This is a genomic window from Streptomyces sp. NPDC090032 (assembly GCF_044748025.1).
Lineage (GTDB): Bacteria > Actinomycetota > Actinomycetes > Streptomycetales > Streptomycetaceae > Streptomyces.
On record NZ_JBIVFF010000005.1, the window covers coordinates 295,168 to 352,438 of the forward strand.

General features: G+C 68.7%; 51 protein-coding genes and 3 tRNA genes (2 of these 54 running past the window's edge). 24 read left to right on the plus strand and 30 right to left on the minus strand.

Annotation, left to right across the window (positions count from 1 at the left end; translation table 11 throughout):
- Window positions 1-1,228 carry the 5' portion of a 3-hydroxyacyl-CoA dehydrogenase gene (locus ACIPWY_RS14055; protein WP_362907717.1) on the minus strand. The gene continues 296 nt to the left of window position 1, outside the view, so 1,228 of the gene's 1,524 nt are visible here — the first part of the coding sequence; the start codon lies at window positions 1,226-1,228; its stop codon lies beyond the left edge, outside the window.
- A 220-nt stretch (window positions 1,229-1,448) separates the two neighbouring features.
- Here ACIPWY_RS14055 and paaN point away from each other — a divergent pair, with 220 nt between their 5' ends.
- Complete coding sequence (gene paaN, locus ACIPWY_RS14060; RefSeq protein WP_383890204.1) at window positions 1,449-3,155, plus strand: phenylacetic acid degradation protein PaaN; 1,707 nt, start codon at window positions 1,449-1,451, stop codon at window positions 3,153-3,155.
- Between the two features lie 20 nt (window positions 3,156-3,175).
- Here paaN and ACIPWY_RS14065 read toward each other — a convergent pair whose 3' ends face one another.
- From ACIPWY_RS14065 to ACIPWY_RS14075, 3 genes are all read right to left on the minus strand, one after another.
- Window positions 3,176-3,958: a TrmH family RNA methyltransferase gene (locus ACIPWY_RS14065; RefSeq protein WP_362907719.1), complete on the minus strand. Its 783-nt coding sequence runs from the start codon at window positions 3,956-3,958 to the stop codon at window positions 3,176-3,178.
- Window positions 3,959-4,058: 100 nt separating this feature from the next.
- A complete protein-coding gene (locus tag ACIPWY_RS14070; protein ID WP_393699320.1) occupies window positions 4,059-5,258 on the minus strand; it encodes an HTTM domain-containing protein in 1,200 nt (399 codons plus the stop codon).
- Window positions 5,255-6,175: a DUF5819 family protein gene (locus tag ACIPWY_RS14075; protein WP_393699318.1), complete on the minus strand. Its 921-nt coding sequence runs from the start codon at window positions 6,173-6,175 to the stop codon at window positions 5,255-5,257. Before ACIPWY_RS14075 ends, ACIPWY_RS14070 begins: the two co-directional genes overlap by 4 nt.
- A 250-nt stretch (window positions 6,176-6,425) precedes the next feature.
- Between ACIPWY_RS14075 and paaA the strand changes: the two genes are divergently transcribed.
- The 6 genes from paaA (at window position 6,426) to ACIPWY_RS14105 (ending at window position 11,508) form a co-directional block, all read left to right on the plus strand.
- Window positions 6,426-7,478, plus strand: a complete 1,053-nt coding sequence (paaA, locus tag ACIPWY_RS14080) for a 1,2-phenylacetyl-CoA epoxidase subunit PaaA (RefSeq protein ID WP_362907722.1) — start codon at window positions 6,426-6,428, stop codon at window positions 7,476-7,478.
- The gene (paaB, locus tag ACIPWY_RS14085) at window positions 7,475-7,765 is read left to right on the plus strand and encodes a 1,2-phenylacetyl-CoA epoxidase subunit PaaB (protein WP_362907723.1); all 291 of its coding nucleotides are present in this window, start codon (window positions 7,475-7,477) and stop codon (window positions 7,763-7,765) included. Before paaA ends, paaB begins: the two co-directional genes overlap by 4 nt.
- Window positions 7,762-8,508, plus strand: a complete 747-nt coding sequence (gene paaC, locus ACIPWY_RS14090) for a 1,2-phenylacetyl-CoA epoxidase subunit PaaC (protein ID WP_393699315.1) — start codon at window positions 7,762-7,764, stop codon at window positions 8,506-8,508. The genes paaB and paaC overlap by 4 nt, the downstream gene beginning before the upstream one ends.
- Complete coding sequence (paaD, locus tag ACIPWY_RS14095; protein WP_362907725.1) at window positions 8,502-9,128, plus strand: 1,2-phenylacetyl-CoA epoxidase subunit PaaD; 627 nt, start codon at window positions 8,502-8,504, stop codon at window positions 9,126-9,128. Before paaC ends, paaD begins: the two co-directional genes overlap by 7 nt.
- Window positions 9,128-10,201: a 2Fe-2S iron-sulfur cluster-binding protein gene (locus ACIPWY_RS14100; RefSeq protein ID WP_393699312.1), complete on the plus strand. Its 1,074-nt coding sequence runs from the start codon at window positions 9,128-9,130 to the stop codon at window positions 10,199-10,201. The genes paaD and ACIPWY_RS14100 overlap by 1 nt, the downstream gene beginning before the upstream one ends.
- Window positions 10,202-10,362: 161 nt before the next feature.
- Window positions 10,363-11,508: an acyl-CoA dehydrogenase family protein gene (locus ACIPWY_RS14105; RefSeq protein WP_393699310.1), complete on the plus strand. Its 1,146-nt coding sequence runs from the start codon at window positions 10,363-10,365 to the stop codon at window positions 11,506-11,508.
- An 8-nt stretch (window positions 11,509-11,516) separates the two neighbouring features.
- Here the strand turns inward: ACIPWY_RS14105 and ACIPWY_RS14110 are convergent, their stop codons facing one another.
- The 4 genes from ACIPWY_RS14110 to ACIPWY_RS14125 all read right to left on the minus strand — a co-directional run bounded on the left by ACIPWY_RS14110 (window position 11,517) and on the right by ACIPWY_RS14125 (window position 15,424).
- Window positions 11,517-11,846: a rhodanese-like domain-containing protein gene (locus tag ACIPWY_RS14110; protein WP_116512043.1), complete on the minus strand. Its 330-nt coding sequence runs from the start codon at window positions 11,844-11,846 to the stop codon at window positions 11,517-11,519.
- A 255-nt stretch (window positions 11,847-12,101) separates the two neighbouring features.
- On the minus strand, window positions 12,102-13,004 hold the full coding sequence (locus ACIPWY_RS14115; protein WP_362907728.1) for a hypothetical protein: 903 nt from the start codon (window positions 13,002-13,004) through the stop codon (window positions 12,102-12,104).
- Window positions 13,005-13,293: 289 nt separating this feature from the next.
- Window positions 13,294-14,727: a DUF2252 domain-containing protein gene (locus tag ACIPWY_RS14120; RefSeq protein WP_362907729.1), complete on the minus strand. Its 1,434-nt coding sequence runs from the start codon at window positions 14,725-14,727 to the stop codon at window positions 13,294-13,296.
- A gap of 310 nt (window positions 14,728-15,037) precedes the next feature.
- Window positions 15,038-15,424, minus strand: a complete 387-nt coding sequence (locus tag ACIPWY_RS14125; protein WP_362907730.1) for a helix-turn-helix domain-containing protein — start codon at window positions 15,422-15,424, stop codon at window positions 15,038-15,040.
- Between the two features lie 119 nt (window positions 15,425-15,543).
- Here ACIPWY_RS14125 and ACIPWY_RS14130 point away from each other — a divergent pair, with 119 nt between their 5' ends.
- Entirely contained in the window at window positions 15,544-16,203 is a 660-nt protein-coding gene (locus ACIPWY_RS14130) for an FMN-dependent NADH-azoreductase (RefSeq protein WP_393699307.1), read from the plus strand.
- A 633-nt stretch (window positions 16,204-16,836) separates the two neighbouring features.
- Here ACIPWY_RS14130 and ACIPWY_RS14135 read toward each other — a convergent pair.
- A complete protein-coding gene (locus ACIPWY_RS14135; RefSeq protein ID WP_362907843.1) occupies window positions 16,837-17,301 on the minus strand; it encodes a hypothetical protein in 465 nt (154 codons plus the stop codon).
- A gap of 334 nt (window positions 17,302-17,635) precedes the next feature.
- Between ACIPWY_RS14135 and ACIPWY_RS14140 the strand changes: the two genes are divergently transcribed.
- Window positions 17,636-19,249 (plus strand): FAD-dependent oxidoreductase, encoded by a 1,614-nt coding sequence (locus ACIPWY_RS14140; RefSeq protein WP_393699305.1) that lies wholly within the window; start codon window positions 17,636-17,638, stop codon window positions 19,247-19,249.
- A gap of 54 nt (window positions 19,250-19,303) precedes the next feature.
- The gene (locus tag ACIPWY_RS14145) at window positions 19,304-20,602 is read left to right on the plus strand and encodes a cytochrome P450 (protein ID WP_362907733.1); all 1,299 of its coding nucleotides are present in this window, start codon (window positions 19,304-19,306) and stop codon (window positions 20,600-20,602) included.
- Window positions 20,603-20,781: 179 nt separating this feature from the next.
- On the opposite strand, the gene ACIPWY_RS14150 is transcribed toward ACIPWY_RS14145, so the two are convergent.
- A tRNA-Leu gene (locus ACIPWY_RS14150) sits at window positions 20,782-20,865 on the minus strand.
- Window positions 20,866-21,405: 540 nt separating this feature from the next.
- Between ACIPWY_RS14150 and ACIPWY_RS14155 the strand changes: the two genes are divergently transcribed.
- The 6 genes from ACIPWY_RS14155 (at window position 21,406) to pknB (ending at window position 29,618) form a co-directional block, all read left to right on the plus strand.
- Entirely contained in the window at window positions 21,406-22,302 is an 897-nt protein-coding gene (locus ACIPWY_RS14155) for a DUF3662 and FHA domain-containing protein (RefSeq protein ID WP_362907734.1), read from the plus strand.
- Between the two features lie 10 nt (window positions 22,303-22,312).
- Window positions 22,313-22,840 (plus strand): FHA domain-containing protein, encoded by a 528-nt coding sequence (locus ACIPWY_RS14160; protein WP_362907735.1) that lies wholly within the window; start codon window positions 22,313-22,315, stop codon window positions 22,838-22,840.
- Between the two features lie 87 nt (window positions 22,841-22,927).
- The gene (locus ACIPWY_RS14165) at window positions 22,928-24,523 is read left to right on the plus strand and encodes a Stp1/IreP family PP2C-type Ser/Thr phosphatase (protein WP_393699762.1); all 1,596 of its coding nucleotides are present in this window, start codon (window positions 22,928-22,930) and stop codon (window positions 24,521-24,523) included.
- 26 nt (window positions 24,524-24,549) lie between these two features.
- Window positions 24,550-25,989, plus strand: coding sequence for an FtsW/RodA/SpoVE family cell cycle protein (locus tag ACIPWY_RS14170; protein ID WP_362907736.1), 1,440 nt, complete (start codon window positions 24,550-24,552; stop codon window positions 25,987-25,989).
- A complete protein-coding gene (locus ACIPWY_RS14175) occupies window positions 25,986-27,452 on the plus strand; it encodes a peptidoglycan D,D-transpeptidase FtsI family protein (protein ID WP_393699301.1) in 1,467 nt (488 codons plus the stop codon). The genes ACIPWY_RS14170 and ACIPWY_RS14175 overlap by 4 nt, the downstream gene beginning before the upstream one ends.
- 171 nt (window positions 27,453-27,623) lie before the next feature.
- Entirely contained in the window at window positions 27,624-29,618 is a 1,995-nt protein-coding gene (pknB, locus tag ACIPWY_RS14180) for a Stk1 family PASTA domain-containing Ser/Thr kinase (RefSeq protein ID WP_362907738.1), read from the plus strand.
- 123 nt (window positions 29,619-29,741) lie between these two features.
- Here pknB and ACIPWY_RS14185 read toward each other — a convergent pair whose 3' ends face one another.
- The 6 genes from ACIPWY_RS14185 to ACIPWY_RS14210 form a co-directional block, all read right to left on the minus strand.
- Entirely contained in the window at window positions 29,742-30,470 is a 729-nt protein-coding gene (locus ACIPWY_RS14185) for a class E sortase (RefSeq protein ID WP_362907739.1), read from the minus strand.
- A 100-nt stretch (window positions 30,471-30,570) separates the two neighbouring features.
- Window positions 30,571-31,965 (minus strand): class E sortase, encoded by a 1,395-nt coding sequence (locus tag ACIPWY_RS14190; protein WP_393699298.1) that lies wholly within the window; start codon window positions 31,963-31,965, stop codon window positions 30,571-30,573.
- On the minus strand, window positions 31,962-32,615 hold the full coding sequence (locus ACIPWY_RS14195; protein WP_362907741.1) for an aminodeoxychorismate/anthranilate synthase component II: 654 nt from the start codon (window positions 32,613-32,615) through the stop codon (window positions 31,962-31,964). The genes ACIPWY_RS14190 and ACIPWY_RS14195 overlap by 4 nt, the downstream gene beginning before the upstream one ends.
- Window positions 32,615-32,773: a hypothetical protein gene (locus tag ACIPWY_RS14200; RefSeq protein WP_383890148.1), complete on the minus strand. Its 159-nt coding sequence runs from the start codon at window positions 32,771-32,773 to the stop codon at window positions 32,615-32,617. The genes ACIPWY_RS14195 and ACIPWY_RS14200 overlap by 1 nt, the downstream gene beginning before the upstream one ends.
- Window positions 32,774-32,804: 31 nt before the next feature.
- Entirely contained in the window at window positions 32,805-33,545 is a 741-nt protein-coding gene (locus tag ACIPWY_RS14205) for a class E sortase (RefSeq protein WP_393699295.1), read from the minus strand.
- Window positions 33,546-33,561: 16 nt separating this feature from the next.
- Window positions 33,562-34,344 carry a DUF881 domain-containing protein gene (locus ACIPWY_RS14210; protein ID WP_393699293.1) on the minus strand — a complete coding sequence of 261 codons (783 nt, stop codon included), beginning with the start codon at window positions 34,342-34,344 and terminating at the stop codon, window positions 33,562-33,564.
- A gap of 141 nt (window positions 34,345-34,485) precedes the next feature.
- Between ACIPWY_RS14210 and crgA the strand changes: the two genes are divergently transcribed.
- On the plus strand, window positions 34,486-34,743 hold the full coding sequence (crgA, locus tag ACIPWY_RS14215) for a cell division protein CrgA (RefSeq protein ID WP_362907744.1): 258 nt from the start codon (window positions 34,486-34,488) through the stop codon (window positions 34,741-34,743).
- Window positions 34,744-35,009: 266 nt separating this feature from the next.
- Here the strand turns inward: crgA and ACIPWY_RS14220 are convergent, their stop codons facing one another.
- Both ACIPWY_RS14220 and ACIPWY_RS14225 read right to left on the minus strand, forming a co-directional pair.
- The gene (locus tag ACIPWY_RS14220; RefSeq protein WP_362907745.1) at window positions 35,010-35,903 is read right to left on the minus strand and encodes a rhomboid family intramembrane serine protease; all 894 of its coding nucleotides are present in this window, start codon (window positions 35,901-35,903) and stop codon (window positions 35,010-35,012) included.
- Between the two features lie 97 nt (window positions 35,904-36,000).
- Window positions 36,001-36,528 carry a peptidylprolyl isomerase gene (locus ACIPWY_RS14225; RefSeq protein ID WP_393699290.1) on the minus strand — a complete coding sequence of 176 codons (528 nt, stop codon included), beginning with the start codon at window positions 36,526-36,528 and terminating at the stop codon, window positions 36,001-36,003.
- Between the two features lie 313 nt (window positions 36,529-36,841).
- On the opposite strand from ACIPWY_RS14225, the gene ACIPWY_RS14230 reads away from it, so the two are divergent.
- Complete coding sequence (locus ACIPWY_RS14230) at window positions 36,842-37,549, plus strand: DUF5324 family protein (RefSeq protein WP_393699288.1); 708 nt, start codon at window positions 36,842-36,844, stop codon at window positions 37,547-37,549.
- An 83-nt stretch (window positions 37,550-37,632) separates the two neighbouring features.
- Here ACIPWY_RS14230 and ACIPWY_RS14235 read toward each other — a convergent pair.
- Window positions 37,633-37,705, minus strand: a tRNA-Ala gene (locus ACIPWY_RS14235).
- A 182-nt stretch (window positions 37,706-37,887) separates the two neighbouring features.
- On the opposite strand from ACIPWY_RS14235, the gene ACIPWY_RS14240 reads away from it, so the two are divergent.
- Together ACIPWY_RS14240 and ACIPWY_RS14245 are read left to right on the plus strand one after the other, a co-directional pair.
- A complete protein-coding gene (locus ACIPWY_RS14240) occupies window positions 37,888-38,436 on the plus strand; it encodes a DNA-binding protein (RefSeq protein WP_100597242.1) in 549 nt (182 codons plus the stop codon).
- 118 nt (window positions 38,437-38,554) lie between these two features.
- Window positions 38,555-40,363 (plus strand): serine/threonine-protein kinase, encoded by a 1,809-nt coding sequence (locus ACIPWY_RS14245; protein WP_401533299.1) that lies wholly within the window; start codon window positions 38,555-38,557, stop codon window positions 40,361-40,363.
- A 27-nt stretch (window positions 40,364-40,390) separates the two neighbouring features.
- Here the strand turns inward: ACIPWY_RS14245 and ACIPWY_RS14250 are convergent, their stop codons facing one another.
- Complete coding sequence (locus tag ACIPWY_RS14250) at window positions 40,391-41,779, minus strand: hypothetical protein (protein ID WP_393699284.1); 1,389 nt, start codon at window positions 41,777-41,779, stop codon at window positions 40,391-40,393.
- Between the two features lie 264 nt (window positions 41,780-42,043).
- Window positions 42,044-42,172, minus strand: a complete 129-nt coding sequence (locus ACIPWY_RS14255) for a DLW-39 family protein (RefSeq protein ID WP_003999697.1) — start codon at window positions 42,170-42,172, stop codon at window positions 42,044-42,046.
- A 314-nt stretch (window positions 42,173-42,486) separates the two neighbouring features.
- Between ACIPWY_RS14255 and ACIPWY_RS14260 the strand changes: the two genes are divergently transcribed.
- Window positions 42,487-42,825 carry a DUF6344 domain-containing protein gene (locus tag ACIPWY_RS14260; protein ID WP_362907750.1) on the plus strand — a complete coding sequence of 113 codons (339 nt, stop codon included), beginning with the start codon at window positions 42,487-42,489 and terminating at the stop codon, window positions 42,823-42,825.
- A 663-nt stretch (window positions 42,826-43,488) separates the two neighbouring features.
- On the opposite strand, the gene ACIPWY_RS14265 is transcribed toward ACIPWY_RS14260, so the two are convergent.
- The 9 genes from ACIPWY_RS14265 to dnaA all read right to left on the minus strand — a co-directional run bounded on the left by ACIPWY_RS14265 (window position 43,489) and on the right by dnaA (window position 56,349).
- Window positions 43,489-43,562: transfer RNA gene (locus ACIPWY_RS14265), tRNA-Ile, on the minus strand.
- 189 nt (window positions 43,563-43,751) lie between these two features.
- The gene (locus tag ACIPWY_RS14270; protein WP_362907751.1) at window positions 43,752-44,414 is read right to left on the minus strand and encodes a DUF3566 domain-containing protein; all 663 of its coding nucleotides are present in this window, start codon (window positions 44,412-44,414) and stop codon (window positions 43,752-43,754) included.
- Between the two features lie 18 nt (window positions 44,415-44,432).
- Window positions 44,433-47,063, minus strand: coding sequence for a DNA gyrase subunit A (gene gyrA, locus ACIPWY_RS14275; RefSeq protein WP_362907752.1), 2,631 nt, complete (start codon window positions 47,061-47,063; stop codon window positions 44,433-44,435).
- A gap of 42 nt (window positions 47,064-47,105) precedes the next feature.
- Entirely contained in the window at window positions 47,106-49,202 is a 2,097-nt protein-coding gene (gene gyrB, locus ACIPWY_RS14280) for a DNA topoisomerase (ATP-hydrolyzing) subunit B (RefSeq protein WP_362907753.1), read from the minus strand.
- A gap of 275 nt (window positions 49,203-49,477) precedes the next feature.
- Complete coding sequence (locus ACIPWY_RS14285; RefSeq protein WP_362907754.1) at window positions 49,478-50,020, minus strand: DciA family protein; 543 nt, start codon at window positions 50,018-50,020, stop codon at window positions 49,478-49,480.
- Complete coding sequence (gene recF / locus ACIPWY_RS14290) at window positions 50,017-51,141, minus strand: DNA replication/repair protein RecF (protein ID WP_362907755.1); 1,125 nt, start codon at window positions 51,139-51,141, stop codon at window positions 50,017-50,019. Before recF ends, ACIPWY_RS14285 begins: the two co-directional genes overlap by 4 nt.
- Window positions 51,142-51,232: 91 nt before the next feature.
- Entirely contained in the window at window positions 51,233-52,108 is an 876-nt protein-coding gene (gene gnd / locus ACIPWY_RS14295; RefSeq protein WP_362907756.1) for a phosphogluconate dehydrogenase (NAD(+)-dependent, decarboxylating), read from the minus strand.
- A gap of 177 nt (window positions 52,109-52,285) precedes the next feature.
- Window positions 52,286-53,416 carry a DNA polymerase III subunit beta gene (gene dnaN, locus ACIPWY_RS14300; protein ID WP_116512073.1) on the minus strand — a complete coding sequence of 377 codons (1,131 nt, stop codon included), beginning with the start codon at window positions 53,414-53,416 and terminating at the stop codon, window positions 52,286-52,288.
- 890 nt (window positions 53,417-54,306) lie between these two features.
- The gene (gene dnaA / locus ACIPWY_RS14305; RefSeq protein WP_401533306.1) at window positions 54,307-56,349 is read right to left on the minus strand and encodes a chromosomal replication initiator protein DnaA; all 2,043 of its coding nucleotides are present in this window, start codon (window positions 56,347-56,349) and stop codon (window positions 54,307-54,309) included.
- Between the two features lie 375 nt (window positions 56,350-56,724).
- On the opposite strand from dnaA, the gene rpmH reads away from it, so the two are divergent.
- The 3 genes in view from rpmH to yidD are tightly spaced (at most 18 nt apart) and all read left to right on the plus strand, a layout consistent with a single transcriptional unit that may run on beyond the window.
- A complete protein-coding gene (rpmH, locus tag ACIPWY_RS14310) occupies window positions 56,725-56,862 on the plus strand; it encodes a 50S ribosomal protein L34 (protein ID WP_006381191.1) in 138 nt (45 codons plus the stop codon).
- Window positions 56,863-56,880: 18 nt separating this feature from the next.
- A complete protein-coding gene (rnpA, locus tag ACIPWY_RS14315) occupies window positions 56,881-57,252 on the plus strand; it encodes a ribonuclease P protein component (protein WP_116512076.1) in 372 nt (123 codons plus the stop codon).
- On the plus strand, window positions 57,249-57,271 hold the beginning of the coding sequence (gene yidD, locus ACIPWY_RS14320) for a membrane protein insertion efficiency factor YidD (protein WP_100597227.1). 337 nt of this gene lie beyond the right edge of the window; the window shows 23 of its 360 coding nt (coding positions 1-23); its start codon is at window positions 57,249-57,251; the stop codon falls past the right edge of the window. The genes rnpA and yidD overlap by 4 nt, the downstream gene beginning before the upstream one ends.

The window sequence follows — 57,271 nt, forward strand, 5'->3', positions numbered from 1 at the left end:
TGACGTCCTTGCCGATGGCCTGGAAGAGCCCGGTGGCCTCGCGCAGGGTCTGGGGGGTCGCTTCCTGCGAGGTCGCCAGGGCCATGCGGGTGGCGGCGCGATAGTCGAACGCGAGATCGAAGTAGATGACGTCCCGGTACTCGACGGACGTCTGGCCGTCCGCGAGGGCGAGCTGGCCGCCGCTGGGAAGGACCAGGCGCGATCCGTTGTCCTCGTCCTCCTCGCGCACCGGGATGCCCGCCTCACGGATCAGCGCGAGGAGCTCGGCGGCAGGCCCCAGGTCGCCCTCGGCGACGACGTAGGCGGGCGCCTGGGCGGGCTGCGCGGTGTGCGGCTCCGGACGCTCCTCGCCGTCCGCGTACGCGTACCAGCCGCGGCCCGTCTTGCGCCCGTGCATGCCGGCCTCGACCAGGCGCCGCTGAGCGAGGGACGGCCGGAACTTCACGTCCTGGAAGAAGGCCTCCCACACGGAGCGGGTGACCGCCTCGTTGACGTCCTGGCCGATGAGGTCCGTCAGTTCGAAGGCGCCCATCTTGAAGCCACCACACTCGCGCAGGACGGCGTCGATGGTGGCGGGCTGGGCGCCCTGCCCCTCGTAGACCGCGAACGCCTCGGCGTAGAAGGGCCGCGCGATGCGGTTGACGATGAATCCGGGGGTGTCGGCGCAGACGACCGGGGTCTTGCCCCAGGCGCGGGCGGTCTCGTACGCGCGCGTGGCCGCCGTTACGTCGGTCGCCGCGCCGGAGACCACCTCGACCAGCGGCATCAGGGGCGCCGGGTTGAAGAAGTGCAGGCCGACGAGGCGCCCCGGCACCCGCAGCGTCCCGCCGACGGCCGTGACGGACAGGGACGAGGTGTTGGTCGCGAGCAGACAGTCGTCCGCGACGATCTCCTCCAGGTCCGTGAACAGCTGCTGTTTCACGTCGAGCCGCTCCAGTACGGCCTCGACGACGAGCGCCGCCCCCGCGAACTCCTCAAGGGTCTCGGCGGGGCTCAGACGCGCGCACGCGGCGTCCCGCTCGCCGGCGTCGAGCCTGCCCTTGTCGACCAGGCGGTCCAGGCGCGCGGCGATGGCGTCCGCGGCCTCCCGGGCGCGTCCCGGTACGGCGTCGTAGAGCCGGACGGGGTGGCCGGCGGTCAGGGCGACCTGGGCGATGCCCTGGCCCATGGTGCCGGTGCCCACCACGCCCACAAGGCGTTCGGGGCTGCCGAGCTCGAGTGCTGTCATGGTCGCGATCCTCCCGCACGGAACGACGGCCGGGAGCCCGGGGGTCGTGGCGGCCGCGCCGTGGCAGCGGCGGGCGGGAAGTTTTCCACAGGTTCGACGACCCCCCTTGTCCCGACCGATCGTTCGGTTACTCTAACCGTGTCTGCCTGTTCCTGCCCAGCTGTCCCTGCCCAGCTCGCCGGCTCGACGAAGAGCCGTCTCGACGAGGAGTTGGTCCGTCATGGCCGCCGAAGTCACCGCGCACGACCTGATCGCCAAGCACCGGCCCACGCTCGACCAAGCTCTGGAAGCGATCCGCACGCGCGCGTACTGGTCGCCGCACCCCGAGCACCCCAAGGCCTACGGAGAGCACGGAAGCCTGAGCATGCCCGAGGGCAAGGCCGCCTTCGACGCGCTCTCCGGCACCCGCATCGACCTCGGGCAACCCGGCACGGACGACTGGGTGGGCGGCGAAATGTCGCCGTACGGCGTCGAGTTGGGTGTGACCTACCCCCATCCCGACCTGGACGTCCTGCTCCCCGCGATGCGCACGGGCATGCGCGCATGGCGCGAAGCCGGCGCCGAGGCACGGGCCGCCGTGTGTCTGGAGATCCTGGCCCGGATCAGCGCGCGTACACACGAGTTCGCGCACGCCGTGATGCACACCAGCGGCCAGGCCTTCATGATGGCGTTCCAGGCGGGCGGCCCGCACGCGCAGGACCGCGGCCTCGAAGCGGTGGCGTACGCGTACGCCGAGCAGGTGCGCACACCGGACGCGATGGAGTGGACCAAGCCGCAGGGCAAGCGTGACCCCCTCGTCCTCGGCAAGGAGTTCACGCCGGTCGGACGCGGCATCGCGCTCCTCATCGGCTGCAACACCTTCCCCACGTGGAACGGATATCCGGGGCTCTTCGCCTCCCTCGCCACCGGCAACGCCGTCCTGGTGAAGCCCCACCCGCGCGCGGTGCTGCCCCTCGCCCTCACCGTCCAGGTGGCCCGCGAGGTCCTCACCGAGTCCGGATTCGACCCGAATCTGGTGGCGCTGGCCGCCGAGCGGCCCGGCGAAGGCATCGCCAAGACGATCGCCCTGCGCCCCGAGATCAAGATCATCGACTACACGGGCTCGACGGAGTTCGGCGACTGGCTGGAGACGCACGCCCGGCAGGCGCAGGTCTACACGGAGAAGGCCGGCGTCAACACGGTCGTCATCGACTCGACCGACCGCTACAAGGGAATGCTGGCGAACCTCGCGTTCTCCCTGTCCCTGTACAGCGGCCAGATGTGCACCACTCCGCAGAACCTCCTCATCCCGCGCGACGGCATTAGCACGGACGAGGGCCCCAAGAGCTACGACGAGGTGGTCACCGACATCGCGGCCGCGGTCGGCGGCCTCCTCGGCGACGACGCCCGGGCGAACGCGCTGCTCGGCGCCCTCGTCAACCCGGACGTGAAGTCCCGCCTGGAAGCCGCCTCCGGCCTCGGTGAAGTCGCCCTCGCCTCACGGGAGATCAGCAATCCCGAGTTCCCCGGTGCCGTCGTCCGCACGCCGACGATCGTCAAGCAGGACGGCGCGCGGAAGTTCTGGGACGGCGCCGACTCCGACTCCGCCTACCTCAGCGAGTGCTTCGGCCCGGTCTCCTTCGCCGTCGCCGTCGACTCCACGGCAGACGCGCTGGACCTGCTGCGGCGCACGGTGCGGGACAAGGGCGCGATGACCGTCGGCGCGTACACGACCTCCGACGAGGTCGCCGAGGCCGTCGAAGAGGTCTGCCTCGAAGAGTGCGCCCAGCTGTCCATCAACCTCACGGGCGGGGTGTACGTGAACCAGACAGCGGCGTTCTCGGACTTCCACGGCTCCGGCGGCAATCCCGCGGCCAACGCGGCGCTGTGCGACGGAGCGTTCGTGGCGAACCGCTTCCGGGTCGTGGAGGTGCGCAAGGAGGCCTGAGGCCTCCGTCGGACGCCTGCTCAGGCAGCCGGGCGGCCCACCGGACCGCCCGGCGTGCCACAGGTACTCCAGTGGAAGAGCGTCATGCCGACGCTCGTCGCCAGGTTGTAGCTGGAGACCTGCGCCCGCATCGGCAGTGACACCAAGTGATCGGCGCGGGCGCGCAGTTCGGGCGACAGGCCGCTGCGCTCCGAGCCGAAGGCGAGCAGCGCGTCGTCCGGCAGCTCTGTCCCCCGGATGTCCTCGCCCTCCGGATCGAGCGCGTACACGGGCCCTGGCGGCAGCTCCGCCACCGCCAGGCGCTCGACCGCGGTCGCGAAGTGCAGGCCCGCGCCCCCGCGTACGACGGTGGGATGCCAGGGGTCGAGGCTGCCGGTCATGACGACGCCCGTCGCCCCGAAGCCCGCGGCGAGCCGGATGACGGCGCCCGCGTTGCCGAGGTTGCGGGGGTTGTCGAGGACGACGACGGGCGCGGTCCTCGGCAGGTGCGCCACGGCGGCCAGGTTCGCCGCCCGGTCCGGCCGCACCGCCAGCGCGGCCACCCCCGTGGGATGCAGACGCGGCACCAGAGCACGCAGCGTGTCCTCCGGCACCTCCTCCACAAGCCCGTCAAGCGCGTCCCGCACATCCGGAGCGAGCTCCTCTGCCAGGGCGAGCGCGGCGGCACGACTGGTCGCCAGGGCCACGGGCACGCGCGCGCCGAAACGCAGGGCGTGCTTGAGCGCGTGGAACCCGTCGAGAAGCACGGCCGAGTCGGCACGTGCGCGCCATTCAACGACGCCGGCGATGTCCGCCCTGCTCATGCTGCTCGCCTGCTCATACTGCTCGCCTGTTCACGCTGTTCGCCCTGCTCACGCCTGTTGCCTGTTCACGCCGTGTGCCTCTGCCCGCTGTCCGCCCTACTCATGGCGTGAAGCCTACGTGGGCCTGTTCGGGGCTCTCCGCGGCGCGAGGCCCCGGCACCGAAGGAGCACCGGCCGTACGGGAAAACAGGCCTCCACGCGCGCGTGCCACCCATCCGCCCAGCCGCTTCAGGAAAGGCGTCGGCAGGAACACGGCATCGGCGGCGATCATCGCGAGCGAGAAGAACGGCAGCCCGAGCAGGACGGCGATCACCGCGTGCTCGCACATCATGGCGACCAGCAGGACGTTCTTGACGCGCCGGTTGAACAGCGTGAACGGGAAGGCGACCTGCACGACGACCGTCCCGTACGACACGAGCATCACCATCAGCCCGTGCGAGGCGAGCAGGTCGCCGAGGGCCGGCCAGGGAGAGAAATAGTCCAGGTGGAGCGGGTAGTAGACCGCCGTCCCGTCCTGCCAGCGACTGCCCTGGATCTTGTACCAGCCGGCGGTCGCGTAGATCAGACACGCCTCCGCCATGATCACGAGGAGCGCGGCGTTGTGCGCCAGGTTCGCGATCACGTCGAACAGCAGTCGGGGCTCGCTGTACGGGTCCCTCCGGTTCACCGCCCACCACAGGCCCTGCACGGCCCACAGTCCCCAGAACACGACCAGCCAGCCCCCGCTCACGACCCCCATGAACGTGATCACGGAGAGTCCGAGGCCGACGAGCCACCACAGCACCGGCCCCACTCTGTCCGGCCGCAGGATGTCGCTCTCACGCGCACTGTGTTCACGCGCGCGTGCCGCCCGCCGCGCGTCCAGCGACCAGACCTGCCCGCACCGCGTGAACACCAGGTAGATCGACATCAGATGGATGACGTTGTCGCCGCCGTCGCCCATGAAGATGCTGCGGTTCTGCAGCGAGAGCACGCCGATCATGAACAGGACGGACATGGTGCGGGTACGCCAGCCCAGCATCAGCAGCGCACTGGACACGAGCGCGGCGGCGTAGACGATCTCGAACCAGACGCGGCCGTCCGACCACATCAGAGCGGTGAAGGCGCCGTTACCGGAGATGAGCTGCTGCGCCATGTCCCAGCTCCACGGCCCGTCGGGCCCGTAGAGCTCGTGACGGTTGGGGAACTCGCGCAGCAGGAAGAGAAGCCAGGTCGCGGAGAACCCGATCCGGATCATGGCGCTCTGATAGGGGCCGAGGGCGAACCCGGTGACGCGGTCTATGCGGCCTATGCGGTTCACCGGGCATCCGTCCCGTCACCGGCGGCACGCGCACGCGTGCTGTTGCTGTCGCTGTCGCTGTCGCTGTCGAGTGCCCTGTCCGCGACCGTCACCGTCGACCAGGGAATCTGCCGGTAGAGAGGCTTGGGATCGACTTTCTCGTCACTCCACGGGGGCGGCGCCACGTTGGTGGTCCGCGAGCGGACCTGGACGCGGGCGATGGATTCTCTCTTGCCCGCGGCCGTCTTGCCGGCGGCCGTCAGCCCGTCCTCGTGGGACAGACGCAGGACGACGATGCGGCGGATGTAGCGCTCGGAAAGCTGGCCGCGCAGGCCGTTCGGGCGGTTCTCACTGTCGTGCGCGGAGACGTAGAAGTCCCAGGCCCGCCGCAACTCGTTCTGCTGCGTGTGGCTGGGCAGCAGATTCCCGTCGATGTCGGCGCCGTCGCGTGCCGACAGGTCGTACCAGCCGGTCGTGCGCGTACCGCCGTCAGCCGTACGGATCTCCGCGCGGGCCTGCACGGCGATGTTCTGCTGAAGCGGGTTGGGCGCGAACAGCTTCCAGTTCTGCTCGAACTCCGGATATATCCAGCCGTCGATGGCCCGGCCGTACTCCTTGGAGACGGTATTGGGCGGCGCGACGTGCAAAAACACCATCGCGACGTGCACACACGCCCCGAGAGCGACCACGACCAGCGCGCAGGCGGCGGCGATCTGGTAGCGGAGGGAGAGGGCGGACAGGCCGATGCGGGGCGAGGCGGTTGGAGGCAGGGGTGGGGGTGTGGGGGGTGGGTTCGGGGGATCCAGCTCGGGCGCCTGGTCCGGCTCGGGCACCTGGCCGAGCTCAGGCTCACGGCCAGGAGCCGGACTCCGCAAAGGGTCCGGCTTCAGCTCCGGGTCGGAACGCCGGGCGGTCGAGCCCTTGTCGTACGCGTCCATGCCGCCCCGTTTCCCCGAGTCTCCCGATACCCCCGGTCCGCCCTTGTGCCGAACCGATTCCTCGCCACGCGGCCCGCTCCCGGCGCCGCACCGGCACGGTACTCAGCCGAGCACGCGAGGCACAGGGCCATGGGACTTATCCACAGGCCGGACCTCGCAGGGTTGACACCCTACGACGCTCGTCCCACCATTGGATCCAACGAACCGAACGATCGGTCGGGAGATTCGTTCAAGGTCGAGGGAGACCGGGATGGCGACAGCAGCTGCGCACCAAACGGCGCGGACACAGGCGGCCCACGCCACGTCCGACACCGCCGGCACCGCCTCGGGCACCGCCGCGTATCAGGCAGCGTTCGACGCCGCCGTCGCGGCGGACGAGCGCATCGAGCCCCGCGACTGGATGCCGGACGCCTATCGCGCGACGCTTGTGCGCCAGATCGCGCAGCACGCCCACTCCGAGATCATCGGGATGCAGCCGGAGGCCAACTGGATCACGCGCGCCCCTTCACTGCGGCGCAAGGCGATCCTGATGTCCAAGGTCCAGGACGAGGCCGGCCACGGCCTGTACCTGTACAGCGCCGCCGAAACGCTGGGCACGGGCCGCGACGAGCTCCTCGACAAACTGCACAGCGGCCGCCAGAAATACTCGTCGATCTTCAACTATCCGACGCTGACCTGGGCGGACGTCGGCGCCGTCGGCTGGCTCGTGGACGGCGCCGCGATCACGAACCAGGTCCCCCTGTGCCGCTGCTCGTACGGGCCGTACGCGCGCGCCATGGTGCGGATCTGCAAGGAAGAGTCGTTCCACCAGCGCCAGGGCTACGAGCTGCTGCTCGCCCTGAGCCACGGCACCGAGGCCCAGCACGCGATGGCTCAGGACGCCGTCGACCGCTGGTGGTGGCCGTCCCTGATGATGTTCGGTCCTCCGGACGACGAGTCTTCGCACTCCGCGCAGTCGATGGAGTGGAAGATCAAGCGCCATTCGAACGACGAGCTGCGCCAGCGCTTCGTCGACATCTGCGTCCCGCAGGCCGAGACCCTCGGGCTCACCCTCCCCGACCCGGACCTCGTGTGGAACGAGGAGCGCGGGCACCACGACTTCGGAGCCATCGACTGGACGGAGTTCCGGGAGGTCCTGAAGGGCAACGGGCCGTGCAACGACCAGCGGATCACCCAGCGCAGGCGGGCGCACGCCGAGGGCGCCTGGGTCAGGGAAGCGGCCGCGGCCCACGCGGCGAAACACTCCGAGGCGAAGCACTCAGGAGCACAAGACTCCGGGGCGAACGGGAAGGCGACGGCATGAGCGACGCGAAGGACTGGCCGCTGTGGGAGGTCTTCGTACGCTCCCGGCGCGGACTGTCACACACCCACGCGGGAAGCCTGCACGCGCCGGACGCCGAGCTCGCCCTGCGTAACGCACGCGATCTGTACACCCGCCGCGGCGAAGGCGTTTCGATCTGGGTCGTCCCGTCCACCTCGATCACCGCCACCTCGCCCGACGAGAAGGACCCCTTCTTCGAGTCCGCCGCCGACAAGCCGTACAGGCACCCGACGTTCTACGAGATCCCGGAAGGGGTGAAGCACCTGTGACCACGTCCCTGAACCCGGCCTCCGCCGACGGCACCGTCAGCGCTGCCGCGGCGCTCGCCCTGGGCGACGACGCGCTCGTGCTGGCACACCGACTGGGGGAGTGGGCCGGACACGCCCCGGTCCTCGAAGAAGAAGTCGCCCTGTCCAACATCGCGCTCGACCTCCTCGGCCAGGCCCGGGTCCTGCTCTCCTTCGTCGGCGACGAGGACGAGCTGGCCTACCTGCGCGAGGAACGCGCCTTCCGGAACGTCCAGTTGGTCGAACAGCCCAACGGTGACTTCGCCCACACCATCACCCGCCAGCTGTACTTCTCCACCTACCAGCACCTCCTGTACGGCCGCCTCGCCGCGACCGACGGACCGCTCGCCGGCCTCGCCGCCAAGGCGGTCAAGGAGGTCGCCTACCACCGGGACCACGCCGAACAGTGGACCGTACGCCTCGGAGACGGCACCGCCGAAAGCCACGACCGGATGCAGCGGGCCTGCGACGCACTCTGGCGTCACACCGGAGAGATGTTCCAGCCCATCGACGGCATCGACATCGACTGGCCGGAGATGGAAGCCAGTTGGACCGCATCCGTCACCGCCGTCCTGGACCGGGCGACCCTGACCGTCCCCGAGCGACCGCGGACCGGGGCCTGGAGCGCCGGCGCCGGACGCCAGGGCCTGCACACGGAGCCCTTCGGACGGATGCTCGCCGAGATGCAGCACCTCCACCGCAGCCACCCGGGGGCGTCATGGTGACCAAAGCCCCCGAGGCCTCCCCCCAGGACACCGCCGACCGGCCGGAGACCCCGCTCGAAGCGGAGCTGCGCCGCCTCGCCGGCTCCGTGCCCGACCCTGAACTGCCCGTACTCACCCTGGAAGAGCTCGGTGTGCTCCGCGCCGTCCACTGCCTCACCCCGGGCAGCGTCGAGGTCGAGCTCACCCCCACCTACACCGGCTGCCCAGCCGTCGAGGCCATGTCCACGGACATCGAGCGCGTCCTGCACGAGCACGGCATTCCGGAGGTCACCGTCCGGCGGGTGCTGGCACCGGCCTGGACCACGGACGACATCACGGACGAGGGCCGCCGCAAGCTCCGGGAGTTCGGCATAGCGCCACCCCGCGCCGTCCAGGCGGACCAAGGGCCCGTGACCGTCGCCCTGGGCCCCACCCGCACCACAACACCCATGCGCACAACTGCCGACGCGGCCGCCGCCACGCTCCTCGGCGCCCCCGAGGCCGGCGACGCCCCCCTGCGCTGCCCGCACTGCGGATCCACGGACACCGAACTGCTGAGCCGCTTCTCCTCCACCGCCTGCAAGGCCCTGCGGCGCTGCCTCGACTGCCGCGAACCCTTCGACCACTTCAAGGAGTTGTGATGGCCCGCTTCCACCAGCTCCGCGTAGCAGCGGTCGACCGGCTCACCGACGACTCCGTGGCCCTCACCTTCGAGGTCCCCGAACCCCTGCGTGAGGAATTCCGCCACGCACCGGGCCAGCACCTCGCCCTGCGCCGCCCGGCCAACGAGGGCGAGATCGACAACGGCGAGATCCGGCGCACCTACTCGATCTGCTCACCCGCCCCAGGCTCGGAAGGGCCCCGCACCCTCCGCGTCGGTGTCCGCCTCGTCGAAGGCGGATCCTTCTCGACGTACGCCCTCAAGGAGATCGCCGTCGGCGACGCCCTCGAGGTCATGACCCCCGCCGGTCGCTTCATCCTCGAACCCGCCCCCGGGCTCTACGCCGCCGTGGTCGGCGGCAGCGGCATCACTCCTGTCCTGTCGATCGCGGCCACCCTGCTCGCCCGCGAACCGAACGCCCGCTTCTGCCTCATCCGCAGCGACCGCACCGCCGCGTCGACGATGTTCTTGGACGAGGTGGCCGACCTGAAGGACCGGTACCCCGCCCGATTCCAGCTGGTCACGGTCCTCTCCAGGGAGGAACAGCAGGCAGGCCTCGACTCCGGCCGCCTGGACCAGGAACGCCTGACGACCCTGCTGCCCGCACTGCTCCCTGTGGACGAGGTAGCCGGCTGGTACCTCTGCGGCCCGTTCGGACTCGTACAAGGAGCGGAACGCACGCTGCGCGCCCTCGGCGTACGAAGAGGCCGCATCCACGAGGAGATCTTCCACGTCGACGACGGTCCGGCACCCGCCCGCCCCGCGACGGCCCTCGCGCACTCCACAGTCACCGCCCAGCTCGACGGCCGCTCCGGCACCTGGCCCGTCAGCGACGGCGAATCACTCCTGGAGACGGTGCTGCGCAACCGCCCCGACGCGCCGTACGCCTGCAAGGGCGGCGTATGCGGGACCTGCCGCGCGTTCCTCGTCTCGGGCGAGGTGCGTATGGACCGGAACTTCGCACTCGAACCCGAGGAGACCGACGCGGGCTACGTACTCGCCTGCCAGTCCCACCCGGCCACGGAGACGGTGGAACTCGACTTCGACCGCTGACGCTGACCCACTGACCCACTCAAGCCAGCCCCACTGCCCCCTCGCATTCCCTCCGCGTATCTCCTTCTCGTATTCCCTTCTCGTAGAACTTGTTCTACCTTGACGCACCGTCAGATTCTGGCGGGTCGCCACGATGAACCGGTGCACGGAGGGACAGGGCAGTGGACTTCACCTTCACCGAAGAGCAGCAGGCGGCCGTCGAAGCGGCCAGGGCCGTATTCGGCCATGTCGCGCCCGACAGCATGCCGAGCCCGGCCCTCACCCCCGGCGCGGTCGCCAACGACTTCGACCGGGCCCTGTGGTCGAAACTCGCCGACGCCGACCTGCTCAGCCTCCTGCTCGACCCCGAACACGGCGGCGCGGGCCTGGACGCCATCGCGCTCTGCCTGGTCCTACGGGAATCCGCCAAGACACTCGCTCGCGTCCCGCTCCTGGAACACACCGCTACCACAGTCGCCCTACAGACCTACGGAAGCGACGAGTTGAAGGAGCAGATCCTCCCCCGGGCAGCCCGTGGCGAACTCGTCCTCACCGTCGCCTCCGCCGGCCGCACCGGCCACGACCCGGCCCAACTCGCAGTCAGCGCACGGCACGACACAGACACCGGCACCGACATCTGGACTCTCGACGGCACCCAGACCGGCGTGCCCTGGGCTCACAACGCCGACCACATCGCCGTACCCGCCCACACCCCACAAGGCCGCACCATCATCGCCGTACTGCCCCGCTCGCACGCAGGGCTCACCCTCGCCGAACAGATCTCCACGACCGGCGAACGCCTCGGCGAACTCCACCTCGACTCCGTACGCCTCGACCCGCACCAGATCATCGAGACCGACGAGGCTTGGGACCGGCTGCACCAGCTCCTCACCACCGGAACCTGCGCTCAGGCACTGGGCCTCGGAGAACGCGTCCTTCAGATGACCGGCGACTACACCAGCAAGCGCGAACAGTTCGGCTACCCGGTGGCCACATTCCAAGCGGTCGCAGTCCAGGCCGCGGACCGTTACATCGACCTGCGCGCCATGGAAGCCACCCTCTGGCAGGCCGCCTGGCGCATCGGCACCCAGGCGGGCGGAGCGCTCCCCGCGGCAGGCGACATAGCGGTGGCCAAGATCTGGGCGTCCGAAGGCGTACGACGCGTCGTCCAGACCGCACAGCACCTGCACGGAGGATTCGGCGCCGACACCGACTACCCGCTGCACCGCTACCACGCCTGGGCCAAGCAGCTGGAACTGTCCCTCGGCCCGGCAGCCGCACACGAGGAGACACTCGGCGACCTACTGGCCGCCCATCCCCTCAGCTGATCCAGGGGTCAGAGCACGAAGCCCGACTGCCCCTTGTCGTCCACGACGGGGCGCCCTGCGGCGGCCCACACCTGCATGCCACCGTCCACATTCACCGCGTCGATGCCCTGCTGTACGAGGTACATCGTCACCTGCGCGGAACGCCCGCCGGACCGGCAGATCACGTTGACCCGACCGTCCTGGGGAGCCGCCTCGGTCAGCTCGCCGTAACGCGCCACGAACTCACTGATCGGAATGTGCAGCGCACCCTCGGCATGGCCCGCCTGCCACTCATCGTCCTCACGGACATCGAGGAGAAAGTCCCCGTCCACGAGCTCGCCGACCTCAACCGTGGGCACACCAGATCCGAAATGCATACCCCCGACGCTACCCGACCCCATCCGGGTCCTGACTCGCCAGGCACCGGGCCGGCCAGCCGCTCGGCCTCCCAGCCACCGAGCAGGAGACCCGTTCGGTCTGGCTCGCGGCCACGCACCTTCAGGCCGCCCGCTCAACCCACTCGCCCAACCACTGACCAGCCGCTCAACCCACTCGCCCAAAGCCGACCGGTCAGCCCACTCGCCCAACCACCAGCAGCCTGCTCGCCCAACCGCTCAGCTGCCAGCAGCCTGCTCGCGTATCAGGCGCTCCAGCTCGGCCTCGCGCTCGGCGACCTGCGCGAGCAGCTGCTCCGCGATCTCCTCGAGCAGCCGGTCGGGATCGTCCGGCGCCATCCGCAGCATCGCGCCGATCGCGCTTTCCTCCAGCTCCTGGGCAACGGCCGTCAACAGCTCCTTGCGCTGCGACAGCCACTCGAGCCGCTCGTACAGCTCCTCGCTCGGGCTGGGCTTACGCGCCTCGGGCACAGGCCCCGCGGCCCACTCGTCGGACAGCTCCGTCAGCAAGGCCTCGTCGCCACGGCCGTAGGCCGCGTTGACCCGCACGATGAACTCGTCGCGCCGCGCCCGATCCTTCTCGTCCTGCGCCAGGTCCGGGTGCGCCTTACGAACGAGCTCCCGGTAGAGCTTGCGAGCCTCGTCGCTGGGCCGCACCCGCTGCGGCGGCCGCACCGGCTGATCGGTGAGCATGGCGGACGCCTCCGGAGAGAGACCGTCCCCGTCCATCCACTGGTCGAACAGTTCCTCGACCGCGGGCATGGGCATCACGCGCGCCCTGGCCTCGTCCGCCTTACGCCGGTCCTCCGGGTCCCCGCTCCGCGCGGCAACCGCCTCGGCGATCTGCGCCTCGAGCTCGTCCAGGCGCGTATACATCGGGCCCAGCTTCTGGTGGTGCAGCCGAGAGAAGTTCTCCACCTCGACCCGGAACGTCTCCACCGCGATCTCGTACTCGATCAGCGCCTGCTCGGCGGCGAGCACAGCCCGCTCAAGCCGCTCCTCGGGTCGCCCTCCAGCAACGGGCTGCCCCTCAGTAACAGGCTGCCCCTCAGCAACGGGCTGCCCCTGCGGCTCGGCGGCAGGGGCCTCGGACGGGGTCGACTCGGCTTCCGGGGTCGTCACCCGACCAGCGTAGGGCACGGTCCGGGTCGCCCTGCTCGACGCCTGATTTCAAAGGTTCTGGGGGCTCCCCCTCCCCCCGCCCCCTCCCACCCCACCCCAGATCAGCTCAATTCAATTCAATTCAATTCAATTCTGCCCACCCGGAAATCACGCCAGGCCGACCCACCCCACCCAGGAACCACCCCGCCCAGGATTCACCTCAGGCCGACTCACCCACCCCGCCCGAAGGCCAGCCCTCTCCCCCTCACCTCCCCCAAACCGCCACCCCACGCGCCCTCAAACCCCCACATCAAACCCCCGCCTCAGCCCTCACCCTCCCCTCCCGCACAGCCTTGACCAGGGCTGCGTGGTCCTGTTCAGTGCGGTCCGCGTAGGTGACTGCGAACTGGGCGATGGCCTCGTCCAGTTCCTCGTTCTTGCCGCAGTAGCCGGCGATCAGTCGAGGGTCGGCGCTGTGTGCGTGTGCGCGGGCGAGGAGCGCGCCCGTCATGCGGCCGTAGTCGTCCATCTGATCGGCGGCAAGAGCCGCGGGGTCGACACTCCCCTTGCGGTTTCTGAACTGCCGTACCTGGAACGGGCGTCCGGCCACGGTCGTCCAGCCGAGCAAGATGTCGCTGACGACCTGCATCCGTTTCTGACCGAGGACCACGCGCCGCCCCTCGTGGATGGCGTCCGGCGTCTCGAATCCCACTGCCGGCAGGTGCGGCAGCAGCGCCGAGGGCCGCGCTTCCTTCACCTGGAGCACGAGCGCCTCTCCGCGGTGATCGAGGAGCAGCACCACATACGACCTCGTGCCCACGCTCCCGGTGCCGACGACGCGGAAGGCGACGTCCTGGATCGCGTAGCGGCCGAGCAGGGGCAGACGGTCTTCGGAGAGTGTCTGCAGGTAGTCGCCGAGGGATGCCGCGACCTCGGACGCCTCCTCGTCGCAGACGCGGCGCAGTACGGGTGGTGCGTCGACGAAGCGTCGGGTGCCGTCCTCGGCCAGTTCGGTGGACCTGGCGGCGAATCTTCCGCTGGTGTTGTTGCGTGCCTTCTCGGATACGCGTTCCAGCATGCCGACGAGGTCATGGGCGTCGGTGTGGGAGACGAGTTCCTCGTCGGCGATGGCGTTCCACGCGTCGAGGGCGGGCAGTCGGGCCAGCAGACGCATGGTGCGGCGGTACGCGCCGACCGCGTAGTGCGCGGCTTCCCGGCAGGTGTCCTCGTCGGCTCCGGCTACGCGGCCTGCGAGGACGAGCGAGGTGGCGAGTCTCTTCACGTCCCATTCCCAGGGGCCGTGCACCGTTTCGTCGAAGTCGTTCAGGTCGATGACCAGGCCGCCGCGGGCGTCGGCATAGAGGCCGAAGTTCGCCGCGTGGGCGTCTCCGCAGATCTGGGTGCCGATGCCGGTGACGGGCGTCTGAGCGAGATCGTGGGCCATGAGGCCGGCAGAGCCGCGCAGGAACGCGAACGGGGTCGCCGTCATCCTGCCGACGCGTATGGGTGTGAGCTCTTCTATCCGGCCGAGGTTGGACTCGTCGACCGCGGTGACGGCGTCGGGGCGTGCGGGGTGCAGGGTGAGGGTCGCGTGAGTGGATCGCGGTACGCGGCCGCGCAGGGCCTTGCCCTCTTGCTTGGGTGAGCCGGAGGAAGGTCGCGCCGCGAACCCCTGGACGGCGGGCAGCCGTCGAGCTGCCGGTTCTTCACGCTGTATCGGCACCGCCGTGTCGAGCTCGGTCACGCGGACCGCCTCCCCCGTCTCTGAACATCAACTGGCGACGACCGTACCGCCGTCGCCCGAAACGCGTCAGAGCCTGTGGACAACCCCGCGATTGTGGAAACCAGCGCGGAACCAGAGCCCGGAACCCGAGCGCGGAACCAGAGCCCGGAACCCGAGCGCGGAACCAGAGCCCGGAACCCGAGCGCGGAACCAGAACCTGGGACCCAAGCCCGGAACCCCAGCCCGGAACCCGAGCCCAGAACCCCAGCCCGGAACCCGAGCCCAGAACCCGAACCCGGAGGCAAAGCATCGGACCAGAGTTACCAGGGTTCTAACCCTCAGGCAGATACGCCTCGGCCCACAGCCCGAGTTCCTTGAGCGCCGGTTCGAGTGCGGCGCCCGCTTCGGTCAGTCGGTATGCCACGCGGAGCGGGGGGCCTTCGTCGACTTCGCGTACGACGAGGCCGGCGGCGCCGAGTTCGGTGAGGCGGTCCGAGAGCATGCGCTCGCTGATGCCGGGGATGGCTCGGCGCAGGTCGGCGAAGTGGACGGGGTGCTGGAGGAGGACGGAGACCACGAGTCCCGTCCAGCGTTTGCCGAGCAGGCCGAAGACGCGGGTGATGCCGCCGTCGACTCGCTTGCACGCGTCGGGGTTGTGGATCCCCGCCCCGCATGCGGCGCCGCTCTCGTCTTCCCCGTGTTCCCCGTTGCCCGCCATGCCTTCAGGGTACTGCCCTCCCGTAGGGGACTAAACAAAAGTAAGTTACTGTTCATAAGGTAGCTCCGAACGGAACTACACCTACGTACCTGCCCACCCCGCACTTTTGGAGACCCTCAATGCCCACCCTTCTGCACGTCGACTCGTCCGTCTGGCCCGGCTCGGCCTCCGCGTCCCGCACCGTCGCCGATGCCTTCCGCAAGACCTGGGAGGAGCAGCACTCCGACGGAACGGTGATCTACCGCGATTTGGCCGTGGACCCGGTCCCGCACCTGGACACGGTCGGCGCCTCAGCCGGTTTCGCCGAGCCCTCCACGCACAGCCCGGAGCAGGCCGCGGCTTTCGCCGAGCGTCTGAAGCTCATCGAGGAGCTGGAGCAGGCGGACGCCGTGCTGATCGGCGCCCCTATGTACAACTTCTCGATCCCGTCGACCCTGAAGGCCTGGCTGGACCAGGTCATCCTCATGGGGCGTACCGCCGGTGAGACGCCGTCCGCGAAGGGGACGCCTGTCACGGTCATCGCCAGCCGTGGCGGCTCGTACGCCCCGGGCACCCCGCGCGAGCCCTTCGAGTACGTGCAGAACTATCTGCGTGACCTTCTCGGCACGATGCTCGGCCTGGACGTGGACTTCATCGTTCCCGAGCTGACCCTGGCACACGCGACTCCGGCGATGAGCGAGCTCATCCCGCTCGCGGAGGCGTCCCGCGCCAAGGCCCTGGAGGACGCGGAGACCCGGGCCAAGGATCTCGCCGCGCGCTTCTCCGTCAACGCCGCCTGACGCCTCACCCCGCCACGCCCCGCCACCAAGGCGCACGGAAGCATCACAACCCCGAGGGTCCCCCCGTCCCATAGGACGCTGGGGGGGGACCGCCGGGGGACCCGCACCCACTCAGCAGCACCGGCACCGGCACCGGCACCGGCACCGGCACCGGCACCGGCACCGGCAAAACGCTATGGGCTGATCCCGCCGATGCTCCAAAGACGCTCACCGACGAAACGCAATCCTCAGGCCTCATGAGCCCGACGCACAGATGGTTTCCCGGCCTGGGGGCACAGATTTCCCTCGGCGCAGGCCAGGGGTGTCAAGGCCTTGAGCCTCCAGCACCCGAAGTCCGCGCTCCGCACTCAATAACCGCAGGGGTCTTCTGCCAGCCCTCTTCGCTATGCCCGAGCTCACTTGCTGTCTCTGCTCCTCTTTCCCGCCCACGTCAGGCAGACCCATCGGGTAAGGGCTCCTACCAGAACGGCAACAACGATCGCCCCCCAATCGATGACGTGCGGAAGTCCAGGGAAGAAGGCGAAGAAGGCGAGTGTCACGACGAGACCCGCCACGAACGCGGCGATCCCAGCGGGCCGCCGCCGCGCATCCCATCTCTGGTCCCGCCCCTGCTGTCGATCAATCATGAACGGCTCACTTCGTGATGTGGTGACACTGGCTCACTCGGCGCACCCCGTTGACGTAGAGATGCGCACACGCCTTTCCATAACGAGGCAGCGTCTGGGGAGAGTTGTTCCGCATCGGATCGATCTTGCACTCGGGGTGCGTTCGCCCCCGGGAGGTCCGGTACGTCCTGTTGTTGGTGTTCGCGTACGTGAAGTCGATGCGCCAGTTGCAGAAGCCAGTGCCGAGCGCGGCCACAAAAGCACAGTCGACGCCGGCGTTCTGATAGGTGATCTTCTTCCCGCCGCCTCGGATGATGTGTGTGAACGCGCATCCGGTCGGAACTTTCATCGTCATGCCGCCAACGCTGTACTCGAAGGTTCGGACAGGAGTCGATCCGACAGCGCCGGCCTGTGCCGCCGAAGAACTCGTCAGCACGACAGCGCATGCGGTGGCAAGGGCCACCAAAAGCCTGGATCGATGAAGCGCGACCATGAACAATCCCCTTTCGGCGGAGAATTTCTCCCGCCGAAAGAACTCCCACGCCGCGATCATGTTTCTGGCCGATGGGATGGTTCACCGACTTGAGTGATCAATGGCTAGTGTGCTGACCAGCTGATTCCTTTCTTCGATCCAGTCCGTCGAACTGCCTGACTCTCATCCCATGGGCAGAGCCTCAACCAACAGCAACAGTGTTTGTGCAGGCCGGTTCGCGGCCGGATGCGTTCTCCGGCATGGGGTGCTGAACTGGGAGAGCAGGCGTGACGACGTCCGCGCGAGGGGATGGGGACGAAACGGCCGATCCGCAGGGTTCGGAAAGGGCGTCCACATGAAGATCGTCGTCGATCTCACCCGCTGCCAGGGGTACGCACAGTGCGCTTTCGCCGCGCCGGATGTGTTTGCCATGCAGGGGGACGAAGCGCTGCTGTACGACTCCGATCCGGACGACGCGCAGCGAGAGCGCATCGCGCGGGCCGCGGCGGCCTGCCCGGTGCAGGCCATCTTCCTCGATCGTGAGAATGCCCGGAACCAGCAGCCCGGACCTGAGGCGCACACGCCTGCCCTCAGCCCTGAGGAGGCGTTCAAGCGCACCGGACGCATCGTCATCGTCGGGGCGTCCCTGGCAGGGCTGCGGGCGGGTTCCGCTCTGCGCAGGGAGGGATTCACAGGCGCGCTGACCGTGATCGGGGACGAGCCTGATCTCCCTTACGACCGGCCGCCGCTGTCCAAGCAGGTCCTCACGGGCCAGGTTCCGGCGCGGCGGACCGCACTGCCCCGCCACGACCAGCTCGACGCCCACTGGCGGCTGGGAGTCGCGGCCACAGGGCTTGACCTGCGTCGCAAACAGGTGCTCCTGGCTGACGGCGAGAAGGTGGGATTCGACCGGTTGCTCATCGCCACCGGGGAACGGGCCCGCCCGTGGCCCGACGAGGCAGAGGCCGGGCTCGACGGGCTGTTCGCGCTGCGCACCCCGGACGACGCGGACGGGCTGCGCCACCACCTGGCGGCCGGCCCCGGCCGGGTGCTGGTCATCGGAGCCGGGTTCACCGGCTGCGAGGTCGCCTCCGCCTGCCGCAAGCTGGACGTTCCGGTGACGGTCACCGAGCGGGGCAAGGCCCCGCTTGTCGGGGCGTTGGGCGCGGTGATCGGCGATGTCGCGGCGCAGATGCAGCGCGACCACGGCGTCGACCTGCGGTGCGGCGTTCAGGTCGAGGCTCTGGAAGGCGATGACAGCGGGCGGCTGCGGCGAGCCCGCCTGTCCGACGGCAGCACGCTGGATGTCGATGTGGCGGTGGCCGCGCTCGGCAGCCTCCGCAACGTCGAATGGCTGGAAGGCTCGGGGCTGGCGGCAGGGGTCTGGGGGGTGGCGTGCGATGCGGGGTGTCGCGCCGTCGATGTCAACGGCGTCGTCACGGACGATGTGTTCGTCGCCGGCGACGTGGCCCGCTGCCCCCACCCCGTCTACGACTACCAGTACCTGGCCCTGGAGCACTGGGGCAACGCGGTCGCTCAGGCCGGGATCGCCGCACACAACATGATCAGCGCCCAGAGCGAGCGCTGGCCGCACCTGGCGCTGCCGGAGTTCTGGTCCACCCAGTTCGGCACCGAGATCAAGTCGGTCGGCGTCCCGACCTATGCCGACGAGGTCGTCATCGCCCAGGGGTCGGTGGACGAGCGCCGCTTCGTCGCGGTCTACGGCTACCGCGGGCGCATCACCGCTGCGGTCGCCTTCAACAAGGCCAAGTGGCTGGAGTTCTATGCGGGGTTGATCGACCGGGCGGCGCCGTTCCCGCCCGCCTTCCACACCGTCGACCGGCCCGCCGACGGGCGCCCGGTCCCGGCCGAGGTCCCGGGCAGGCCCACCCCTGAGGCCACCGTCGTGGTGACCGGCCACGGGCCCAGCGAACGACGGGCCACGCTGGTCCGCAGAACCTATCTGTGACCCCTGTCGGGGTCACAGCATGTCCGGATCCCCGAGTTGCGGGAGACGCCCACCATGACTCAGACCAGCATCTGGAAGCAGATCCTCGACCCCTCCCACCGTGCCGACCCGTACCCGCTCTACGCCGAGCTGCGCAAGACACCCGTGGTGCGCGAGGAGGACGGGAGCTATGTCGTGAGCACCTACCGGGAGATCGTCGCCCTGCTCCACGACCCACGGCTCAGCTCGGACCTGCGCAACCTCCCCGGGTACGACGCCGACGCACAGGCGCAGGCCTCCGGAGAGGGCCCTGCGGCACTGCCGCCCACCTTCATCGAAACCGACCCGCCCGAGCACGACCGAGCCCGGCGCCTGCTGACGTGGAACTTCGGGCCGCCCCACACCCCCAGTCGCATCGACAGCATGACGCCCGACCTGTTCGAGATCGTGACGAGCGGAATCGACGGCTTCGTCGGCAAGGACGGCGTTGGAGGCAAGGACCGGTCGGGCCCGACCCAGGTCGACATCGTGGAGGACTTCGCTTATCCCTTCCCGGTCACAGTGATCTGCCGCCTGCTGGGCGTGCCCCGCGACGACGAACCTCGATTCCAGGCACTGTCCGACGCGGTCGTCAAGGCCTCCGACCCGTCCACCGGAGTGGTCACGGAGCGGCAGCGCCGACGCGCCAAGGCCCGCGCCGACCTTGGCCAGTACTTCACCGAGCTGCTCGACGCCCGCCACGGCCGACTGGGCGACGACCTGCTCTCCGGGCTCCTCAGGGGTGACGGGCCCGAGGCGCCGATGCCGTACGAACAGGTGCTCAGCAACGCGGCCCTGCTCCTCGTCGCCGGCCACGAGACAACGGTCAACCTCATCACCAACGGCATGCTCACCCTGCTGCGGCACCCCCAGGTGCTCGACCGGCTGAGCCGCGACGACGAACCCGACCTGGCCCCCCGGGTGGTCGAGGAACTCCTGCGCTACGAACCACCGGTGCAGTTCCTGTCCACCAACCGGAACACCCTCGACGACATCGAGATCGCCGGCACCACTATCCCCAAGGGCTCACCGGTCACCCTCGTGCTCGCCTCCGGCAGCCGTGACCCGGACTTCGTCCCCGATCCCGACCGCTTCGATCCCGACCGCGAGTACAACGAGCACCTCGGCTTCGGCGGCGGCATCCACTACTGCTTCGGCGCCCCCTTGGCCCGCCCCGAGACGCAGATCGCCCTCACCGAGCTCGCACACCGCCTGAAGAACCCCCGGCTCGTCGCCGACCCACCGCCTTACCGCGCGAGCCCCAGTCTGCGCGGCCCCCGCCACCTCTTGATCGAGATCGACGGCGTCAACCCGCCACAACACCCCCCACCGTGAACGGTCGGCCTGGACGCCGGGCGCCGGGCGACAAAAAAACAGGGCCCCGACCGTGAGATACCTCACCGCCGGGGCCCTGCCGCGTCACCGTCCGGGCCGGGGCCCGCCGCAACAACGAGAAACGGGCCCCACCAGGACTTTCGTCACTGGTGAAGACCCGTTTCATCGGTTCTTCTTTGTGCGCGAGGGGGGAGTTGAACCCCCACGCCCTTTCGGGCACTGGAACCTGAATCCAGCGCGTCTGCCTATTCCGCCACCCGCGCATTGGGTGTGCCTTCCGGTCCCTCACCCTTTTGGGGTGAGCGCCTTCCGACATCCAGAAGATTAGCACGCTGCCGAGGGTGGATTCACATCCGTTTCCGAGGGCACCCGCTGGGCATGCCCACCCCCGCTGACCTCGCATCCGGCGCAGTCCGCCGGCGATCCTGAGCGGTCCGCGAGCAGTCCTGCCCGCTCCGCCGACAGTCCTGACCCCTCTTCCGGCGCTCCACCGGCGGTCCGAAGCCTCCGGAGAGAACCGCCCACTCGGAAGACCCCACCCCAGCCCGCCCCCGAGCCCGCCCCAAAGCCCACCCCAGCCCGCACCCGAGCCCGCCCCCGAGCCGTCAGCGCGCCCCCCGTCTTCCCCGTCCCCTCCCGGCTCCGCTGCCGCGTGCGGGACACTGTCCAGGTACCCCCTCTACGATCCAGCTGTGAGGGTCGACACTCGTCGACCGGGCTGACAGGGGGAACCAGCCGATTTCCCGGCGCGTGGATACGATCAGTAAGCAGTACCAGGACGAAAACGAAGGAGGAGGTGCCCCATGGGAGTCCTGAAGAAGTTCGAGCAGCGTCTCGAGGGTCTGGTCAACGGCACCTTCGCCAAGGTGTTCAAGTCCGAGGTCCAGCCCGTCGAGATCGCCGGCGCCCTCCAGCGCGAGTGCGACAACAACGCGACGATCTGGAACCGCGAGCGGACCGTCGTCCCCAACGACTTCATCGTGGAGCTGAGCACGCCGGACTTCGAGCGCCTCAGCCCCTACTCGGGGCAGCTCGGCGACGAGCTGTCCGGCATGGTGCGCGACTACGCGAAGCAGCAGCGCTACACCTTCATGGGACCGATCAAGGTCCACCTGGAGAAGGCGGACGACCTGGACACGGGTCTGTACCGGGTACGCAGCCGCACGCTCGCGTCGAGCACCAACCAGCAGCAGTCCCAGCCCTCCCAGCAGCCGCCGCAGTCCGGCCGGGGTCCCGCTTCGGCGCCCCCGGCGGCGGGCGGAGGCTACGGCTATCCGCCGGCGGCGAACGCTGGCGGCGGGTACGGCTATCCGCCGGCGAGCGCGCCACCGATGCCCGCGGGGCCGCCTCCGGGCCGCCCCACGCAGGCCCCGGCGGGAGCTCGGCCGCGGAACCAGGCAGGACCGCTGCCCGGCGCCCAGGTGCGTCACTGGATCGAGATCAATGGCACACGTCATCAGATCTCGCGCCCCACGCTGGTCCTCGGCCGCAGCACAGAAGCCGATGTGCGGATCGACGACCCCGGCGTCTCTCGCCGGCACTGTGAGATTCGGACCGGAACGCCCTCGACGATCCAGGATCTCGGGTCCACCAACGGCATCGTGGTGGACGGGCAGCACACCACCCGCGCTACGCTCCGCGACGGCTCGCGGATCGTCGTGGGCAGTACCACCATCATTTACCGGCAAGCCGAAGGGTGAAGCGGGGGCAATGTCAGAGCTGACCCTTACGGTCATGCGGTTGGGTTTCCTGGCCGTTCTGTGGCTGTTCGTGATCGTGGCCGTCCAGGTCATCCGCAGCGACCTGTTCGGCACGCGCGTCACTCAGCGCGGAGCGCGTCGTGACAGCGGACGCCAGCAGCAGGCCGCACGCCAGGCCGCGCCGCCGCAGCAGCGCGCCCAGCAGCAGAACAGCAATGGAGGCGGCGGGCGGCAGCGCCGCGGCGCCCCCACGAAACTCGTCGTCTCCGAGGGCACCCTCACGGGCACCACGGTGGCGCTGCAGGGCCAGACCATCACACTGGGCCGTGCGCACGATTCGACGATCGTCCTCGACGACGACTACGCGTCGAGCAAGCATGCCAGGATCTACCCGGACCGGGACGGACAGTGGATCGTGGAGGACCTCGGGTCCACCAACGGCACCTATCTCGACCGGGCCCGGCTGACCACCCCGCAACCGATTCCGCTGGGCGCGCCGATCCGCATCGGCAAGACCGTCATCGAGCTGCGGAAGTAGTACGACAATGAGCGAGCGGAGCGAGCGAGCCGACGCGGTCACCCAAGACCTGAGCGCGCTCCCGACCGGAGGGTGGGCACCGTGCGGATGTACCCGGAGCCGACGGGCGAGGTGCGCATGAGTCTGTCACTGCGCTTCGCCGCCGGATCGCACAAAGGCATGATCCGCGAGGGGAACGAGGACTCGGGCTACGCCGGTCCGCGCCTGCTCGCGATCGCCGACGGCATGGGCGGTCAGGCCGCCGGTGAGGTCGCCTCGTCGGAAGTGATCTCGACGATCGTCGCGCTCGACGACGACGTTCCCGGCTCCGACATCCTCACGTCGCTCGGCACGGCCGTGCAGCGGGCCAACGACCAGCTGCGGATGATGGTCGAGGAGGACCCCCAGCTGGAAGGCATGGGGACGACTCTGACCGCTCTGCTGTGGACGGGTCAGCGCCTCGGTCTCGTACACGTCGGCGACTCGCGCGCGTATCTGCTGCGTGACGGTGTGCTGACGCAGATCACGCAGGACCACACCTGGGTGCAGCGCCTCGTCGACGAGGGGCGGATCACGGAAGAGGAAGCCACCACTCACCCGCAGAGGTCCCTCCTCATGCGGGCGCTCGGCAGTGGTGACCATGTCGAGCCCGACCTCTCCATCCGCGAAGTGCGGGCCGGCGACCGGTACTTGATCTGCTCCGACGGCCTGTCCGGCGTCGTCTCCCACCAGACGATGGAGGAGACCCTCGCCAGCTACCAGGGCCCGCAGGAGACCGTGCAGGACCTGATCCAGCTCGCGCTGCGCGGCGGTGGTCCGGACAACATCACGGTGATCGTGGCGGACGTCCTGGACATCGACAGCGGAGACACGCTCGCCGGTCAGCTGTCCGACGCGCCGGTCATCGTGGGCGCGGTCGCCGAGAACCAGCAGCACCAGCTGCACGACGGCGGTGCGATGCAGACTCCCGCGGGCCGTGCGTCGGAGCTCGGCCGCGGGTCCGGCAGGCCGGTGCCCGGGCAGAGCGGCGGCGGCGGTGGCGAGTTCGGTCCGCCCGGCAGCGGCGACCCGGCCGGTTACGTCCCCGAGGGAAGCTTCGGCTCGTACGGGGACGACGACTTCGTCAAGCCGCGGCGCGGCCGTAAGTGGCTCAAGAGATCTTTCTTCATCGCCCTGGCGCTGGCCGTCGTGGGCGGTGGCCTGTACGGCGGCTACCGCTGGACGCAGACGCAGTACTACGTCGGTTCGAGCGACTCGCATGTCGCGCTGTACCGCGGTATCAGCCAGGACCTGGCGTGGGTGAGTCTGTCGAAGGTCGAGAAGGACCACCCCGAGATCGAACTCAAGTACCTGCCGCCGTATCAGCGCAAGCAGGTCGAGGCGACGATCACCGAGGGCAGCTTCGGTGACGCCAAGGACAAGATCGGCGAGCTGTCGCTGCAAGCCTCGGCCTGCAAGAAGGACGCCGAGCGCCGCCAGGCGGAGAACGAGCAGAACGCGAAGACCGGCGAGGGCGAGGCGGGTGGCACCACAGGCGCCACCAAGACGTCTTTCACCACGTCGCGCACCTCGGCGAAGACAGCGCCGAGTCCGACACCCACGCCGTCCGGAACGGCCAAGTCCAAGACCGCACCGACGCCCACACCTGGCCCCAGCCTCTCGGAGGATGAGCAGAAGCTGGTCCCGCTGTGCGGTAAGCAGTAAGCAGCCGTTGGGGGCCTTTGCACGCCATGAGCAGTAGCACTACACACACGTCGACCATCGGCGCGATCGGTGCGCCGAGCCGGCGCAACACCGAGCTCGCGCTTCTCGCCTTCGCCGTCGTCATCCCCGTTTTCGCGTACGCGAACGTGGGCCTGGCGATCGACGGCACGCTGCCCGCCGGGCTTCTCGGCTACGGCCTCGGCCTCGGCCTGCTCGCGGGCGTCGCGCACATCGTCGTACGCCGGTTCGCGCCGTACGCCGATCCGCTGCTCCTGCCGATCGCGACCCTGCTCAACGGCTTGGGTCTGGTCATCATCTGGCGCCTGGACCAGTCGGAGCGCCTGCAGCAGCTGGCCAAGTCGCAGTACGGGTCGTTCAGCCCGGACGCGCCGAAGCAGCTGATGTACTCCGCGATCGGCATCGCCCTGTTCGTCGGGGTGCTCATGCTGCTCAAGGACCACCGCATCCTGCAGCGCTACACCTACATCTCCATGGTGGGCGCGCTGATCCTGCTGCTGCTGCCGCTCGTGCCGGGTCTCGGTATGAACGTGTTCGGCGCGAAGATCTGGATCCACGTCGGCGGCTTCTCCATCCAGCCCGGTGAGTTCGCGAAGATCGTCATCGCGGTGTTCTTCGCGGGCTATCTGATGGTCAAGCGGGACGCGCTCGCGCTGGCCAGCCGCCGCTTCATGGGCCTGTACCTGCCGCGTGGCCGTGACCTCGGACCGATCATCGTGGTCTGGGTGATGTCGATCCTGATCCTGGTCTTCGAGACGGACCTCGGTACGTCGCTGCTGTTCTTCGGCATGTTCGTCGTGATGCTGTACGTCGCCACGGAGCGCACCAGTTGGATCGTTTTCGGTCTGGTGATGTCGGCGGTCGGCGCGGTCGGTGTCGCCTCGTTCGAGCCGCACGTGCAGAGCCGTGTCCAGGCGTGGCTCGACCCGATGCACGAGTACCTGCTCAGCAGGCAGGGCGTCGGCGGTCACTCCGAGCAGGCGATGCAGGCGCTGTGGGCGTTCGGCTCCGGTGGCGTGCTCGGCACGGGCCTCGGCCAGGGCCACTCCGACCTGATCAAGTTCGCCGCGAACTCCGACTTCGTCCTCGCCACGTTCGGCGAGGAGCTCGGCCTCGCGGGCATCATGGCGATCCTGCTGATGTACGGGCTGATCGCCGAGCGCGGTCTGCGTACGGCGCTCGCGGCCCGCGACCCGTTCGGCAAGCTGCTCGCGGCCGGTCTGTCGGGCGCGTTCGCGATCCAGGTGTTCGTCGTCGCCGGCGGTGTCATGGGTCTCATCCCGCTGACCGGTATGACGATGCCGTTCCTCGCGTACGGCGGTTCCTCCGTGATCGCGAACTGGGCGCTGATCGGCATTCTGATCCGTATCAGCGATACCGCGCGCCGCCCGGCGCCGGCCCCCGCCCCCAGCCCCGACGCCGAGATGACCCAGGTGGTCCGACCGTGAACAAGCCCCTGCGCCGGATCGCGATCTTCTGCGGGCTCCTCGTCCTCGCCCTGCTGATCCGCGACAACTGGCTCCAGTACGCCCAGGCCGACAAGCTCCAGTCCGACAAGCAGAACCCGCGCGTCGCCATCGAGCGCTACGCCCAGCCGCGCGGCGACATCATCGTCGACGGCAAGTCGATCACGGGTTCCGTGGCGACGGACGGCACCGACCTCAAGTACAAGCGGACCTGGAAGGACGGGCCCATGTGGGCGCCCGTCACCGGGTACGCCTCGCAGCTGGTCGGCGCGAGCCAGATCGAGTCCATCGAGGACGGCATCCTCACCGGCAACGACGACCGGCTGTTCTTCCGCCGCACCATGGACATGATCACCGGCAAGAAGAAGGAGGGTGGCAACGTCGTCACCACCCTCAACGCCGCCGCGCAGAAGGCCGCGTACGACGGTCTCAAGAACCGGGGCAAGGGCGCCGCCGTCGCGATCGACCCGAAGACCGGTGCGATCCTCGCCATGGCGTCGACGCCTTCGTACGACCCGTCGTCGTTCGCCGGCATCCTTCAGAAGGACGGCGACACCTTCGGCAAGCTCGACAAGAACAAGGACAAGCCGCTCACGAACCGCGCGCTGCGCGAGACGTACCCGCCGGGCTCGACGTTCAAGATCGTTACCGCGGCGGCGGCACTGGAGCACGGGCTCTACAGGGACCCCGACCAGAAGACCGACACCCCGCTGCCGTGGACCATGCCCGGCACGACGACGCCGCTGAAGAACGAGGGCAACATCCCCTGCAAGGACGCGACGCTGCGGGTGGCGCTGCGCTACTCCTGCAACACCGTCTTCGGCAAGGTCGGCGCGGACCTCGGCAACGACAAGATGCTGGAGACCGCGGAGAAGTTCGGCTTCAACAAGGAGCAGTTCACCCCGGTCCGTTCGAACGCGTCCGTGTTCTCCGACGACATGAACAAGTCGCAGACGGCGCTCTCGTCGATCGGCCAGTACAACACCGCGGCGACGCCGCTGCAGATGGCCATGGTGGCCTCCGCCGTCGCCAATGACGGCAAGCTCATGGAGCCGTACATGGTCAGTGACCTCCAGGCGCCGAGCCTCGACACGATCGAGCAGCACACGCCGAAGGAGCTGAGCCGGCCGCTGTCGGAGAAGAACGCCCAGATCCTCCAGTCGATGATGGAGACGGTCGTCAGCGAGGGCACCGGCACGAACGCGCAGATCCCCGGCTACACGGTCGGCGGAAAGACGGGTACCGCCCAGCACGGCCTCAACAACAGCGAGAAGCCGTACGCCTGGTTCCTTTCCTACGCGAAGGCCAAGGACGGCAGCTCCCCGGTCGCCGTGGCCGTGGTCGTCGAGGACGGCAGCGCGAACCGTGACGACATCTCCGGTGGCGGTCTGGCCGCACCGATCGCGAAGAGCGTGATGGAAGCGGTACTCAACAGCAAGAAGTGAGTCCGGTCACGTGTTCTTCACATCGGTGCACGTTGCGATACCGGTCCTGTATCGGGTCACGGTTCCGGGCAGGTCAGGCACGACAGGCCGGGTACGGTATGCCCGGACAGCACACCGCCCGACCCCGCACGGGTGACGGTCGGGACCGACGGAGAGGGCTGGTAGGTAACCATGGAAGAGCCGCGTCGCCTCGGCGGCCGGTACGAGCTGGGCCAGGTGCTCGGCCGTGGTGGCATGGCGGAGGTCTATCTCGCCCATGACACCCGGCTCGGCCGCACCGTGGCGGTGAAGACGCTACGCGCCGACCTCGCGCGCGACCCGTCGTTCCAGGCCCGGTTCCGCCGGGAGGCCCAGTCGGCCGCCTCGCTCAACCATCCCGCGATCGTCGCCGTGTACGACACCGGTGAGGACTACATCGACGGGACCTCCATCCCGTACATCGTGATGGAGTACGTCGACGGGTCCACGCTGCGTGAGCTGCTGCACTCCGGGCGCAAGCTGCTGCCCGAGCGCTCCATGGAGATGACGATCGGCATCCTCCAGGCGCTCGAGTACTCGCACCGCGCGGGCATCGTCCACCGTGACATCAAGCCGGCCAACGTCATGCTGACGCGGACCGGCCAGGTCAAGGTGATGGACTTCGGCATCGCCCGCGCCATGGGCGACTCCGGCATGACGATGACGCAGACGTCGGCCGTGATCGGCACCGCCCAGTACCTCTCCCCGGAGCAGGCCAAGGGCGAGCAGGTCGACGCGCGGTCCGACCTCTATTCGACGGGTTGCCTCCTCTACGAGCTGCTGACCGTCCGGCCGCCCTTCGTGGGCGACTCCCCGGTCGCGGTCGCGTACCAGCACGTGCGCGAGGAGCCGCAGCCGCCGAGCGTCTTCGACAGTGAGATCACGCCCGAGATGGACGCGATCGTCCTCAAGGCCCTCACCAAGGACCCGGACTACCGCTACCAGTCGGCGGACGAGATGCGCGCCGACATCGAGGCGTGCCTGGACGGGCAGCCGGTCGCGGCGACCGCGGCGATGGGCGCCGTCGGCTACGGCGGCCACCCCGACGACCAGCAGACGGCGATGCTGCACCCGCAGAACGGCGGCGGCCAGACGTCGATGCTGCCCCCGGTCAATCCGGACGACGGCGGCTACGGCTACGACGACCGCCCCGACCGGCGCCGTCAGAGCCAGGGCAAGAACCGTACGTCGACGATCCTGCTCGTCCTCGCGGGCGTCCTCGTCCTGGTCGGCGCGATCCTGATCGGCAAGTTCTTCATGGACGAGAGCGGCGGAAGCAACGCTCCGTTCGCGGCGCCCAAGTTCGTCGGCAAGACGGTCCCCGACGCCAAGCTCGCCGCCGACAACACGCACCTCAAGCTCGACGCCTCGAAGAAGGAGCCCTGCGACAAGTTCCCCAAGGGCCAGATCTGCTCGCAGAGCCCGGCCGCGGGAGCCGACGTCAAGAAGAACGACACCATCACGGTGGTGGTGTCGACCGGGGCGCCGAAGGTGGCGGTGCCGAACGTCATCGACCGCCAGGTCGACGTGGCAACGGCGAAGCTCGAGGGTGACGGCTACCAGTTCGTCGTCGAGACCGAGACGAGGGAGTCCAGCGCCGAACCGGGCACGGTCCTCGACCAGGACCCGCGGCCGGGCAAGGAAGTACAGAAGGGGAGCACCATCACCCTGACTGTCGCCAAGGAGAAGAAGCTTTCCAGCGTGCCGGACGTCTCCAACAAGACGTGCGAGGAGGCTACGAAGCAGCTCGCGGACAACGGCCTCAAGGCCAGCTGCACCGAGGAGGAGAACGCAGCCGAGGCCGGCAAGGTCTTCTCGCAGACCCCCGCCGCGGGCGGCACGGCAGAGCCGGGCTCCACGGTCTACCTGAAGGTCGCCAAGGCCGCCGCGCAGATCACGGTGCCCGGTGACATCGCCGGCAAGAGCCTGAAGGACGTACAGAAGCAGCTGACGGACCTCGGTCTCGTCCCGGCTCTGGCGCCCGGCTCACCCAACGACCCGAACGCGACGGTCGTGACGAGCCAGCCCGGCCCCAACTCGCCGGTGAACAAGGGCGACACGGTCACCCTGCTCACCACCCCGCCCAACAACCAGAACGGCGGCGGGGACAACGGCGGCGGCGGGCTCTTCGGAGGCGCTCGCGGCTAGCAGGCGCCCGCCAGCAACACAGAACCCCGGCACCGCGGAGGCGGTGCCGGGGTTCTGTCGTGCGGTGGTTCGGAGTTGTTACGTGCTGCGGTTCGGGTTCTTACGTGTGCTGACGGGGCGCCGTCAGCGCAGCTCGGGCGGAGGCGTCCGATCGCTGTCGACCTTGTCGACCCGCTCCAGCTCGCCCCACACCACGTAGCGGTACGTGGACGTGTAGACCGGCGTGCACGTCGTCAGCGTGATGTAGCGGCCGGGCTTCTTCACGCCCGACTCCTTGGGGACGGCTCCCAGGACCTTCACGTTGTACTTCGACGTCTCGGGGAGGATGTCGTACACCTTGTAGACGTACCACTTGTCCTTCGACTCGAAGACGATCGGGTCGCCCTTCTTGATCTTGTCGATGTTGTGGAACTTCGCGCCGTGGCCGTCCCGGTGCGCCGCGAGCGCGAAGTTGCCCTTCGCGTCCGCCGGCAGCGCGGACTTGACCGGGTCGGTGTAGTAGCCGGCGACACCGTCGTTGAGGATCTTCGACGAGGTGCCCTTCTCGACGAGCACTTCACCGTTCTTCATCGACGGAACGTGCAGGAAGCCGATGCCGTTCTTGGTGTCCAGCGCGCCGGGTCCGGGGTCGGACCACTGGTCGCGCACCTTGTCGCCCTGCTTGTGCGCGGCGCGGTCCGCGACCACGTTCGTCCACCACAACGAGTAGGCGACGAACAGGCCGAGGACCAGGCCCGCCGTGATGAGGAGCTCACCGAAGAGACTGACGGCGCCGGCGATGCGGCCACGGCCGCGTCGTGGCGCGGGCGGTGCCTCGCCGGCCCGCTCGTCGTGGTCGGTCGTCGCTGCCACTGCTTGTGCCCCGTCCCTGTCCCTGAACCTGTACCGCGGTACCTGTTACTTGCTGCCCCTGCGTGCCTTGCTGCCCTGCGTATGCCCAGCCGCTGCCCCGCTACTGCACGAGCGCGTCCGGCTTCCCCTTGCTGCGCGGCCGTTCCTCGACCATCTTGCCCCAGACGATCATTCGATACGTACTGGTGAATTCCGGCGTGCACGTGGTCAGCGTGATGTACCGGCCGGGGGCCGTGAACCCGGAGCCCTGGGGGACCGGATTGAGGACGGTCGTGTTGCTCGGCGGGGTCTGCGGAAGGATGCTCGTCATCTTGTACACGTAGTACGTGTCCTGCGTCTCGACGACGATCGGATCGCCCGGCTGGAGCCGGTTGATGTAGCGGAACGGCTCGCCGTGCGTGTTGCGGTGCCCGGCGACCGCGAAGTTGCCGGTCTTGGCGTTCGGCATCGCCGTCTCGATGCTGTCCTTGCCGTAGTGGCCCACCATTCCGCGGTCCAGGACCTTCGTCTTGCTGATGCCCTCGGCGATCGGCACGACGACGTCCAGCTTCGGGATGTGCATGATCGCGAAGCCCTGTCCGGGCGCGAACTTGTCCGGCTCGCGCTTGCCGTTCGCCCAGTCGTCCTGGAGATGGTGCGCCGCGCTGCCCGCCTGCTGGTGGGCCCGTATGTTCGACCACCACAGCTGGTACGTGACGAAGAGCAGCATCAGCACACCGATGGTGATGAACGTTTCGCCGATCGCCCGGCTGGCGACCTCACCGGTACTGGGCTTGCTCGCCCTGGCCGCCCTGCGCGCCTCCAGGCGACTGCGGGGCGGGGAGGCGGGCGCAGGGGTCTGCGTGGCCGCCGCCGAGTGCCTGCCGCCCTGCTTGGCGGCTTTCCTGCGCGCGGCCCGGCCACCGGTCACCACGGGCGCGGCGGAGCGCCCGCGCGCAGGAGTGCCGGAGCCGGACTCGGACTCGGTGCCGGACTCGCTGTCGGTCTCTGCGTCAGTGTTGGTGTTGGGGTCTGGGTAGGCGTCTGCGTCCGGCTCGCCTATTCGCCGGGGGTCCGCGGTCCGCAGGGCCACGGTCTCGTCGTCCGGGACGGGCCGCGGCGGGCTCGCCTCGTACTCACGGACGGGCGGTACGTACGAAGGCTGCGGTGTGTGCTGCACCTGCGGCGACTGTGGTGCGTGCTGCACCTGCGGCGTGTGCTGCTCGCCGCCGTACCAGTCCTGCGCGTAGCCCTGCGGGTCGTACCACTCCTGCTCCGGCTGGGGCGACGGATGGAGCGAGGGCTGGGCCTGAAGCGGCTGTTGAGGGTCCAGGTGGGGCTCCTGGGACCCGTCCGTGGCGTCCGCGGCGCGGAACCAGGGGGAGGGATGCTGCCCGGGCAGAGGATCGTTCAGCGGGTCGTCGAGCCGCTGAACGGCCGCCTCGAACGCGCCAGCAGCCTCGTACGGTTCCTGCTCGTACGAGGCTCCCTCACGCTCGGGGCGCAGGGCGGTCACGCCGAGGCCCTGCCCACGACCGGGGCGAGCCCGGCCGATCGTGCCACCGCGGTCTTGTCGCCGCAGGCGGCCAACCAGTTGGCCAGCATCAGGTGACCGTGTTCCGTGAGGACGGATTCAGGATGGAACTGCACGCCCTCGACGGGCAGTTCACGGTGGCGCAGACCCATGATGATGCCGTCCTCGGTGCGCGCGGTGACCTCGAGCTCGTCGGGCACGGTGTCCGGCTCGGCGGCGAGCGAGTGGTAGCGCGTCGCCGTGAACGGGTCCGGCAGCCCCGCGAAGACGCCCCTGCCCTCATGCCGCACCAGGGACGTCTTGCCGTGCAGCAGCTCGGGCGCGCGGTCCACGACACCGCCGTACGCGACCTGCATGGACTGCATGCCGAGGCAGACACCGAAGACGGGCACGCCGGTCGCCGCACAGTGGCGCACCATCTCGACGCAGACACCGGCCTGCTCGGGGGCGCCGGGGCCGGGGGACAGCAGCACGCCGTCGAAGCCGTCCTGCGCGTGCCGGGTCTCGACCTCGTCGTTGCGCAGCACCTCGCACTCCGCGCCCAGCTGGTACAGGTACTGGACAAGGTTGAAGACGAAGCTGTCGTAGTTGTCGACCACGAGAATGCGGCTGCGTCGCCTGTGCTCGCCCACTAGTTGTTCACCGTCACATCGTTGAAGGGGAGCAGGGGCTCGGCCCACGGGAAGACGTACTGGAACAGCACGTAGACCACCGCGAGGACGAGCAGAAGCGAGATCAGTGCCCTGATCAACGTGTTTCCCGGCAGATGCCGCCAGATCCAGCCGTACATGCCGTCCCTTCCGTCGCCGTACGGCAACAGACTAACGGCGCAGGGCCTCCGGTTTCCCGGCCTCTGCGGGCTGGGTGGCATCAAGGTGCGCCCAGACGATCAGCCGGTGGCTGTGACCCCACTCCGGCTCACACGTCGTCAGCGTGAGATAGCGGCCCGGCTCCGTGTATCCGGACTTGCGCGGCACCGGGTCGATGACGGCGACGTCGCTGGGCAGCGTCTTGTAGGGCTTGGTGTCGATGCGGTACGTGAACCAGGTCGTGCCGTCGGTGAGGACGACCGCGTCGCCGGGGCGCAGCTCGGGGAAGTCCTTGAACGGGTCGCCATAGGTGCGGCGGTGGCCGGCGACGGAGAAGTTCCCCTTCTGCCCGAGCTGCGCCGTCCCCGCGTAGTGGCCGAGGCCCTTCTTGAGGATGTCCGTGCCCGTCCCCTGGAGCACCGGTTTGTTCCACGTGAAACCGAGCCGCGGGATGTACATGACGGCGAACGGCTTACCGTCCTTGTAAGGGGAGGGAGACGGCGAGGGCGTCTGGGTCCGGCTCTGGTCCTGGGCAGGGCTCCGGCTCGGGGACGGCGACGGGCCCGGCCGGGGTTGTTCGACCGCCACCGATCCCTTGGACCACTGGTCCTGGAGGGAGTCGATCTGGTGGTCCATGGCACTGTCGGCCTTCACGCCGGTCCAGAACAGTACGTAGGCGACGAACAGCACGATCAGGGCGCCCACCGTGATGCACAGTTCGCTGAACGTCCTGACGACCACTCGGACCGACACAGGCTCCCCCAGGCGGCTACTCCACGGGCTTCGCGTAGTGGAGATCCACTGTGCCCGAGTAACCGGGAAGAGTCACCGCCCCGTCGTCCTCGACTTTCCACCCGAGCCCGTAGGCGTTGACGTAGAGCATGTAGTTCTGGATCTGGGGCGAGGCGGCGACCGCCTGCTTCAGCTTCTCCGGGTCCCCGACCGCGGTGATCTTGTACGGGGGCGAGTAGACGCGGCCCTGGAGGATCAGGGTGTTGCCGACGCAGCGCACGGCGCTGGTGGAGATGAGGCGCTGGTCCATGACTTTGATGCCCTGTGCGCCGCCGTTCCACAGGGCGTTGACGACGGCCTGGAGGTCCTGCTGGTGGATGACCAGGTCGTTGGGCTGGGGCTCGGGGTAGCCGGGGAGCTTGGCGGTGGCGTTCGGCGGGGCGTCGGCGAGCGTGACCGAGACGGCCTGTCCGCGCAGCTTCTTCGTGCCGGACGCCTTCTCCAGGGCGGACAGCTTGGCGTCCTCGGCCTTGGTGCCGGCGCCGCCGCGCTCGGTGAGAGCGTCTACGTCGTCACGGATCGCGCTGTTGGACTCCTCGAGCTGGCCGTTCTTGTGGCTGCGCTCCTGGATGAGGTCGGAGAGCTTCAGCAGCGAGGTGTCCGTGCGGATGTTGGTGCCCTTGGCGGTATTGAAGCTGGTGAAGAAGATCAGCCCGGCCAGGGCGAACACAGCCACGGTCAGCAACCGCACAGGACGCAAGCGCATGCGGGGGCGGCCCCCGCCGGGGGGCTCTTCCTGGGAGTCGGCAGAATTGCTCAACGTACCCTTATCTCCTTCAGCGCCGCGGAAGCACTACGCTAACGGACGCCCGGGGGAGCGCCGAGATTCCCCTTGTACGCTGCCCGGAGCCAGCCCACGTCCCCTGCGCGGCCACGCAGCGCATCGACAGGAGAGACCCTCGTGCCGAAGTCACGTATCCGCAAGAAGGCCGACTACACGCCGCCGCCGGCGTCGAAGCAGGCGGCGAACATAAAGCTGACCAATCGCGGCTGGGTAGCCCCGGTGATGCTCGCGATGTTCCTGATCGGGCTCGCCTGGATCGTCGTGTTCTACGTGACCGACGGCTCGCTGCCGCTGGACGCGCTCGGCAACTGGAACATCGTCGTGGGCTTCGGCTTCATCGCCGCCGGGTTCGGCGTTTCCACGCAGTGGAAGTAGCCCTGCTCCACGCAGCGGAGTAGCTCTGCCCCCAGCTATCCACTGAGTTATCCACAGCTGTTTCCACAGTGGGGAAAAGGTCGGAAGATCTGTGGATAACCCGCCGGGTGTTGACGCCGGTGTGACTGACGCACCGCAGCTCGCCCACATGTTCGCCCCTTGTCCTGGCTGGGGAAACCCAGGTCAGCGACAAGGGGCACACCTGTTCCCCACCGAGTGCACAGGATCCGGCACCGTCTGTGGACAACGTCGGTCACAGACCGAGCTCAAGTGAGCTGGGACGTCCTCACAAGCACAGTGACGACCACCACGGCGAGCACGAGTGCGCAGGTGCCGTACTGCACCAGCGAGCGGCGCTCCCTGGGCGCGTGGACCATCGCGTACCCCACGACCACACCGGCGACGAGACCACCGACGTGGGCCTGCCAGGCGATGTTGCCCCACGTGAACGTGAAGAGCAGATTCAGCGCGAGCAGGCCGATGACGGGCCGCATGTCGTAGTTGAGGCGCCGCACCAGCACCGCGGTCGCGCCCATGAGTCCGAAGACGGCTCCGGACGCGCCGAGGGACTGTCCGCTCGGATCCGCGATCGCATAGGTAAGCGCGCTGCCGGCCAGCCCCGAGACCATGTACAGCGCGATGTAGCGGGCCCTGCCGAGCGCCGCCTCCAGCGGACCGCCGAGCCACCACAGGCCCAGCATGTTGAACGCGATGTGCCACACCTCCTGGTGCGTGAACATCGACGTCACCAGGCGATACCACTCGCCGCCGGCCACGCCCTGATTCGGGACGTAGGGCGCGGGAGGCCAGGCCCCGACCAGAACGAGGTCGGAGAGGAGCCTGTCCGACACCTGGACCGCGATGAACACCGCCACGTTGATCCCGATCAGGATCTTCGTGACCAGGCGCGGATCGGCCGCGATCGTGCCGCCCGTGATCGTCCTCGGCCGGCTGGCCGCGGGGCCGTGCCCCGTACCAGAACCGCCCCGCACACAGTCCGGGCACTGGAAGCCCACCGAGGCGCTGACCATGCAGTCCGGGCAGATGGGCTTGTCGCAGCGGGCGCAGCGGATCCCGGTCTCGCGGTCAGGGTGCCGGTAGCAGCGGGGCGTGGCCTGCGCGTCCTGAGGACTCTGCGGACTGCCTGGCACCTGATCCATCGGAATCCCCTCGTACGAAACGTGCGCGGTCAACACATGACCCCGCCCATCCTTACGGATGAGCGGGGCGTATTGGTTCCCGTCGGCCGGGTTCCCCTCAGCGGGTCTCGACGACGACCGACTCGATGACCACGTCATTGACCGGACGGTCCGTACGCGGGTTGGTCTGCGCGGTCGCGATGGCGTCCACGACCTTCTGGCTGGCCTCGTCGACGACCTCGCCGAAAATGGTGTGCTTGCGGGTCAGCCAGGCCGTGGGCGACACCGTGATGAAGAACTGGGAGCCGTTGGTGCCCGGGCCCGCGTTCGCCATGGCCAGCAGGTACGGCTTGTCGAAGGCCAGGTCAGGGTGGAACTCGTCCTCGAACTGGTAGCCAGGACCGCCCGTGCCGTTGCCCAGCGGGTCACCGCCCTGGATCATGAAACCGCTGATCACCCGGTGGAAGACCGTGCCGTCGTAGAGCTTGTCCGTGGACTTCGCACCCGTCTCCGGGTTGGTCCACTCCCGCTCACCCCGAGCGAGCTCGACGAAGTTCTTGACCGTCTTGGGCGCGTGGTTCGGCAGCAGCCGGACTTCGATGTCGCCTTGGTTGGTCTTCAGGGTGGCGTAGAGCTGCTCAGCCACGATCTGCCTTCCGTTGCCTTCTGTGACGATCCGATCCTCGCACGCCCCCGTTGGCCCGTCGCCCGGCGGCAACCGCAGAATTTCCGGCCGAGTCGCCACCGAGGAGGCGCGCCGTACGGCGATCCGTGGCATTGTCGTCCGCAAGCCCCTCTTGCACCGTATTGATCAGCTATTGCCTGGAGTACCTCGGTACGCCCAATTGCGGCTTATACCCCGAATGCTCGCCCTCGCATGCCGCACCGCCGTCCGGCAGGCATGATCCGAAAAAGGGTGGATAGGTGAAAACCTGTACGCCACCGAGGAGGAGGATCCCGTGACCCGCATCGACAGCGTGCGCGCCGCGACCGGCTCGGCGAAGGACAGCGTGCTGCACGCCGCGGAAGTGGTGGCGCCCTACGCCGAGACGGCCAAGGACCGGGCCGCACTGTATGCGCAAGAAGCGCGCGTACGGCTAGCGCCCGTGATGTCGCAGGCTGCGCAGCAGACCCGCGACCAATACGACACATACCTCGCACCACATCTTGAACAGGCCCGCTCCCATGTGCCGCCGAAGGTCGACCAGGCCGCGCACGATGCGGCCGTCCGCACCAGGAAGGCCGCCCGCCAGGCCGCCGTCTACGCCAGGCCGCGGATCGAGCAGGCCGTGGCCGCCGCCCAGCCCGTCCGCGAGGAGGCGACGGCCCGCAGCGTCGCGGCGCTCGCCGCCCTGCGCGGGCAGGTGACACCGAAGGAGATTCGGAAGCTCGCCCGCAAGCACGAACGGCGAGCACGGGCCGGACGCGTCGCCAAGGGCTTCCTCATCGTCGGCGTCCTCGCCGGGGGCGCCTTCGCCGCCTGGAAGTGGTGGGACAAGCAGGCCAACCCGGACTGGTTGGTCGAACCGCCGGCCGCGACCGAGGTCCCGGACACCCCGCCCCTGTCATCGGTGGACGGCAGCGGCAAGAACGCCCTCGACCCCGAGGTCCAGGCCAAGCAGGCCGAAGCGGAGGCGGACGCCGCCGACCGCGACGACCGCGACTGAGCCTCGAACGAGCAGTAACGCCGTAGGGCGGGAGACCAGTGGTCTCCCGCCCTACGGCGTTCACGTGTTTCACGTGGAACCTGTGGAGCCTAGGAGATTCGAACTCCTGACATCTGCCTTGCAAAGGCAGCGCTCTACCAACTGAGCTAAGGCCCCGAAAACGACACGTCGAACCGGAAGAAGTGCGATCCGGTGCGCATCGCAGACCAGAGTACCGGGTCACCCCCCGGATCTCGCAAAAGGATTGGGGCTCCCGGTCCACAACCACTCTCCGTAAGATGCCCCACGTGGTTCGCGGCAGCGAACCGCCGTATTTGGGGAAGCGATGGGGAGACGCAATGGACGCCGCACAGCAGGAAGCTACCGCAAGAGCCCGGGAGCTCCAGCGAAACTGGTACGGAGAGCCGCTGGGGGCGCTCTTCCGTCGCCTCATCGATGACCTGGGCCTCAACCAGGCCAGGCTCGCGGGGGTTCTCGGCCTGTCCGCGCCCATGCTGTCCCAGCTGATGAGCGGTCAGCGCGCGAAGATAGGCAATCCGGCCGTCGTCCAGCGTGTCCAGCTGCTCCAGGACCTTGCGGGTCAGGTCGCCGACGGAAGCGTCAGCGCCGCCGAGGCCACCGAGCGCATGGACGAGATCAAGAAGTCACAGGGGGGCTCGGTGCTCACCAACACCGCGCAGACAACAACCAGTTCGGGCGCACCCACGGTCAAGCGCGTGGTCCGGGAGATCCAGTCGCTGCTGCGCTCCGTCTCCGCGGCCGGAGACATCATCGATGCGGCGGACACCCTCGCCCCGAGCCACCCGGAACTGGCAGAGTTCCTCCGGGTCTACGGAGCCGGGCGCACGTCCGACGCCGTGACCCACTATCAGGCGCACCAGAGCTGATCCCGGCCGCACGGTAGCGACATCGGGCCGGCCGCGACTCCCGCGGCCGGTCCTGGCCGCGGGACCATCCGAGAGGCCGGACGCGTCGTGACGGCCGAGGGGGGAGCGACGCACCACGATGGGTGAGGTCTTCGCCGGACGCTACGAACTGGCCGACCCGATCGGTCGCGGGGGAGCAGGCGCCGTATGGCGCGCCTGGGACCACCGGCGCCGCAGATATGTGGCCGCCAAGGTCCTGCTGCAGAGCGATGCCCACACCCTGCTCCGCTTCGTGCGCGAACAGGCACTGCGGATCGACCACCCCCACGTCCTCGCCCCGGCCAGCTGGGCCGCGGACGACGACAAGGTCCTGTTCACCATGGACCTGGTCGCCGGCGGCTCGCTGGCGCATCTGATCGGTGACTACGGGCCCCTGCCACCGTCCTTCGTGTGCCTCCTCCTGGACCAGCTCCTCGCCGGCCTCACCGCGGTGCACGCGGAAGGGGTCGTGCACCGTGACATCAAGCCCGCCAACATCCTTCTGGAGGCGACCGGCACCGCCCGGCCTCATCTGCGCCTCTCGGACTTCGGCATCGCGATGCGCAAGGGCGAGCCCCGGCTCACCGAGAACGACTATGTGGTGGGGACGCCCGGCTACTTCGCCCCCGAACAGGCGATGGGCGGTGAGCCGGACTTCCCGGCAGACCTGTTCGCCGTCGGTCTCGTCGCGCTGTATCTGCTCCAGGGCGCCCGGCCGGACTCCAGGGCCCTGATCGAACACTTCACCGACCACGGCACCCCTGGCGCGCCCCAGGGCATCCCCGGCCCCCTGTGGACCGTCGTGGCCGGTCTGCTGCAGCCTGATCCCGAAGCGCGTTTCCGTACCGCGACAGGCGCGCGCAAGGCCCTCCTGGCCGCCTCCGAACTGCTTCCTGAGCCCGGACCCGACGACGAACTGGTCGAGGTCTTCGATCAACTCGGCGCTCTCCCACCGGGGTTCACCCAGAGCGGCCCGACCACGACCTCCCTGGCCGTCGCACCCGGCCTCATACACGACCGGGGCCGGAGCCAGGGCACGAGCGGCCGTTCCACGACGCGGAAGCCCGGGCCGGGAGAGGCTCTGCCCCCACTCCCACCGGAACCCCCGACACCGGCACCGGCACCACCGCCGCCTCCGTATGCCCCCGTGGTGCCGGACGCCCCACCGGCGGGCCTGTCTGTCCCCGGCCCTGCCACCCCCGCACCCCTGGGGTCGGCATCCAACCCCTCACAGACCGGCCTGCGCGTGAGCGGTGCCCCCCTGGTGCCCAACACGTCTCGAACCGGCCTGCCCGGGACCGCCCCGTCGGGCACCGTCACGCCCGAGACCAGCACGCCCGAGACCAGCAGGCCCGAGACCAGCAGGCCCGAGACCAGCATGTCCGAGACCGGCAGCTTCCACCTGCCGCCGCCTCCTCCCGCGCAACCGCCCGCTCAGCCACTGCCGCAGCCCCCGGCACAGCGACTCGCGCAAACCTCTCCCGAGCCTCGGCCCATCACCCCCATCACAGCTCGCGACGCTCCCGAGTACGCCGCCCCACCACACCCCCGCCCCACAGCGCCACAAGCACCACCATCCGCCCCACCAACTCGCCCGCACCCCCACGAGCCCTCCCCCCACACTCCGCCCACGACCCCGGCCACCCAGCACTCCTACGCCGCTCCGGCTCCCGCTCCTGCCCTGGTGCCGGCGCCCGCTCAGCCTGTCTCTACCTCTACGTACACCGCCCAGAGCGTTCAGGTTCCACTCGTCGGCCACTCGAATCCTCGCGGCGCGGCCCCGAACCCGACCCCTCATCGGCGGGTGCGGAAACGACGGCCGGGACCGCCCGCAAAGGTGGCGATCCCGGTGCTTTTCGTTGCCTTGGTCAGTTTCGCGGTCGGCATCTGGGCGCTGACCCAGGCCTGAGAACCTGACGTCCCCCCGCCTACCCACCTACCAACCGGCGGGCGCCCGCCGGCGAGCGACATACGTCCATACGCCGAGCCCCAGCACCAGCACGGACCCCGTGCCGATCCCCGCGATCCCGAGGACCGTCATACGGTTCGTCCGGGTGGACCCGCCCTGCGCCGCCTGCCCGTCGCCCTGCCCGCCTGCCGAGGGCAACGATGCGCCCCCACCCTGCGCGGACCCGCGCTCAGCGGCGGCCCGGTCCGCGTCCGTGACCTGGAACGCTCCCGGATCCCGCACATACTCCGGCGCCGACGCCACGTCCCCCTGGACCGTCAGACGGAGCGTCAGCCCGGACTCCTTGTTCCCGAAGGTCCCCTTCATCTCCGGGGTGAGGGAGACCTTCAGGTAGTACCAGCCGGCGAACCGCACGCCCGCTTCGTCCGCGCGCGACAGATAGCGGTTCTCGTAGGCGACCGGAGGCAGGGAGTCCAGAGCCGCCGCAGAGGTCTCCCCTCCATACGAGGCGTCCTTCGAAGTGATCGGCGTCCGCGCCGGGTTGTACAGGGCGACAGTGAGCGCGCTCGGCACAAAGCCCCTACGGCCCGCGTCACCCGCCGAAGTACCGAGCTCGGCCTCGGTGAAGAGCTGCTGTCCCCACTCCAGCGGCACCCGGTAGAAGAGGGTCTGCCCCGGGCGGATCCGGTCCTTCCATACGCCTTGCCGCAGGCTCTGCGCGTCGTTGAACCCCGTGCCGCCGCGGCGTTCGGAGGGGATTCCGGCGGGCGGCCGTGGCGAAGCCGACGACCAGGCACCGGGCCCGGTGGTCGCGGGCGGCGACTTGAGCGCGGGCTCCGAGAAGACGCTCAGCTCCAGGTCCCAGCGCTCCCGGGTGGAATCCGGCGCCGTTTTGCGCGCGACGACCACGTCATACGTACCCGCGTCCTGACAGCGCCCACCGCCCTCCCGTACAACCCTCTCCGCGGTGGCGGCTATCGGCCTCGGATATTCGGCGGAGCGGAACGCCGCGACCTCGGAGTCACAGCGATTGCCCTGCCGGTCCTGCAGGGTCACGGAAACGCTGTCGTTGAACGCCACCTTCACGTCCGCCCTGACCTTCGGCACCGCCACCACCGAGACATACGTATCGGAGGATCCGTCCAGGTCGACACGGTAATAACGCGTGCCGGCCGCGCCCTTCGCACCCGACCCACTGCCGAGCCCGGTGCCCTTCACCCCCGCCTCGATGGAGCTCCGATACGTCTCCCCGGCCTTGAGCTCCGCCGCATCCGTACTGGTCAACTCGCCCTGGACGCTCTTCGCCCCGTCTGCGAAGACATACGGAGCCGAGTCCCCCGCCACCGCGGCCCCTGGCAGCGCCACCACCGCGACCGGCACGGCCACCGCGCACACCGCCGCCTTGAGTGCCGACACCGGCCGTCCAAACCCGCGCCTCACCAGGCGCCGCCCCATGCGCCGACTCATCACGCGCCCCCTCGTCGCCCCGCCATCGCCTCATCGCCGGACGACCATCCTGCCGCCAGAGCCCCGCACACCCCACCGGCATTCGCCAAAGCAAGCGAATAATTTACTCAAGCGAATAGCCGGCCCCGGAACCGACTGCGCACCCGCTCCCCGGACAGCACAAAGCCCCGACCGCGCATGCGATCGGGGCCTTGAAGAGACTGTCGTCGATACTCACGAACCCGTGGGTACGGAGTCAGTCGCCTCCGTCCACAGATCCTGCTCGGCGCGATCCGCCTGGATCTGGCGGTACACGAGGAGCCCGCCGATGGCGGCCAGTGCGACCAGGAGAAGCTTCTTCACCGCGCGACCTCGTCTTTCTTTGACGTAGGGGACCTCTGGCGCCCGACTATACACACCGACCGATACCGATCGGTGACCTGCACCCGGGCCCAACTCCCGCACCCCGCCGACCAATCGAGCCGGATGACGGCACCCTGATCACACTTCGCAGAATGTGAAATTAGGGGTGATGACGCTCACACAGGGCGATTGCGCCCATCCGAGTGGTGTTCATCTGAACATCGTCGCGCCACGGGCGTCGGTCCCCCACTCCGGAGCCCGCATACACATCATGAGGAAAGTACGCAAATCGCCCAACCCGAAAGTGAGGGATCATGGCCACCAACAAGGTCATCAAGCTGTGGACCGTCCTCATCACCGCCTTCTTCGCGGTGCTGACCGCGATGGGTCTCACCTCCCCGGCCACCGCGGCCACGCCCGTACAGCAGACGGAGGGCACCCGCAACGCGGCGGTAAGCACCCCCGCCGCCACCGCCGTCCAGGCTCCCTGGGCCTTCAAACGGTCGCTGCCTCCCACCATGAAGCAGCGCATCCGCGCCGAGGCCCACGGTTCCTCCCCCAGCTGCCGCCACCGCCCGCCGGTCGACACGGAGTCCGGGAACGAGTTCGACGAGACCCCGGCAGGCGTCAGCGCGCTCCACTCACAGTCGTAACGACCGCAGTACGTGAAGCAGTACGTGAAGCAGTACGTACAGATGAAGCACCACCAGCAGTGACAGCAGCGGTACCGAAAGCGGCAACGGCAAGACAGCCGGCCCTGAAGGACCGCAGCAGACCCTTCGCAGCAAAAGCTCCACCGCAAGAACAGCCGGCGAGGAAGACCGACAGGTACCACCGGCAGGCCCCACCGCAAGAGAAACGGCCGCCAGCACGGTTCATCGGCCCAGGCCGACAGCGCCACTCAGTACGGCCGGCACGACGAGTACGACCACACAGACCAACGCATCACCCGCATCACCCGCACCACAGCAGCGCGGCACCGCAGAGACACGGCGGCACCCGGCAGCGCTTCACCAGCGCAGCCACGCCCCGAACCTGCCCGCCGCACTCCAGGTTCAGACGGCACCAACCCGCAGGCAGAGCGCCCTACCGCCAGACCGCGCTCCCGCGCCCTCGACCTTTCATGACCCCGGCCGCCACAGGCTGAGGGTCTTCTCGGCGTGCGCCCGCCATCATCGGGCGCTGTACCTCCCGGCGCGCAGGCCAGGCGGCTGCCGTATGCACGGCACAGCACCACAGCCCCGCCCGCTCGCCCCGCCGTCCCCCTGTAGACGCCAAAAACCCCCAACCACAATGGGTTGAGGGTTTCTGTCTTGTGGGGCTAACAGGATTTGAACCTGTGGCCTCATCCTTATCAGGGATGCGCTCTAACCAACTGAGCTATAGCCCCGCCGCGCTTTGCGGTGTGTGTCCCGCGCGCTGACCTCTGAAGATTAGCGCACGACCCGGCCAGTCCCAAAATCGATACCTGGGACCCCGCCTCACCGGCCCAAACGCCTGTGGAGCGCACCCCCGTCAGGGAATGCGCTCCACAGGTGTCACAGCGACTGAACCGACGAAAGAGACTGCTGCTCGGCTGCTACTCGTCCTCGGCGAGGGTCAGCTCGACGCCGCCCACGAAACCCGCGGAGAGGTTGTAGATGAACGCGCCGAGCGTGGCCAGAGCCGTCGCGAGGACGACGTCGATGACCGCGATGATCGAAGTGAAGATCAGGACGCGCGGCAGCGACAGGAACGACTGAAGGTCGAAGCCGTTGGACTCGTTCGAGCCCGTGGCCTCGGAGATCGTGCCGCCCACGGTCGAGAAGACGCCCATGGCGTCCATGACCATCCACAGCACCGCAGCCGCGACGATCGTGCAGATGCCGAGCGCGATGGAGAGCAGGAAGCTGACCTTCATCACCGACCACGGATCGGCCTTGGCAACCCTCAGGCGCGCCTTGCGCGTACGAGGCGTCGTGCGGGCCCCCGTACGCGGCCTGCGGACCGCTCCGGCCGGCGGAGCCGCCTGGTAGGCCTGCGGCGGGTGGTACGGCTGCTGGGGCTGCTCGGGCTGCGGCCGCTCCCCGGGCAACGCCCCGTCCGTGCCGGCCGCGTACTGCTGCGTCTGCGGACCTCGGGTGTCCGTCACAGTTCCCCCCTGGGATCCATGAGACTCGGGCGAGTCGTTCGAGTCAGTGGCGGGGCCACGGCCGCCGTCCGTTTCCGTGCCGGTGGATCCGGCGCCCGTGGCTCCGCTCACGATGACTCACTCCTCGCGCTACTCGGCCGTGGACTCCGTGCCCTCGTCCGTTTCGACAGCCGCCTCGACCTCGACGGTCTCGTCGACGATGACGTCACCGTCGACCTCCTCCGCCTCGCGACCGGCCTCGGCGTTACGAGCGATACCGACCACGGCATCGCGCTTGCCCAGGTTGATCAGTTGGACGCCCATGGTGTCACGGCCCGTCTCCCTGACCTCGTTGACTCGCGTGCGAATCACACCGCCGGACAGCGTGATGGCGAGGATTTCGTCGGTCTCCTCGGTCACCAGCGCGCCCACGAGCGATCCGCGGTCTTCCACGATCTTGGCGGCCTTGATACCGAGGCCACCGCGGCCCTGGACGCGGTACTCGTCGACGGCGGTCCGCTTCGCGTACCCGCCGTCGGTGGCGGTGAACACGAACGTACCCGGCCGGACGACATTCATCGAGAGCAGCTGGTCACCCTCGCGGAAACTCATGCCCTTCACGCCGGATGTGGCGCGGCCCATCGGGCGCAGCGCGTCGTCCGTGGCGGTGAAGCGGATGGACTGCGCCTTCTTGCTGATGAGCAGCAGGTCGTCCTCGGCGGAGACCAGCTCGGCGCCGATCAGCTCGTCGTCGGAACCGTCCTCCGTCTCGCGGAGGTTGATGGCGATGACGCCGCCCGCGCGGGGCGAGTCGTAGTCCTTGAGGGGGGTCTTCTTCACGAGGCCGCCCTTTGTGGCGAGGACCAGGTAAGGAGCCGCTTCGTAGTCGCGGATCGCGAGGATCTCGGCGATCGCCTCGTCCGGCTGGAAGGCCAGCAGGTTGGCCACGTGCTGGCCGCGCGCGTCACGGCCGGCGTCCGGGAGCTCGTAGGCCTTCGCGCGGTAGACGCGGCCCTTGTTCGTGAAGAACAGCAGCCAGTGGTGCGTCGTCGACACGAAGAAGTGGTCGACGATGTCGTCTTCCTTGAGCTTCGTGCCGCGTACGCCCTTGCCACCGCGCTTCTGCGAGCGGTAGTCGACCGTCTTGGTGCGCTTGACGTAGCCGCCGCGCGTGATGGTGACGACGATGTCCTCTTCGGCGATCAGGTCCTCCATGGACATGTCGCCGTCGAAGGGCACCAGCTTGGAGCGTCGGTCGTCGCCGAACTTCTCGACGATCGCCGCGAGTTCCTGGCTGATGATCTGGCGCTGGCGCTCCGGCGAGGCCAGGATCGCGTTGTACTCGTTGATCTTGAGCTGCAGTTCGTCGTGCTCGGCGACGATCTTCTGGCGCTCCAGGGCGGCCAGTCGGCGCAGCTGCATCTCGAGGATGGCGTTGGCCTGGATCTCGTCGATCTCCAGGAGGCCCATCAGGCCCTCACGGGCGATCTCGACGGTGTCGCTGCGCCGGATGAGCGCGATGACCTCGTCGATGGCGTCCAGGGCCTTCAGGAGGCCGCGCAGGATGTGGGCGCGCTCCTCGGCCTTGCGCAGGCGGAACTTCGTACGGCGGACGATGACCTCGACCTGGTGGCTCACCCAGTGGCGGATGAAGGCGTCCAGGGAGAGGGTGCGCGGCACGCCGTCGACGAGCGCCAGCATGTTGGCGCCGAAGTTCGTCTGCAGGTCGGTGTGCTTGTAGAGGTTGTTCAGGACGACCTTGGCGACGGCGTCGCGCTTCAGGACGATGACCAGGCGCTGGCCCGTACGGGAGGACGTCTCGTCGCGGACGTCGGCGATGCCGCCGACCCTGCCGTCCTTCACGAGGTCGGCGATCTTCTGCGCGAGGTTGTCCGGGTTGACCTGGTACGGGAGTTCGGTGACCACCAGGCACTGGCGGTTCTGGATCTCCTCGACCTCGACGACCGCGCGCATCGTGATGGAGCCACGGCCGGTGCGGTACGCCTCCTCGATGCCCTTGCGGCCCACCACAAGGGCGCCGGTCGGGAAGTCGGGGCCCTTGATGCGCTCGATGAGCGCGTCCAGGAGCTCCTCGTGGGATGCCTCGGGGTTCTCCAGGCACCACTGGGCACCGGCCGCGACCTCGCGCAGGTTGTGCGGCGGGATGTTGGTGGCCATGCCGACCGCGATACCGGCCGAGCCGTTGATCAGCAGGTTCGGGAAGCGGGCCGGCAGGACGGTCGGCTCCTGGGAGCGGCCGTCGTAGTTGTCCGTGAAGTCGACGGTCTCCTCGTCGATGTCGCGGACCATCTCCATGGACAGCGGCGCCATCTTGCACTCGGTGTAGCGCATGGCGGCTGCGGGGTCGTTGCCCGGAGAGCCGAAGTTTCCGTTCGAGTCCACCAGCGGCATACGCATCGACCACGGCTGCGCCAGGCGGACCAGGGCGTCGTAGATCGAGGAGTCGCCGTGCGGGTGGTAGTTACCCATGACGTCGCCGACGACGCGGGCGCACTTGTAGAAGCCCTTCTCGGGCCGGTAGCCGCCGTCGTACATCGCGTAGAGCACGCGGCGGTGGACGGGCTTGAGGCCGTCCCGCACGTCGGGCAGCGCACGCGACACGATGACGGACATCGCGTAGTCGAGGTACGAGCGCTGCATCTCGGTCTCGAGCCCGACGGGCTCGATGCGCTGGGCACCCTCCTCGGGCACCTCGGTCTCGACACTCACGCTGATCTCGACGCCGTCGTCAGGCGCAGGGGGCATGTTCTCGTCGGTCATTGCTGGTGAAGATCCTTTCTGATGCGGTCAGCTGAGACCGACTCAGATGTCGAGGAAGCGGACGTCCTTGGCGTTGCGCTGGATGAACGAGCGGCGCGCCTCGACGTCCTCACCCATCAGGACGGAGAACAGGTCGTCCGCCTGGGCGGCGTCGTCGAGGGTGACCTGGCCGAGCACGCGGTGGTCGATGTCCATCGTGGTGATGCGCAGCTCCTCGGCGTTCATCTCGCCGAGACCCTTGAAGCGCTGGATCGAGTCCTCGCGGACCCGCTTGCCCTGCTGACGGCCGAGCTCGAGCAGGGCGTCGCGCTCGCGGTCCGAGTACGCGTACTCGAAGTCCTCACGGCCCCACTTGATCTTGTAGAGCGGCGGGCGCGAGAGGTACACGTAGCCGGCCTCGACGAGGGGCCGCATGAAGCGGAACAGGAAGGTCAGCAGAAGGGTGTTGATGTGCTGGCCGTCGACGTCGGCGTCCGCCATCAGAATGATCTTGTGGTAGCGGAGCTTCTCGATGTCGAAGTCCTCATGGACTCCGGTGCCGAAGGCGGAGATCAGTGCCTGGATCTCCTGGTTCTGCAGGATCTTGTCGATCCGCGCCTTCTCGACGTTCAGGATCTTGCCTCGGATGGGCAGGATGGCCTGGTACTGCGGGTTGCGGCCGGACTTGGCCGAGCCGCCGGCGGAGTCACCCTCGACGATGAAGATCTCGCACTTGGTGGGGTCGTTCGACTGGCAGTCGGAGAGCTTGCCCGGCAGCGACGCACTCTCAAGGAGGCCCTTGCGGCGCGTCAGGTCGCGGGCCTTGCGAGCCGCCACGCGCGCGGTGGCCGCCTGGATGGACTTGCGGATGATGTCCGCGGCCTCCACCGGATTCCGGTCGAGCCAGTCCGTGAGGTGCTCGTGCACGACCTTCTGGACGAAGGTCTTCGCCTCGGTGTTGCCCAGCTTGGTCTTGGTCTGGCCCTCGAACTGCGGCTCGCCGAGCTTGATCGAGATGATCGCCGTCAGACCCTCGCGGATGTCGTCACCCGTGAGGTTGTCGTCCTTCTCGCGCAGCAGCTTCTTGTCGCGCGCGTACCGGTTGATGAGACCGGTGAGCGCGGCCCGGAAGCCCTCTTCGTGCGTGCCGCCCTCGTGCGTGTGGATGGTGTTGGCGAAGGAGTAGACGCCCTCGCTGTAGCCGTTGTTCCACTGCATCGCGACCTCGACGGAAAGGAGCCTCTCCTTGTCCTCGGCCTCGATGTCGATCACCGACGGATGTACCACGTCCCCCTTGCGGGAGTTCAGGTACTTCACGAAGTCGACGATGCCGCCTTCGTAGTGGTACGTGACGGTCTTGACCTCGGACTTCTCGTCCGCGCCGGCCTCGTCCGCCCCCGTCACGGCCTTCGCCGACTCGCGCTCATCAGTGAGTTTGATCGTCAAACCCTTGTTGAGGAACGCCATCTCCTGGAAACGCCGCGAGAGCGTCTCGAAGGAGTAGTCGGTCGTCTCGAAGATGTCGCCGTCGGCCCAGAAGGTGACCGAGGTACCGGACTCCTCAGTGGCCTCGTGCTGGGCGAGCGTGGCCGTCGGGACGCCCAACTTGTAGTCCTGCGTCCAGCGATGGCCGTCGGTCTTGACCTCGACGGCCACCCGCGTGGACAGCGCGTTCACCACGGAGACGCCCACGCCGTGCAGACCACCGGAGACCGCGTAGCCGCCGCCACCGAACTTGCCGCCCGCGTGCAGGACGGTGAGCACGACCTCGAGGGCCGGCTTGCCCTCGGACGGGACGATGCCCACCGGGATGCCGCGGCCGTTGTCGACGACGCGTACGCCGCCGTCGGCGAGGATCGTGACGTCGATGGTGTCCGCGTGCCCCGCCAGCGCCTCGTCGACCGAGTTGTCGACAACCTCGTACACGAGGTGGTGCAGGCCGCGCTCGCCGGTGGAGCCGATGTACATGCCGGGCCGCTTGCGGACCGCGTCCAGACCCTCGAGGACGGTGATGGCGCTGGCGTCGTACGACGAGGTTGCCTCGCCGGAGGACGTGGTCGCCTCCGCGGGGGCCTCGCCGACGGCGTCGGCGGCAGTGGACGGGATGTTCTCGTTGGGGTTGCCGGAATCGGCCACGAAGCGCCCTTTCTGGCACAGCACAAGCCAAGCTCCCGGCGGTGGCCGGAGCGGCTGCGTCGTTCAGCGATAGTCAGCGTTGCTCGGTGCGTCCCACAAGTGGGGCGGGATTAGCTCTCAGTCTACCGGTAGCGCTGACAGTGATGGGGGTTTGCCGGTACCTGAGTCCGCATGTGCCGCCCTGAACCGGCCTCCGCCGACTCCCCATATGCGTCCCGGGGCTCCAAGAGGCTCACAGAGGCACTCAGCGCTTCCGGGCGTCAACCGGGTGTCAACCCCCGGCCACTGGGCCCCCGGACTCACCCGTAGGTGTCGCCGGGGCCCTTGCTTCCGGGGGCGCGCAGGGGGCCGAAGCGGCGGGCGGGGCCGTTGGGTCCCTGGATCTTCAGAAGCCGTACGGTGCCGTGTCCGAGGTCCTCGTTGAGCCGCGCCACCAGCTGCGGGGCCAGCAGACGCAGCTGCGTCGCCCAGGCCGTCGAATCGCACTGGACGGTCAGGACGCGCTCGTCCTCGTCGTACTTCAGGGGCTCGGAGTGCTTGGCGAGGTCCTCGCCCACGATCTCCGGCCAGCGGCCCATGACACCGCCGACGGCGGCCGGCGCCTCCCAGCCGCGCTCGGTGATCAGCCGGTTGATCGCCGCGCCGAACGCGACGGGGTCGCGGCCGTCGGCACGCGCCCCGGACCTCAGTCCGCCGCCGCGCCGGGCCTGCTTCTTCTGCTGGTCGGCCACTCCACGCGCGCGTGCCTGCTCCTTCGCCGCGCGCAGGGCCACGCGCGCGAGGTCGACGCCGGACGGCTCAGGCGCCTTCCGCGGGGCGTCCTTGGGTGTGTTCTCGCTCATACCCGCTCCACCATGCCTTCGGACACCGCGTACCGCGTGCCCGCCAGGACGCCCGGCACGTCGTCGTCCACCGCGGCCGTCACCAGGACCTGCTCGCCGGGGGCGACCAGTTCGGCGAGGCGCTCCCTGCGCCGCGCGTCGAGCTCCGCGAAGACGTCGTCGAGGACGAGCACCGGTTCGTTCCCCTCGGCTCGCAGCAGGTCGTACGAGGCCAGGCGCAGCGCCAGCGCGTACGACCAGGACTCGCCATGGCTGGCGTACCCCTTCGCCGGCAGCTGGCCGAGCTTGAGGATCAGGTCGTCGCGATGCGGTCCGACGAGGGTCACGCCCCGCTCGATCTCCTGTTTGCGGGCCGCTTCGAGGGCGGTCATCAACTGCTCGTAGAGCTCTTCGCGCGCGTGGCCGTCGATTTCGGGCGAGGACGGCTTGTAGTCCAGGGCCAGCGGGCCGCCGCCGGGGGCCAGCTGCTCGTACGCCTTGTCGGCGAGCGGCTGCAGCATGGCGATCAGGTCGAACCGCTGCGCGAGCAGCTCGGCGCCCACACGCGCGAGGTGCTGGTCCCACACGTCGAGGGTCGACAGGTCCATGGACCGGCCGCCGTGCCTGCGGGCGAGCGCGGCCGATTTGAGGAGCGTGTTGCGCTGCTTGAGCACGCGGTCGTAGTCCGACCGGACGCCGGCCATGCGCGGGGAGCGGGCGGTGATCAGCTCGTCGAGGAAGCGGCGGCGCTCACCGGGGTCGCCCTTGACGAGTGCGAGGTCCTCGGGCGCGAACAGCACAGTGCGCACGATGCCGAGCACGTCACGGGGTCTGACCTGTGAGGATCGGTTGATCCTGGCGCGGTTCGCCTTGCCCGGGTTGAGTTCGAGCTCGATGAGCTGCTGGCGCTCGCCCTGCCGGACGGCGGCCCGGATGACGGCGCGCTCGGCGCCCATGCGGACCAGCGGCGCGTCCGAGGAGACCCGGTGGCTGCCGAGGGTGGCGAGATAGCCGACGGCCTCGACGAGGTTGGTCTTGCCCTGCCCGTTCGGGCCCACGAAGGCGGTGACGCCCGGATCGAGAGGGACCTCGACCCGGGCGTACGAGCGGAAGTCGGCCAGTGACAGATGCGTCACGTGCATGATCGTTCGCCGACCTCCCCCAAGGTGTGGAGCGGATGTGGATTACTTCGTCGTGGAGCTTCGTGAATGCGTTGTGGGCTCGGCCTGTGGGCTAGCTCTTCTCGACTGCGTGGCCGCCGAACTGGTTGCGCAGGGCGGCGATCATCTTCATCTGCGGCGAGTCGTCCTGGCGCGAGGCGAAGCGGGCGAAGAGCGACGCGGTGATGGCGGGCAGCGGCACCGAGTTGTCGATGGCCGCCTCGACGGTCCAGCGGCCCTCACCGGAGTCCGCCGCGTATCCCCGCAGCTTGTTCAGGTGCTCGTCGTCGTCCAGCGCGTTGACCGCCAGGTCGAGCAGCCAGGAGCGGATGACCGTGCCTTCCTGCCAGGAGCGGAAGACCTCGCGGACGTTCTCCACGGAGTCGACCTTCTCCAGGAGCTCCCAGCCCTCGGCGTAGGCCTGCATCATGGCGTACTCGATGCCGTTGTGGACCATCTTCGCGAAGTGGCCCGCGCCGACCTTGCCCGCGTGGACGGAGCCGAATTCGCCCTCCGGCTTGAGGGCGTCGAAGATCGGCTGGACCTTGGCGACGTTCTCCTTGCTGCCGCCGTACATCAGCGCGTAGCCGTTCTCCAGGCCCCAGACACCACCGGAGACGCCGCAGTCGACGAAGCCGATGCCCTTGATGCCCAGCTCTACGGCGTGCTTCTCGTCGTCGGTCCAGCGCGAGTTGCCGCCGTCGACCACGACGTCGCCCGGCTGAAGGAGGTCGGCGAGCTCGTCGACGGTGGCCTGGGTCGGACCGCCGGCGGGCACCATCACCCACACCACACGCGGGCCCTTGAGCTTGTCCACAAGCGCTCCGAGGCTGTGGACGTCCGCGAGGTCCGGATTGCGGTCGTATCCGATGACGGTGTGGCCTGCGCGGCGGATGCGCTCGCGCATGTTGCCGCCCATCTTGCCGAGACCGACGAGACCGAGCTCCATCAGGTGGTTCCTTAAGTTGCGACGGGGCGTGAGGTGGTGCGTGAGGCACTCCCGCACCTGTGTTCCGAGCCTAAACCTGGGGGTACCACCCACGCCTTTCGGACAGTGGGGGGAACTCACGCACGCCCGCGGGCATGGCCGCCTGGCGAACGCCCGGCGGCCATGCCCTGTGGAGCGTCAGCCCGACAGCCGCACCGGCATGATCAGGTACTTGTACGCGTCGTCCGCTTCGGCGTCCACGGCGGGCCTGCCGCTGAGCAGCGCCGGCTTCGTGGAGGTCGTGAAGGAGAGCTGGGCGACCGGGGAGTCGATCGCGCTCAGACCGTCCAGAAGGAACGTCGGGTTGAAGGCGATCGAGATGTCGTCCCCGTCGAGCTGGGCGTCGACCCTTTCCACAGCCTGTGCGTCGTCACTGGAGCCGGCCTCCAGGATCAGCACGCCCTGCTCGAAGCTGAGCCGCACCGGGGTGTTCCGCTCCGCGACGAGGGCCACGCGCTTGACTGCCTCCACGAAGGGGGCGGTCTCGATCACGGCCACGGAGTTGAACTCCGTCGGGAACAAGGTGCGGTACTTCGGCAGGTCGCCCTCGAGCAGACGCGTCGTCGTACGGCGGCCCGCGCCCTCGAAGCCGATGAGACCCTCACCGGCGCCGGAGCCCGACAGGGCCAGGGTGACCGTGTCACCGCTCGTGAGCGCCTTGGCGGTGTCCAGGAGCGTCTTGGCGGGCACCAGGGCGACCGCGGACGCCTCGGGGTCCTCCGGCTTCCACAGGAACTCGCGGACCGCGAAGCGGTAGCGGTCGGTGGACGCGAGAGTGACCGTGTCGCCCTCGATCTCGATGCGCACACCCGTGAGCACCGGCAGCGTGTCGTCACGGCCGGCGGCGATGGCCACCTGGGCCGCGGCGGAGGCGAAGACCTCACCGGGGACTGTGCCCGTCGCGGTCGGCATCTGCGGCAGCGCCGGGTACTCCTCCACAGGCAGGGTGTGGAGTGTGAATCGCGAGGAGCCGCAGACCACGGTCGCTCGTACACCGTCTGTGGAAATCTCCACCGGACGGTTCGGCAGGGCACGGCAGATGTCCGCCAGGAGCCGGCCGGAGACGAGGACGGTGCCCTCCTCGTCGATCTCCGCGTCGACCGAGACCCGGGCCGAGACCTCGTAGTCGAAGCTCGACAGGCTCAGTGCGCCCTCCTCGGCCTTCAGGAGAAGGCCCGCGAGGACAGGCGCAGGCGGTCGAGCCGGGAGGCTGCGCGCCGCCCAGGCCACTGCCTCCGCGAGTACGTCGCGTTCCACCCGGATCTTCACCGTAAGCCGCCTCCTGCTGTTGCTGGCTGCTCTCGCCCTGCGTTGGTCTTCGGTCTTCGTCGTGTGACTCGGTGTCGCTCAGCCGCCACATGGGAAGGACACCGGGGAACAGTCTGACGTACGGCGCTGACAGTCGTTGCCGCTCGGGGTCAAGTCGTGCCGAGGCGCGGTTGGCCACCGGACCCCGAGTTGTGCACAGCCCCCACTTCAATCCTGATTCCCAGCTCTCTCTAGTTGGGAGTAGTAGTAGGGGCTGTGGAAACCGTGGATAACTGTCTTTTCGCAGGTCAGACTCGGTTTTTTGTCCACCGGGCCTGTGGGCGCGAGCGGTGGACAACCGGGGTTCTCTGTGGACGGGGAAAAGTTCTGCACACCCGATGCACAGGCAGGGGCCACTTCTCCCCAGGACTGTCCCCAGCTTTTCCCCGGTTCCCCACAGCCCAACCACACCCCTTGATGTGACGCCTTTCACTCGGCACGGTGATCCCGCACGTTGTGTTGCCGAACAGTGGACAGCCGTGTGGAGAAGCCGCCCGCAGCTGTGCACAAGGGCCTCTGACCTGTGGGTCGACGGTGGACAACGAAACCCACACCCTGTGGAAGAAAATCTTGTCCACACCCTGTGGAGATCTTTTGTCCACGAATCCACAGCCGCCTGACCTGGTCTGATGGTCATTCAGCGCGGCGGGCTGTGGACACAGTCTGGACAACTTGGCAGTCCCCAGGGTGTGGACGCAAGAAAGTCAGCACATCTGTGGAGAACACCCGTAACCAGGGGCGGGAATCGAACACCGCATCCGTTCGCGCCGTCGGGACACAACGAAGAAGGGCGCCCCAGGAGTTGTCCCGGGGCGCCCTTCGACGGCGTACAGAGGGTCCGAAGGCTGCTGTCAGCCGTTCTTGATGCGGTTGGTGAGCTCGGTGACCTGGTTGTAGATGGACCGCCGCTCGGCCATCAGCGCGCGGATCTTGCGGTCCGCGTGCATGACGGTCGTGTGGTCGCGGCCGCCGAACTGTGCCCCGATCTTGGGCAGGGACAGGTCGGTCAGCTCACGGCACAGGTACATCGCGATCTGGCGCGCCGTCACCAGGACGCGGCTGCGCGAGGATCCGCACAGGTCGTCCACCGTCAGGCCGAAGTAGTCCGCGGTTGCCGCCATGATCGCCGTCGCCGTGATCTCGGGGGCCGAGTCCTCGCCGCCGGGGATCAGGTCCTTGAGGACGATCTCCGTCAGACCGAGGTCCACCGGCTGCCGGTTCAGCGACGCGAACGCCGTGACCCGGATCAGCGCCCCCTCCAGCTCGCGGATGTTGCGCGAGATGCGGGACGCGATGAACTCGAGGACCTCCGGCGGAGCGTTCAGCTGCTCCTGCACCGCCTTCTTACGAAGGATGGCGATACGGGTCTCCAGCTCGGGCGGCTGGACGTCGGTGATCAGACCCCACTCGAAGCGGTTGCGCAGCCTGTCCTCCAGGGTCACCAGCTGCTTGGGCGGCCGGTCACTGGAGAGAACGATCTGCTTGTTCGCGTTGTGGAGCGTGTTGAAGGTGTGGAAGAACTCCTCCTGCGTCGACTCCTTGTCCGCGAGGAACTGGATGTCGTCGACAAGAAGGATGTCCATCTCGCGGTACCGCTTGCGAAAGCTGTCGCCCTTGCCGTCGCGGATCGAGTTGATGAACTCGTTCGTGAACTCCTCGGAGCTCACGTAACGCACGCGCGTGCCCGGGTACAGACTGCGCGCGTAGTGACCGATCGCGTGCAGCAGGTGGGTCTTGCCGAGACCTGACTCCCCATAGATGAAGAGGGGGTTGTACGCCTTCGCCGGCGCCTCGGCGACGGCGACCGCGGCCGCGTGCGCGAAACGGTTCGAGGCACCGATGACGAAAGTGTCGAAGAGGTACTTCGGGTTCAGTCGCGCGGTCGGCTCGCCGGGACCCGTCGCGGGCGCGGGCTGCGCGGCCAGCGGACCGGGGGCGCCGCTGGGGACACCGCGTCCTGTGCGCCCGCCGTCCTGCCCGGGGCGGCCGCCCATCGGACCGTCGTTGAGGTCACGGCGCTCGTGCCGGCCGTGCCGCCCCTGACGGTCGGACATCTGCTGCTCGTACGACGACCGCTCGGACTGCTGCTCGTAACCGGACCGCTCCACCTGCTGGTCGTAACCGGTGCGGTCCGACTGCTGGTCGTATCCCGTCCGGTCCGACTGCTGGTCGTAGGGCGACCGTTCCTGCTGTTCGTAAGGAGAGCGTTCCTGCTGCTGGTCGTAGGGGGAGCGCTCGTTCTGCTGCTCGTACGGGGAGCGTTCCTGCTGCCGATAGTCGTGCTGTGGCTGCTGGGGCGGGTTCGCGTACGGGTCGCGTTCGGGGAAGCCGAGCCGCGGCTGCTGCCAGCTGTACTCGTCCTGCGACCGCGGCCAGGCGCCCGGCTCCGGACGCTGATAGTCCGGGTACGCGGGGCGGGCGGTCGGGAGCTGGTCGGCGCGGGCGCCCTGGGACTGATCACCGCGGGGGCCCTGCCCATGGTCATCCGCGCGCCGGCCGTACGGGTCGTACGGCTCATGTGCCTGGTTCTGGCCCTGGCCCTGACTCTGGGCCGACGGCAGCTCGGGCTCTTCGTAGCGGTGCTGTACAGCGGGTGCGGACGGGACGGGCTGTTCACCGACGGAGTCGTCGACCGTGATCGCGATCCGGATCGGGCGGCCGCACTCGCGGCTCAGCGTCTCGGCCACGACCGGCGCGAGCCGTCCCTCGAGTACGCCCTTCGCGAACTCGTTCGGCACGGCGAGCAGCGCGGTGTCGGCGACCAGCGCGAGAGGCTGGCAGCGCCGGATCCAGTGTTCGTCCTTCGTCTCGACGCCCTGCCCACGGCCCTCTCCGAGGAGCTGCTCCAGAACTCGTGGCCACACTGCGGCAAGATCGGCAGGTACGTCAGCCACAGGGCACGCTCTCTCGCAGGTCCCACGAAGGTGTGGTTCTGGGACGGGTCGGAAGAAAATTGGGATGGGGCGGTGAGAAGGGAACGATTCGGAGTTCAGCCACGGTAGTCAGGGCAACGGTTGCGGTTCAAGTTGTTGTCCACAGGCTGTGCACAGTGTCCCTCACTCAATGGCGGTTTGACCGGATGGCGTAGCCGCGCGTACCGTGACCAGGTCGAGTTGTCGATGGCTGCTGCCGCCTGCCTCCGATGGGCAAAGATCACGATCTGTGATTGTGAAGCGGTGCACTCGGTGCGTATTCGCGAGCTTCTCGTGGGCGCACGGTGACAGCCAGGCGATGTCCCGCCACCACACGATCATTTCTGGAGCCCCCGAGTGAGCAAGCGCACCTTCCAGCCGAACAACCGTCGTCGCGCCAAGACCCACGGCTTCCGCCTGCGGATGCGCACCCGTGCCGGCCGCGCGATTCTCGCGAACCGCCGTGGCAAGGGTCGCGCCAGCCTGTCCGCCTGATCACATACAGGTCATGACGTGCTGCCTACCGAGAATCGGCTGAGGCGGCGCGAGGACTTCGCGACCGCGGTACGCCGAGGACGCCGGGCTGGTCGCCCGCTCCTTGTCGTCCATCTACGTAGCGGTGCAACGGACCCGCACGCGCCTGGGGAGAGCGTTCCCCCGACGCGTGCGGGTTTCGTCGTGAGCAAGGCAGTCGGTGGAGCTGTCGTACGTAACGCGGTGAAGCGCAGGCTTCGCCACCTCATGCGCGACCGACTCGCACTTTTGTCCCCCGGTAGCCTGGTAGTCGTACGTGCGTTGCCCGGCGCGGGTGACGCCGACCATGCACAGCTGGCCCGAGACCTGGATGCCGCCCTTCAGCGGCTGCTGGGAGGGGGCGCGCGATGAAATACCCGCTGCTTGCTTT

Bases quoted from the DNA above. Each gene is read 5' to 3' on its own strand.
- paaN (WP_383890204.1), top strand. From the start codon at position 1,449: ATGGCCGCCGAAGTCACCGCGCACGACCTGATCGCCAAGCACCGGCCC.
- ACIPWY_RS14065 (WP_362907719.1), bottom strand. From the start codon at position 3,958: ATGAGCAGGGCGGACATCGCCGGCGTCGTTGAATGGCGCGCACGTGCC.
- ACIPWY_RS14075 (WP_393699318.1), bottom strand. From the start codon at position 6,175: ATGGACGCGTACGACAAGGGCTCGACCGCCCGGCGTTCCGACCCGGAG.
- paaA (WP_362907722.1), top strand. From the start codon at position 6,426: ATGGCGACAGCAGCTGCGCACCAAACGGCGCGGACACAGGCGGCCCAC.
- paaB (WP_362907723.1), top strand. From the start codon at position 7,475: ATGAGCGACGCGAAGGACTGGCCGCTGTGGGAGGTCTTCGTACGCTCC.
- paaD (WP_362907725.1), top strand. From the start codon at position 8,502: ATGGTGACCAAAGCCCCCGAGGCCTCCCCCCAGGACACCGCCGACCGG.
- ACIPWY_RS14100 (WP_393699312.1), top strand. From the start codon at position 9,128: ATGGCCCGCTTCCACCAGCTCCGCGTAGCAGCGGTCGACCGGCTCACC.
- ACIPWY_RS14125 (WP_362907730.1), bottom strand. From the start codon at position 15,424: ATGGCGGGCAACGGGGAACACGGGGAAGACGAGAGCGGCGCCGCATGC.
- ACIPWY_RS14130 (WP_393699307.1), top strand. From the start codon at position 15,544: ATGCCCACCCTTCTGCACGTCGACTCGTCCGTCTGGCCCGGCTCGGCC.
- ACIPWY_RS14135 (WP_362907843.1), bottom strand. From the start codon at position 17,301: ATGGTCGCGCTTCATCGATCCAGGCTTTTGGTGGCCCTTGCCACCGCA.
- ACIPWY_RS14140 (WP_393699305.1), top strand. From the start codon at position 17,636: ATGAAGATCGTCGTCGATCTCACCCGCTGCCAGGGGTACGCACAGTGC.
- ACIPWY_RS14145 (WP_362907733.1), top strand. From the start codon at position 19,304: ATGACTCAGACCAGCATCTGGAAGCAGATCCTCGACCCCTCCCACCGT.
- ACIPWY_RS14155 (WP_362907734.1), top strand. From the start codon at position 21,406: ATGGGAGTCCTGAAGAAGTTCGAGCAGCGTCTCGAGGGTCTGGTCAAC.
- ACIPWY_RS14160 (WP_362907735.1), top strand. From the start codon at position 22,313: ATGTCAGAGCTGACCCTTACGGTCATGCGGTTGGGTTTCCTGGCCGTT.
- ACIPWY_RS14165 (WP_393699762.1), top strand. From the start codon at position 22,928: ATGTACCCGGAGCCGACGGGCGAGGTGCGCATGAGTCTGTCACTGCGC.
- ACIPWY_RS14170 (WP_362907736.1), top strand. From the start codon at position 24,550: ATGAGCAGTAGCACTACACACACGTCGACCATCGGCGCGATCGGTGCG.
- pknB (WP_362907738.1), top strand. From the start codon at position 27,624: ATGGAAGAGCCGCGTCGCCTCGGCGGCCGGTACGAGCTGGGCCAGGTG.
- ACIPWY_RS14200 (WP_383890148.1), bottom strand. From the start codon at position 32,773: ATGTACGGCTGGATCTGGCGGCATCTGCCGGGAAACACGTTGATCAGG.
- ACIPWY_RS14220 (WP_362907745.1), bottom strand. From the start codon at position 35,903: ATGGATCAGGTGCCAGGCAGTCCGCAGAGTCCTCAGGACGCGCAGGCC.
- ACIPWY_RS14240 (WP_100597242.1), top strand. From the start codon at position 37,888: ATGGACGCCGCACAGCAGGAAGCTACCGCAAGAGCCCGGGAGCTCCAG.
- ACIPWY_RS14245 (WP_401533299.1), top strand. From the start codon at position 38,555: ATGGGTGAGGTCTTCGCCGGACGCTACGAACTGGCCGACCCGATCGGT.
- ACIPWY_RS14260 (WP_362907750.1), top strand. From the start codon at position 42,487: ATGGCCACCAACAAGGTCATCAAGCTGTGGACCGTCCTCATCACCGCC.
- gyrA (WP_362907752.1), bottom strand. From the start codon at position 47,063: ATGACCGACGAGAACATGCCCCCTGCGCCTGACGACGGCGTCGAGATC.
- ACIPWY_RS14285 (WP_362907754.1), bottom strand. From the start codon at position 50,020: ATGAGCGAGAACACACCCAAGGACGCCCCGCGGAAGGCGCCTGAGCCG.
- recF (WP_362907755.1), bottom strand. From the start codon at position 51,141: ATGCACGTGACGCATCTGTCACTGGCCGACTTCCGCTCGTACGCCCGG.
- gnd (WP_362907756.1), bottom strand. From the start codon at position 52,108: ATGGAGCTCGGTCTCGTCGGTCTCGGCAAGATGGGCGGCAACATGCGC.